This is a genomic window from Streptomyces aurantiogriseus, from assembly GCF_014649375.1.
In the GTDB taxonomy this organism is placed as follows: Bacteria; Actinomycetota; Actinomycetes; order Streptomycetales; family Streptomycetaceae; genus Streptomyces; species Streptomyces aurantiogriseus.
In genome coordinates this window covers 114,253-170,984 of the sequence record NZ_BMSX01000015.1, presented here as the reverse complement: position 1 = coordinate 170,984, position 56,732 = coordinate 114,253, and the positions used below count along the sequence as shown (strand labels likewise).

52 protein-coding genes and 1 pseudogene (1 of these 53 running past the window's edge) are annotated in these 56,732 nt (G+C 69.8%); 9 read left to right on the top strand and 44 right to left on the bottom strand.

Translation table 11 applies throughout. The annotated features are described in order from the left end of the window. From IE263_RS29255 to IE263_RS29245, 3 genes are all read right to left on the bottom strand, one after another. Positions 1–198, bottom strand: the start of a protein-coding gene (locus tag IE263_RS29255; protein WP_189940820.1) for a PTS fructose transporter subunit IIABC. The gene continues 1,860 nt to the left of window position 1, outside the view; the window shows 198 of its 2,058 coding nt (coding positions 1–198); the start codon lies at positions 196–198; its stop codon lies off the left edge, out of view. Positions 199–340: 142 nt separating this feature from the next. Then, entirely contained in the window at positions 341–1,066 is a 726-nt protein-coding gene (locus IE263_RS29250; protein ID WP_189940819.1) for a CBS domain-containing protein, read from the bottom strand. A gap of 383 nt (positions 1,067–1,449) precedes the next feature. Beyond that, entirely contained in the window at positions 1,450–2,652 is a 1,203-nt protein-coding gene (locus IE263_RS29245) for an IS110 family RNA-guided transposase (protein WP_189940818.1), read from the bottom strand. 498 nt (positions 2,653–3,150) lie between these two features. Here IE263_RS29245 and IE263_RS29240 point away from each other — a divergent pair, with 498 nt between their 5' ends. Then, the gene (locus tag IE263_RS29240; RefSeq protein ID WP_189940817.1) at positions 3,151–4,059 is read left to right on the top strand and encodes a universal stress protein; all 909 of its coding nucleotides are present in this window, start codon (positions 3,151–3,153) and stop codon (positions 4,057–4,059) included. Positions 4,060–4,456: 397 nt separating this feature from the next. On the opposite strand, the gene cydD is transcribed toward IE263_RS29240, so the two are convergent. The 9 genes from cydD to IE263_RS29195 all read right to left on the bottom strand — a co-directional run bounded on the left by cydD (position 4,457) and on the right by IE263_RS29195 (position 18,501). After that, positions 4,457–7,987 (bottom strand): thiol reductant ABC exporter subunit CydD, encoded by a 3,531-nt coding sequence (gene cydD, locus IE263_RS29235; protein WP_189940816.1) that lies wholly within the window; start codon positions 7,985–7,987, stop codon positions 4,457–4,459. Between the two features lie 44 nt (positions 7,988–8,031). Beyond that, positions 8,032–9,027: a cytochrome d ubiquinol oxidase subunit II gene (cydB, locus tag IE263_RS29230; protein WP_189940815.1), complete on the bottom strand. Its 996-nt coding sequence runs from the start codon at positions 9,025–9,027 to the stop codon at positions 8,032–8,034. A gap of 21 nt (positions 9,028–9,048) precedes the next feature. Continuing rightward, positions 9,049–10,602: a cytochrome ubiquinol oxidase subunit I gene (locus IE263_RS29225; RefSeq protein ID WP_189940814.1), complete on the bottom strand. Its 1,554-nt coding sequence runs from the start codon at positions 10,600–10,602 to the stop codon at positions 9,049–9,051. A 500-nt stretch (positions 10,603–11,102) separates the two neighbouring features. Continuing rightward, positions 11,103–11,984 carry a universal stress protein gene (locus tag IE263_RS29220; RefSeq protein ID WP_189940813.1) on the bottom strand — a complete coding sequence of 294 codons (882 nt, stop codon included), beginning with the start codon at positions 11,982–11,984 and terminating at the stop codon, positions 11,103–11,105. A 293-nt stretch (positions 11,985–12,277) separates the two neighbouring features. Next, positions 12,278–13,174 (bottom strand): universal stress protein, encoded by an 897-nt coding sequence (locus IE263_RS29215; RefSeq protein ID WP_189940812.1) that lies wholly within the window; start codon positions 13,172–13,174, stop codon positions 12,278–12,280. A gap of 20 nt (positions 13,175–13,194) precedes the next feature. Beyond that, on the bottom strand, positions 13,195–14,097 hold the full coding sequence (locus IE263_RS29210) for a universal stress protein (protein ID WP_189940811.1): 903 nt from the start codon (positions 14,095–14,097) through the stop codon (positions 13,195–13,197). A gap of 229 nt (positions 14,098–14,326) precedes the next feature. Further along, entirely contained in the window at positions 14,327–16,696 is a 2,370-nt protein-coding gene (locus IE263_RS29205) for a glycoside hydrolase family 65 protein (RefSeq protein ID WP_189940810.1), read from the bottom strand. Next, positions 16,693–17,469, bottom strand: a complete 777-nt coding sequence (locus IE263_RS29200; RefSeq protein WP_189940809.1) for an HAD family hydrolase — start codon at positions 17,467–17,469, stop codon at positions 16,693–16,695. Before IE263_RS29200 ends, IE263_RS29205 begins: the two co-directional genes overlap by 4 nt. A gap of 156 nt (positions 17,470–17,625) precedes the next feature. Next, positions 17,626–18,501: a universal stress protein gene (locus tag IE263_RS29195; protein WP_189940808.1), complete on the bottom strand. Its 876-nt coding sequence runs from the start codon at positions 18,499–18,501 to the stop codon at positions 17,626–17,628. A 585-nt stretch (positions 18,502–19,086) separates the two neighbouring features. Here IE263_RS29195 and IE263_RS29190 point away from each other — a divergent pair. After that, the gene (locus tag IE263_RS29190) at positions 19,087–19,599 is read left to right on the top strand and encodes a universal stress protein (RefSeq protein WP_189940807.1); all 513 of its coding nucleotides are present in this window, start codon (positions 19,087–19,089) and stop codon (positions 19,597–19,599) included. An 85-nt stretch (positions 19,600–19,684) separates the two neighbouring features. Beyond that, the gene (locus tag IE263_RS29185; RefSeq protein ID WP_189940806.1) at positions 19,685–20,194 is read left to right on the top strand and encodes a flavodoxin domain-containing protein; all 510 of its coding nucleotides are present in this window, start codon (positions 19,685–19,687) and stop codon (positions 20,192–20,194) included. Positions 20,195–20,216: 22 nt separating this feature from the next. Here IE263_RS29185 and IE263_RS29180 read toward each other — a convergent pair whose 3' ends face one another. From IE263_RS29180 to IE263_RS29165, 4 genes are all read right to left on the bottom strand, one after another. Next, positions 20,217–21,125 (bottom strand): 2-oxo acid dehydrogenase subunit E2, encoded by a 909-nt coding sequence (locus IE263_RS29180; RefSeq protein WP_189940805.1) that lies wholly within the window; start codon positions 21,123–21,125, stop codon positions 20,217–20,219. Between the two features lie 23 nt (positions 21,126–21,148). Beyond that, entirely contained in the window at positions 21,149–21,655 is a 507-nt protein-coding gene (locus tag IE263_RS29175; protein ID WP_189940804.1) for a DUF1579 family protein, read from the bottom strand. A gap of 11 nt (positions 21,656–21,666) precedes the next feature. After that, positions 21,667–21,864 carry a hypothetical protein gene (locus tag IE263_RS29170; protein WP_189940803.1) on the bottom strand — a complete coding sequence of 66 codons (198 nt, stop codon included), beginning with the start codon at positions 21,862–21,864 and terminating at the stop codon, positions 21,667–21,669. A gap of 223 nt (positions 21,865–22,087) precedes the next feature. Next, a complete protein-coding gene (locus IE263_RS29165) occupies positions 22,088–23,524 on the bottom strand; it encodes an MBL fold metallo-hydrolase RNA specificity domain-containing protein (protein WP_189940802.1) in 1,437 nt (478 codons plus the stop codon). A 356-nt stretch (positions 23,525–23,880) separates the two neighbouring features. On the opposite strand from IE263_RS29165, the gene IE263_RS29160 reads away from it, so the two are divergent. Continuing rightward, a complete protein-coding gene (locus IE263_RS29160) occupies positions 23,881–24,999 on the top strand; it encodes an ABC transporter ATP-binding protein (protein WP_189940801.1) in 1,119 nt (372 codons plus the stop codon). Between the two features lie 331 nt (positions 25,000–25,330). Here IE263_RS29160 and IE263_RS29155 read toward each other — a convergent pair whose 3' ends face one another. The 9 genes and pseudogenes from IE263_RS29155 to IE263_RS29120 form a co-directional block, all read right to left on the bottom strand. Continuing rightward, the gene (locus tag IE263_RS29155) at positions 25,331–26,749 is read right to left on the bottom strand and encodes an NAD(P)(+) transhydrogenase (Re/Si-specific) subunit beta (RefSeq protein WP_189940800.1); all 1,419 of its coding nucleotides are present in this window, start codon (positions 26,747–26,749) and stop codon (positions 25,331–25,333) included. Between the two features lie 5 nt (positions 26,750–26,754). Then, positions 26,755–27,087, bottom strand: a complete 333-nt coding sequence (locus IE263_RS29150) for an NAD(P) transhydrogenase subunit alpha part 2 (protein WP_189940799.1) — start codon at positions 27,085–27,087, stop codon at positions 26,755–26,757. Beyond that, a complete protein-coding gene (locus IE263_RS29145; protein WP_189940798.1) occupies positions 27,084–28,199 on the bottom strand; it encodes an NAD(P) transhydrogenase subunit alpha in 1,116 nt (371 codons plus the stop codon). The genes IE263_RS29150 and IE263_RS29145 overlap by 4 nt, the downstream gene beginning before the upstream one ends. A gap of 48 nt (positions 28,200–28,247) precedes the next feature. Beyond that, positions 28,248–29,261 (bottom strand): zinc-dependent alcohol dehydrogenase, encoded by a 1,014-nt coding sequence (locus tag IE263_RS29140; protein WP_229911234.1) that lies wholly within the window; start codon positions 29,259–29,261, stop codon positions 28,248–28,250. Positions 29,262–29,327: 66 nt separating this feature from the next. Next, positions 29,328–29,657, bottom strand: a pseudogene (locus IE263_RS49570) (DUF779 domain-containing protein); the annotation flags it as partial. A 49-nt stretch (positions 29,658–29,706) separates the two neighbouring features. After that, positions 29,707–31,227: an aldehyde dehydrogenase family protein gene (locus tag IE263_RS29135; protein WP_189940796.1), complete on the bottom strand. Its 1,521-nt coding sequence runs from the start codon at positions 31,225–31,227 to the stop codon at positions 29,707–29,709. Positions 31,228–31,268: 41 nt separating this feature from the next. After that, positions 31,269–32,615: a sigma-54-dependent transcriptional regulator family protein gene (locus tag IE263_RS29130; RefSeq protein ID WP_229911221.1), complete on the bottom strand. Its 1,347-nt coding sequence runs from the start codon at positions 32,613–32,615 to the stop codon at positions 31,269–31,271. Between the two features lie 309 nt (positions 32,616–32,924). Continuing rightward, positions 32,925–33,836, bottom strand: coding sequence for a universal stress protein (locus IE263_RS29125; RefSeq protein WP_189940795.1), 912 nt, complete (start codon positions 33,834–33,836; stop codon positions 32,925–32,927). Positions 33,837–34,084: 248 nt separating this feature from the next. Beyond that, positions 34,085–34,525, bottom strand: coding sequence for a pyridoxamine 5'-phosphate oxidase family protein (locus IE263_RS29120; RefSeq protein WP_189940794.1), 441 nt, complete (start codon positions 34,523–34,525; stop codon positions 34,085–34,087). Positions 34,526–34,896: 371 nt separating this feature from the next. On the opposite strand from IE263_RS29120, the gene IE263_RS29115 reads away from it, so the two are divergent. Then, positions 34,897–35,289, top strand: coding sequence for an STAS domain-containing protein (locus IE263_RS29115; RefSeq protein ID WP_189940793.1), 393 nt, complete (start codon positions 34,897–34,899; stop codon positions 35,287–35,289). A 63-nt stretch (positions 35,290–35,352) separates the two neighbouring features. On the opposite strand, the gene IE263_RS29110 is transcribed toward IE263_RS29115, so the two are convergent. The 14 genes from IE263_RS29110 to IE263_RS29045 form a co-directional block, all read right to left on the bottom strand. Next, entirely contained in the window at positions 35,353–37,236 is a 1,884-nt protein-coding gene (locus tag IE263_RS29110; protein ID WP_189940925.1) for an ATP-binding cassette domain-containing protein, read from the bottom strand. Between the two features lie 374 nt (positions 37,237–37,610). Continuing rightward, positions 37,611–38,117, bottom strand: a complete 507-nt coding sequence (locus IE263_RS29105) for a hypothetical protein (RefSeq protein ID WP_189940792.1) — start codon at positions 38,115–38,117, stop codon at positions 37,611–37,613. Beyond that, positions 38,114–38,893, bottom strand: coding sequence for an aldo/keto reductase (locus tag IE263_RS29100; RefSeq protein ID WP_189940791.1), 780 nt, complete (start codon positions 38,891–38,893; stop codon positions 38,114–38,116). Before IE263_RS29100 ends, IE263_RS29105 begins: the two co-directional genes overlap by 4 nt. Next, a complete protein-coding gene (locus IE263_RS29095; RefSeq protein ID WP_229911220.1) occupies positions 38,890–39,486 on the bottom strand; it encodes an AAA family ATPase in 597 nt (198 codons plus the stop codon). The genes IE263_RS29100 and IE263_RS29095 overlap by 4 nt, the downstream gene beginning before the upstream one ends. Continuing rightward, complete coding sequence (locus IE263_RS29090) at positions 39,483–40,091, bottom strand: 3'-5' exonuclease (RefSeq protein ID WP_189940790.1); 609 nt, start codon at positions 40,089–40,091, stop codon at positions 39,483–39,485. The genes IE263_RS29095 and IE263_RS29090 overlap by 4 nt, the downstream gene beginning before the upstream one ends. Continuing rightward, complete coding sequence (locus IE263_RS29085) at positions 40,088–41,278, bottom strand: radical SAM protein (protein ID WP_189940789.1); 1,191 nt, start codon at positions 41,276–41,278, stop codon at positions 40,088–40,090. Before IE263_RS29085 ends, IE263_RS29090 begins: the two co-directional genes overlap by 4 nt. Positions 41,279–41,303: 25 nt before the next feature. After that, complete coding sequence (locus tag IE263_RS29080) at positions 41,304–42,356, bottom strand: nucleoside-diphosphate kinase (protein WP_229911219.1); 1,053 nt, start codon at positions 42,354–42,356, stop codon at positions 41,304–41,306. Beyond that, positions 42,353–43,378 carry a thymidylate synthase gene (locus tag IE263_RS29075; RefSeq protein ID WP_189940788.1) on the bottom strand — a complete coding sequence of 342 codons (1,026 nt, stop codon included), beginning with the start codon at positions 43,376–43,378 and terminating at the stop codon, positions 42,353–42,355. The genes IE263_RS29080 and IE263_RS29075 overlap by 4 nt, the downstream gene beginning before the upstream one ends. 120 nt (positions 43,379–43,498) lie before the next feature. After that, entirely contained in the window at positions 43,499–44,149 is a 651-nt protein-coding gene (locus IE263_RS29070) for a cupin domain-containing protein (protein WP_189940787.1), read from the bottom strand. Beyond that, entirely contained in the window at positions 44,146–44,406 is a 261-nt protein-coding gene (locus tag IE263_RS29065) for a hypothetical protein (protein ID WP_189940786.1), read from the bottom strand. The genes IE263_RS29070 and IE263_RS29065 overlap by 4 nt, the downstream gene beginning before the upstream one ends. A gap of 379 nt (positions 44,407–44,785) precedes the next feature. Then, positions 44,786–45,499, bottom strand: coding sequence for a hypothetical protein (locus IE263_RS29060; protein WP_189940785.1), 714 nt, complete (start codon positions 45,497–45,499; stop codon positions 44,786–44,788). A gap of 47 nt (positions 45,500–45,546) precedes the next feature. Then, a complete protein-coding gene (locus tag IE263_RS29055; protein ID WP_189940784.1) occupies positions 45,547–45,945 on the bottom strand; it encodes a DUF6415 family natural product biosynthesis protein in 399 nt (132 codons plus the stop codon). Beyond that, positions 45,945–46,415, bottom strand: coding sequence for an ATP-binding protein (locus IE263_RS29050; RefSeq protein WP_229911218.1), 471 nt, complete (start codon positions 46,413–46,415; stop codon positions 45,945–45,947). Before IE263_RS29050 ends, IE263_RS29055 begins: the two co-directional genes overlap by 1 nt. Continuing rightward, positions 46,412–47,176, bottom strand: coding sequence for a TauD/TfdA family dioxygenase (locus IE263_RS29045; RefSeq protein WP_189940783.1), 765 nt, complete (start codon positions 47,174–47,176; stop codon positions 46,412–46,414). The genes IE263_RS29050 and IE263_RS29045 overlap by 4 nt, the downstream gene beginning before the upstream one ends. Positions 47,177–47,380: 204 nt before the next feature. Between IE263_RS29045 and IE263_RS29040 the strand changes: the two genes are divergently transcribed. The 3 genes from IE263_RS29040 (at position 47,381) to IE263_RS29030 (ending at position 50,403) form a co-directional block, all read left to right on the top strand. Beyond that, a complete protein-coding gene (locus IE263_RS29040) occupies positions 47,381–47,800 on the top strand; it encodes an NUDIX hydrolase (protein WP_189940782.1) in 420 nt (139 codons plus the stop codon). Positions 47,801–47,806: 6 nt separating this feature from the next. Continuing rightward, the gene (locus IE263_RS48830; RefSeq protein ID WP_229911217.1) at positions 47,807–48,970 is read left to right on the top strand and encodes a helix-turn-helix domain-containing protein; all 1,164 of its coding nucleotides are present in this window, start codon (positions 47,807–47,809) and stop codon (positions 48,968–48,970) included. Positions 48,971–49,161: 191 nt separating this feature from the next. Further along, the gene (locus tag IE263_RS29030) at positions 49,162–50,403 is read left to right on the top strand and encodes a helix-turn-helix domain-containing protein (protein ID WP_189940781.1); all 1,242 of its coding nucleotides are present in this window, start codon (positions 49,162–49,164) and stop codon (positions 50,401–50,403) included. 55 nt (positions 50,404–50,458) lie between these two features. Here the strand turns inward: IE263_RS29030 and cutA are convergent, their stop codons facing one another. The 5 genes from cutA to IE263_RS29005 all read right to left on the bottom strand — a co-directional run bounded on the left by cutA (position 50,459) and on the right by IE263_RS29005 (position 54,670). After that, positions 50,459–50,785: a divalent-cation tolerance protein CutA gene (cutA, locus tag IE263_RS29025; RefSeq protein ID WP_189940780.1), complete on the bottom strand. Its 327-nt coding sequence runs from the start codon at positions 50,783–50,785 to the stop codon at positions 50,459–50,461. 91 nt (positions 50,786–50,876) lie between these two features. Next, on the bottom strand, positions 50,877–51,206 hold the full coding sequence (locus IE263_RS50105; RefSeq protein ID WP_373312110.1) for a GNAT family N-acetyltransferase: 330 nt from the start codon (positions 51,204–51,206) through the stop codon (positions 50,877–50,879). Positions 51,207–51,246: 40 nt separating this feature from the next. Then, positions 51,247–52,359 (bottom strand): tyrosine-type recombinase/integrase, encoded by a 1,113-nt coding sequence (locus tag IE263_RS29015; protein ID WP_229911216.1) that lies wholly within the window; start codon positions 52,357–52,359, stop codon positions 51,247–51,249. Continuing rightward, positions 52,359–53,297 carry a hypothetical protein gene (locus IE263_RS29010; RefSeq protein WP_189940777.1) on the bottom strand — a complete coding sequence of 313 codons (939 nt, stop codon included), beginning with the start codon at positions 53,295–53,297 and terminating at the stop codon, positions 52,359–52,361. The genes IE263_RS29015 and IE263_RS29010 overlap by 1 nt, the downstream gene beginning before the upstream one ends. 362 nt (positions 53,298–53,659) lie before the next feature. Beyond that, positions 53,660–54,670 (bottom strand): Acg family FMN-binding oxidoreductase, encoded by a 1,011-nt coding sequence (locus IE263_RS29005; protein WP_189940776.1) that lies wholly within the window; start codon positions 54,668–54,670, stop codon positions 53,660–53,662. A gap of 266 nt (positions 54,671–54,936) precedes the next feature. On the opposite strand from IE263_RS29005, the gene IE263_RS29000 reads away from it, so the two are divergent. Further along, entirely contained in the window at positions 54,937–55,533 is a 597-nt protein-coding gene (locus IE263_RS29000; protein WP_189940775.1) for an Rv1733c family protein, read from the top strand. Positions 55,534–56,732 lie beyond the last annotated feature (1,199 nt).

Genomic DNA, 56,732 nt, shown 5'->3' with positions numbered 1-56,732 from the left:
GCCGATCCCTCCCTCCAGGCCGGTGGGCATCTGCTGCTCGCGAGCGGCGATGTCGGCGAGGAACCCGTCGAGGTCGGTGACCCGGCCCTGGTCGGCCAGGCGCTCGGCGAGCGCGCGGACGGCCTCGTCCTTGCTTCCGGCCTCGAGGTGAAGGTCGATCAGTCGGGGATTGATGAGGGGGACTGCGGACGCGGTCATGTGCTCTGCTCCTTGCAGGCGGGCCCGGCTGTGCGGGGTGGGGCGGGAAAAGGGGAGGTGGCGGTGGTGCGGGCATCGCCGGGCTCAGAGGCCGGGATAGCCGTGGCTGTCCTGGCGGTACGCCGCCGAAGCGACGTCGGGATCACCGCTCCGGGAGCCAGTGATGGGCGATCCGGCGCGAGGGGTGTGTCTCGGGCGGGCGGGTGTCGTCGATACGGAAGGTGAGGCTGCTCATCACGCCCACGACGCCGTCCACCTTCCAGACCAGCTGGACCGCCAGCGGGATGTCGCTGCGGTGCTCCAGGCGACCTTCCAGCGTGGCCACGCCGTCGCGGACGGACACGATCACGGTGTGCGGCGGCAAGCACATGGCGCGGGTCAGGACCTCGTCGATGATCTCCTGGCGGATTTCCTCGTCGGTACGCAGGAAGACCCTCAGCAGATCACGACGGGTGGCGATGCCGATGAGGCGGTCCTCCTCGTCGACCACGGGCAGCCGTTCGATGTGGTGACGCTCCATCACCCGGGCTGCGTCCGCGACGCGTTGCTCCGGGTGCACCGTGATCGCGGGCGTCGACATCAGCTGCCCCGCAGTCGTGGCGCGGGCTTCGGCGGCCCTGCGCCGTGCCTTCCGGCGCAGGGCGGAGAGCGGGAAGCGGCGTCCCGGGTCCCGTTCGGCCTGAGCCGCCTGTCGGCGTACCAGATCGGTCTCGGAGATCACGCCCACGACCTTGTCGTCGGCGTCCACCACCGGCAGGCCGCTGATCCGATGCTGGTCCAGCAGCCGCGCCACATCCTTGAACGGCGTCTCCCGGCGGGCGCCGATGACCTCGCTGGTCATCACCTCGCCGACCTTGCAGGTCTTCATGGCTGTTTCCCCCTCTCCTTCACCGCTTCACGCGGAGCGCGACCGGTCTGTGGTGCGTACGGCGCCCGCGGGCCTACCCGGACACCGCCGGGGGTCGTGCCCCCGGGGGTGTGCATCGGCGGGCCGGAACTCGCGGGTTCGAGCGGCCGGCTCGGCCGTTGCCGTCCCTTCGGACTGTCCCGGGTAGCCGGCCCTCCGATGCCACTCCAGCCTCGCTTTCCTCGGTGTGCAGGGGGAGGGGCCGACCGGCCCGGGCTCCCGGGCCGAACCGTCCGCTCACCGGCCGGTCCGGGTGGGACTGGTGGGCCTGCAACGCCGAAGATCCGAAGAGCGGGCGGCCCGGCTCGCCGTGGCCCCCCGGGGGGGTGCCTCTATGTCTTTCGTCAAGCGAGGCGTGGGGTTCTGGCTTCGTAGAAGGTGCCGTCGCGGAGCATCGCGAAGAGCACGTTGATCCGTTGTCGGGCAAGGCGGAGGAGGGCTTGGGTGTGGGTCTTTCCTCGGGCTCGGCATCGGTCGTAGTAGGTGCGGGAGGCGGGGTCGTGCAGGGCGGCGAACGCGGACAGGAACATCGCGCGTTTGAGCTGGCGGTTTCCGCTTCTGGGTGCGTGTTCGCCGTGGATCGAGGTCCCGGACGACTTCGTGGCCGGGGCGAGGCCGGCGTAGGAGGCGAGGTGGGCGGCAGTGGGGAAGCTGGTGCCGTCGCCGACGGTGACCAGCAGCGTGGCGGCGGTCCTGACCGCGATCCCCGGCATCGAGGTCAGGACTTTGGAAAGAGGGTGTGCCTCCAGCAGGGCACTGATCTGGGCTTCTGTGGCCCGGCGTTGTTCGTGGACGGCGCCGAGCGAGCGGGCCAGGGAGGGGATCACGATGTCGAGGGTGCCGGTGCCCGGGACGACGACGGTCTGCTCGTCGAGGGCCTCGAAGACCTCGTCGATCAGCCGGACTGCCATGCGCGGGGCCTTGTGCCGGATGACCTCAACGAGCTTGCGGCGTCCGGCCTTTCGCAAGCTGGCCGGGGATCCGTAGCGTTCCAGCAGCCAGGTCACGGCCTGGTGGTCCAGGCGCGGGCCGAGGACCCGCTCGAGGCTGGGGTGGAACTGGGTGAGCAGGCCGCGTATCCGGTTGCTGGTGCGGGTGGCCTCGGCCGCCAGGTCCTGGTCGAAGCCGACGAGGACCGTGAGCTCGGCGGTGATCTCGTCGGTCAGTTCCAGCGAGCGCAGCGTGTGCGGCATGGTGCGGGCCGCGTCCGCGATCACAGCCGCGTCGCGGGCGTCGGTCTTCGCCTCGCCGGGGTAGAGGTCGGCGATCCGCCGCATCGACAGGCCCGGCAAGTAGGCGACCTTGCAGTCGGCATCCCGGGCCACTGTCAGCGGCAGGGCGCCTATCGAAGCGGGCTGGTCGACGATCACCAGGACGGTGCCGAACTTGGCCTTCAGCTTCTCGAAGACGTCCCGCAGTTTCGGCTCGGTGTTCGGCAGTTGCTTGTCGAAGACCTTCTTGCCGGCCGGGGTGAGCCCGTGGCCGTGATGGTTCGTCTTGCCGACGTCCAGGCCGAGGAAGACGCCTATCTCGTCGCTGTCGTTCAAGCCGTCCTCCCCCCCCGAACGGATGTCGTGCGTGCTGGCCTGGGCGTCGGCGTCGTGCGCGCATCCACGTTATGCAGACCTGCCACCCGCGTATGGCCGGGCCTTGCGCTCGGCGGGGCGGTAGTCGGTCCTCTCATCAGCGTCTCCAACGGCGCCTCTCGAGCCCGGTGACACCACCCCCCAGGTCATCCGTTCGACAGGGGGGACCAGTCATGCCCGGGCCCGGAGGCCAGCGGTCCCATTGCGGAACCGCGAAGAAGATAACGGGGGGGGGCGATCGCAGGCCGGCGCAGGACGGAAGGGCCGCTGCCGACCACGCTCATGACGGAAGCACCTGCAGGCGCGCGGCGCCGCAGCCGTGCGAGCGCCGCGCCGAGGCCCGCGACTTGCCCAAATGGGCCAGGGAGCCCAAGGGCAGGGCCCGTCCGGCCCCTGCCCATAGCCCGGTGTTCGTCACAGGCTTGATGGTGGACATATGGATCCGAGGAGGCACAGGTTATGGATCGATACGTAGTCGCGGGGATCGACGCTTCTCCCGAGAGCCGCGCCGCCGCTCACTGGGCGGCCCGGGAAGCCCTGCGCCGAGGCATGAGGCTGCGGCTCCTGCACGCATGGCAACTGCACCCGCGTCCCGCCGCCAACGTGCCCATGGACATGACCGAGCGAGGCTGGGCACGGCAGATGCTCAAGGAGGCCTCGGACAGCGTCCGCGCCGCGCACCCCGGGCTCGAAGTCGTCGAGCAGCAGGTGCAGGCCTCACCGGCCGCTGCCCTGCTGGAGGCGGGGGAGCGGGCTGAGCTGCTGGTGCTCGGGTCCCGCGGGCTCAGCGGTGTCGCGGGCTTCCTGCTCGGCTCGGTGTCCGCGCGGGTCGTCGCCAGGTCGCCGCGCCCCGTGGTGCTGGTCCGCGCGGGTGAGAGCGTCACTGACGAACACTTCCCGGTTCCCGGCGGTGTCTCTCCGGACGAGATCCCCGAGATTCCGTACCGCGATGTCGTCCTCGGCCTCGACACCAGCCAACCCTGCGACGAGCTCATCGAGTTCGCCTTCGAGACCGCCCGGCGCTGCTGCGCCGCGCTGCGCGTGATCCACACCTTCACGGTCCCGCCGGGGTACGCCACCGCCGACCGGGTCGCCCCGCCGCCCGGCCCGGAGCTCCTCGCGGAGCACGAACACGCCGTGGTCGCGACGCTGCGTCCGTGGTGTGAGAAGTTCCCCGAGGTCGCCGTCACCAAGACGGTCGTCGAAGGCCGGGCGGCCACCGAACTGACCCGCGCCGCTTCCGGATCGGCCCTTGTCGTCGTGGGACGCCGGATCCGGGACAGCCGCCTCGGCCCCCGTACCGGCCCGGTCACCCACGCGGTGTTGCATCATGCCGGCTGCCCCGTCGCTGTCGTCCCGCACGTCTGAACCAGTGCCCGAAACCGGCAGTCGTCCACCTCGCGAACGTGGCGGACGACGCCGCTGCCGCGACCTGGCGCAAAGGAGCAACTGACCAGGCGGTGGGAAGCGCGCTCCCTCGCGCCACCGACGCGAAGGCGCACAGGACCGAGCCGCGCGCCCACCACCGCCAGGCCGAGGCGGCGGCCGGAGTGCAACCGTGGATGGCGCTTTCCTCCTGCGACGACGTTTGTCCGCGGTCCCTTGGGCACCGAGACCTGACTCGTTCGGCTGCGAGGCCGGGTGCCCGTGGTCGTTCTGCAATGCGAAGCGGTCGGTCGAGCCTGGGGGCGGGTGGGTTGCCAGGAGCCGGCGGACTTCCGCCACGGTGAGCGGGACCAGGTGACGGAACCGTCTCTGCATGCTCTCAGGCCGCCACTCGGACCGGTTCGGAGGTCCGCTCCCTCTCCGCCGTCGACCGCAACGGGCCCGGTACGGCGATGAGTTCCGCCCAGGTGCCGCGCTGCACCACGCGGCCGTGGTCGAGGACGAGGATCTCGTCGACGTCCTCCAGGCCGGCCAGGCGGTGGGTGATCAGCACGGTCGCGCGTCCCCGCGCGGCCGCGAGCAGATCCGCCGTGAGCGCGTCGGCGGTGGGCAGGTCGAGATGCTCGGCGGGTTCGTCGAGGACGAGGACGGGGAAGTCGGCGAGCAACGCGCGTGCCAGGGCCAGGCGTTGACGCTGGCCGCCGGAGAGTCGTGCGCCGTGCTCGCCGACCGGGGTGTCCAGGCCGTCGGGCAGGGTGCGTACCCAGGCGTCGAGCCTGGCCCCGGCCAGTGCCGCCCACAGGTCCTGGTCGGTGCTGTCGGGGCGGGCGAGGCGGAGGTTCTCACGCAGGGAGCTGTCGAAGACGTACGCGTCCTGGGCGCACAGGCCGACAGCGTGCCGTACGTCTTCCGCGGACAGGGCGGTCGCGTCGGCGCCGGCGAGTGTGTAGGTACCGGTCTCCGGGTCGAGGAACCGTAGCAGCACGTGGGCCAGCGTGGTCTTGCCGGAGCCGCTCGGGCCGACGACCGCGATCCGGCGCCCGGGCGCGAGGTCCAGGTCGATGCCGATGAGCGCCGGTTCGCGGCGGCCGGGCCACATGGCACTCAGGCCGCGCAGCCGGAGGGGGAAGGACGGCTGGGGGAGCGGGGCCGGATGCTCGGGCTCCAGGACCGGCGCAGGGGCGTCGACGACATCGAGGACCCGTTCTGCGGCACGACGGCTGCGCTGCCGGACCTGCGCGGCGGCCGGTAGCCCGGCGACAGCCTCGAAGGTGGCGAGCGGGGTGAGGAGCAGCACGGCGAGCAGCACGCCGTCCAGACGTCCGGCGGCCACGGCCTGTACGCCCACGGCCGCACAGGCGGTGGTCGTCAGCCCCGCGACCAGAGTGACCAGTCCCGAGCCGAGTCCCGCGGTGGCGGCCGAACGGGCGGTGATCCGGGTCAGACGCCGGTCCACGGCTCGTACGGCGGCCAGTCGGCGGGGCAGCGCTCCGGTCACCGTGAGTTCGGCGGTGCCGGACAGGGCGTCCAGGACGGCGGTGGCCAGCTCGCCGCGGGCCGGTGCCTGGCGTCGTTCGGTCTGGCGTGAGGCCGCCGCGGTCAGCAGCGGTACGCCCGCTCCGGCGAGCAGTAGCCCGATGGCGAGAATCATGCCGGCGGAGGGCAGCACCAGGCCCACCAGCACGGAGGCCGCCGTGCCGACCAGGGCCGCGGCGGTGGCCGGGAGCCGGGAGCGCAGCAGGTAGTCCTGCACGGAGTCGACGTCGGTGACGAACCGGGAAAGCAGGTCCCCCTTCCGGTACAGCCGCAGCCCGCCCGGGGCCAGTCGTTCCAGCCGTGCGTAGACGGTTGCCCTGAGGCTGCCGAGGCCTCGCAGCACGGCGTCATGGGCCACGAGCCGCTCGGCGTACCGCAGCACGCTGCGCCCGATACCGAAGGCGCGTACGCAGGTCACCGCCACCATCAGATGCAGTACCGGCGGCTGCTGCGCGGCACGCGAGATCAGCCAGCCGGATGTCCCCATGAGCGCGACGGCGCACCCGAGCGCGAGCGCGCCCAGCAGCATGGCCAGGGCGAGCCGACTCCGTACAGGGCCCCTGACCGCCATCCGGACCAGCCGTCGCAGTGGGGGACTCGCCATGGTGCCGGGGACGAGCCCGGCGTCCGGCGTGTGCCGCGCCGCATCGGCGGGGCGGTCCACGGGACCAGGCAGGGACGGGGCCGCACCGACGAAGCGCTCCGGAGCGATGGCCGATCCGTCCGCACTGGCGGTCGCACCGGCCTCGGCAGCCGGAGTGCGCAGCTCGACGCATCGGTCGGCGAGGGCCGGCAGGGCCAGGCGGTGAGAGGTCAGGATCACCGTACGGGTGGCGGACAGGCGGCGGACGGAGTCGGTGATCGCGGACTCGGTCTCGGCGTCCAGGTGGGCGGTCGGTTCGTCGAGGAGGACGAGGGGGCGGTCGGTGAGGAAGACGCGCGCGAGGGCGACGCGTTGGCGTTGTCCGGCGGAGAGGCCGGTGCCGTTCTCGCCGAGGACGAGGTCGTCCGGGATGTCGAGGGCGTGGGCGTCGCACAGCGCCGAGCGCACTTCGGTGTCGGTGGCCTCGGGCCTGGCGAGGCGGACGTTGTCGGCGACGGTTCCGGCGATGAGGTGCGGATGCTGTGGGACCCAGGAGATCTTGCGGTGCCACTGCTCGGGGTCGATGTCCCGCAGGTCGCGGTCGCCGACGGTAACCGTGCCGACTGCCGGGGTGGTGAAGCCGAGCAGGACCGACAGGACGCTCGTCTTGCCGGCCCCGGAGGGCCCGGCGAGTGCGACCGTCTCGCCGGGCCGGATCGTCAGGGACAGGTTGTCGACGGCGGGTGCGGGCCGGCCGGGATGGGTCACGGTCAGATTGCTGAGGGTGATGGGGGTGGCGGAGAGGTCCGGAACATCGGCGTGGCCACGCCGGGGGAGCGGAGTCTCCAGTACGTCGAAGATCTTCCCGGCGGCCGTGAGGCCTTCCACGCTGGCGTGGTAGTGGACACCCACCGCCCGGATGGGGGCGTACGCCTCCGGTGCGAGGACCAGCACCAGCAGCCCGGTGTACAGATCGAGCCCGCCCTCGACCATGCGCAGGCCGATGCTCACCGCGACGAGTGCGACGGACAGCGTCGAGAGCAGTTCCAGGGCGAAGGAGGAGACGAAGGCGATCCGCAGGGTGCGCAGGGTCGCCCGGCGGTACTCATCGGTGATCCGCCGGATAGCCGTCGCCTGCGCCCGGGCCCGCCCGAAGACTTTCAGCGTGGGCAGGCCCGCCACCACGTCCAGGAAGTGGTGGGAGAGGCGGGACAGGGTCCGCCACTGACGGTCCGTCTGCCGCTGGGTGGCCAGTCCGATGAGCACCATGAACAGCGGGATCAGCGGCAGCGTGGCCGCGATGATCGCCGCCGAGAGCCAGTCGGCGGTGACGATCCTGGTGAGTACGACGACCGGGACGATGACGGAGAGGGCCAACTGCGGCACGTACCGGCCGAAATAGTCGTCGAGGGCGTCCACCCCTCGCGTCGCGAGTGTGGTGAGCTCTCCGGTGCGCTGCGCGGTCACGAAGTCCGGGCCGAGCGCGGTTGCGTGATCCATCAGGCGCCCGCGCAGTTCGGACTTCACGGCCGCGGAGGCGCGGTGCGCGGCGGTCTCCGTGAACCAGGCGACCGCCGCCCGCCCCGCCGAGACGGCGATCAGCAGGAGCAGGGACCCGCGCAGGGAGCCCAGGCCCCGGCCGTTCTGGAAGGCTCCGACCACCACTTCGGCGATGACCGCCGCCTGGACGACGAGCAGCGCGGCGCCGATCGTGCCGAGAGCCACCGAAGCGGCTAGAAAGAGCCGGGTGGCGCGGGCGTAATGGAGCAGCCGCGGGTCTACGGGCTTCATCGCGTGTGCCTTTCAGGCTTGGAGACTGACGCGGCTGCGGGTTGTCAGGCCGGGATGTGTTCGACGCCGATGCGCTTGCGGAACACCCAGTACGTCCAGCCCTGGTAGAGCAGGACGACGGGGGTCATGATCGCCGCGACCCAGGTCATGACCGTCAGCGTGTACGCCGACGAGGAGGCGTTGCTCACCGTCAGGCTCCACGCCGTGTCGAGGCTGGACGGCATCACGTCCGGGTACAGCGCGAGGAAGAGCATCGCGACGGCCCCGGCGACGGTGACCCCGGACAACGCGAACGCCCAGCCCTCGCGCGCCCGTTGGTTCGCGGCGAGCGCGCCGAGCAGCGCGACGACCGTGAGGACCAGCGCGACGAGGCTGCGCACGTTGCCGCCGCTGCCCTGGGTCCACAGCAGGAAGACCAGCGCGAGCCCGGCGGTGGCGAGGCCTGCCCGGGCGGCCAGGGTCCGGGCCCGGTCGCGGATGTCGCCGCGCGTCTTGAGCGCCGCGAACACCGCGCCGTGGAAGGTGAACAGGGCGAGCGTGACGAGGCCGCCGAGGAGGGCGTACGGGTTGAGCAGGTCGAGGACCGTGCCGGCGTACTCGCCCTCGGCGTCGATCTTCACACCGTGGACGATGTTCGCGAAGGCCACACCCCACAGGAACGCGGGCAGCAGGGAGGTCCAGAACAGGGCGTGCTCCCAGTTGCGTTTCCACCGGGCGTCCTCGCGCTTGCCCCGGTACTCGAAGGCGACGACCCGGACGATCAGGCAGACCAGGATGGCCAGCAGCGGCAGGTAGAAGCCGCTGAACAGGGTGGCGTACCAGGCCGGGAAGGCGGCGAAGGTGGCGCCGCCGGCGGTGAGGAGCCAGACCTCGTTGCCGTCCCAGACCGGGCCGACCGTGTTGATCAGTACCCGGCGCTCGGCCTCGTCGCGGGCGAGCAGCTTCGTGAGGATGCCGACCCCGAAGTCGAAGCCCTCCAGGAAGAAGTAGCCGATCCACAGGACGGCGATCAGGGCGAACCAGATGTCGTGCAGTTCCATGGCCGTGTCTCTCCGGAGGTCTCAGTAGGCGAAGGTCATCGGGCGGTCGGCGTCCTCGTCGGCGGCCGGGCCGCGGAGCGAGGGCACTTCCGGCGGCGGCTGTTCGTCGACGGGGCCCGCCTTGGCGTACTTGACCAGCAGCTTCACTTCGACGACGGCGAGTACGGCATACAGGGCGGTGAAGACGCTCAGCGAGGTGATCTGCTCGGCGACGGAGACGCCCGGCGAGACCGCGTCGGCGGTGGTCATCAACCCGAACACGGTCCACGGCTGGCGGCCCATCTCGGTGAAGATCCAGCCGAAGGAGTTGGCGACCAGCGGGAAGCCCATGGTGAGGACGGCGAGACGCCAGGCCCAGGTGTTCAGGGCCGGGCCCAGCTCCCGGTTCGGGGTGAGCATCAGCAACGGCACCTCGTCCTCGCCGCGCCTCTTGCCGTCGGCCAGCCACCGCTTCTTCCGGGTCAGCCACAGCCCGACCAGCCCGATGGCGAAGGAGGCCATGCCGAAGCCGATCATCCACCGGAACGACCAGTAAGCGGTGGGGATGCTGGGCTTGTAGTCCTCGGCCAGATCGCCGTACTTCGCCTTCTCCAGTGCCTCGACGGAGCTGATGCCGGGGACGGCGTCGTCGAAGTTGCCCTTGGCCAGGTACGACAGCAGTCCGGGAATCTCGATCTCCACGCTGTTGCGGCCCTCGGCGACGTCGCCGTACGCGAAGAGGGAGAAGGGCGCCGACTCCTCGGTCTCCCACAGCGCTTCGGCAGCCGCCATCTTCATGGGCTGCTGCTCGTACATCACCTTCGCGAGCGCGTCGCCGCTGACCGCCGTGCCGAGGCCGGCGATGACGACCGTCACGAGGCCGAGACGCAGCGAGGTGCGCATGGTGGCGATCCGGCCCGGGGTGTCAGGCTCAGTGGCCTCCTTGGCGGCCTTCGACGTGCGGCGCAACTGGTACGCGGCGATTCCGACGATGAAGGCGCCCCCGGTGAGGAAGGCCGCGGTGAGGGTGTGGAAGACGACGACCAGGGTGGTCTTCTGGAACAGCACGGCCGCGATGTCGTTGAGTTCGGCGCGCCCGGTGGCCTCGTTGATCTCGTATCCGACCGGGTGCTGCATCCAGGAGTTGGCGGCCAGGATGAAGTACGCCGACAGGAAGGTGCCGATCGCGACCAGCCAGATGCAGGCCAGGTGGATCTTCCGGGGGAGCTTGTCCCAGCCGAAGATCCACAGGCCGATGAAGGTGGACTCGAAGAAGAACGCGAGCAGCGCCTCCATGGCGAGCGGGGCGCCGAAGACGTCACCGACGAACTTCGAGTAGGCCGACCAGTTCATGCCGAACTGGAACTCCTGCACGATGCCGGTGGCAACCCCCATCGCGACGTTGATCAGGAAGAGCTTGCCCCAGAAGCGGGTGGACTTGAAGTACTTGTCCCTGCCCGTGCGCACCCAGGCGGTCTGCAGCCCCGCGACGAGGAAGGCCAGGCTGATGGTCAGCGGGACGAACAGGAAGTGGTAGACGGTCGTGATGCCGAACTGCCATCGGGCCACGGTCTCCTGAGCCAGCGCCAGCTCCACGGCGGGCCTCCTCGTGTACGGGGTCGCGCGCACCCCGGGAACGGGGGTCGGCAGGGGGATGGACCGGACCGGCCATGGAGGGTGCCGGCCCGTGGACGACACCTTCGCGGGTGGGCGTACCGCCAGGACAGGCGCCGTACGGTCCTGCCACTGGGGCCGAACGGCCCACAGTCCTGCCTCGGCTCCGGGGCCTGTCGGCCTCTCTGCCGCCGCGGATCCACGGCGACGGCAGGGAGGCGCCGCGACCACGATCGACGAGGGCCGGTCGGACCGGCCCTCGTGCCCAACAGCCCGCTGACGCCGGTCACGACCACGGGGGAGCGTGGGCGCCGCAGTTCGATCAGGCGGCGACGGCAGCGAGGAGAGGGGCGATGGCGAAGGCGTATCCAGGGGGAGCGGTGTCGCGGCCATGTTCGCGGCTGTCTTCCTAGCCGATGCCGCCTCCATCACGTCCCGGACGTCCCCGGCGTGTGGGCCACTCGGCCCTCAGCCACTCGGCCTCAGTCGTGCGGCACGACGGCGACGGGCGCGGCGGCGTGGTGGATCACGCCGTGAGTGACCGGACCGATGCGCATGCCGAGGGCCGGCCGGTGCGTCTCGCGTCCGACCACCACAAGACCGGCGTTGCGGGCGGCCTGGAGTACGACTTCCGCGGCCGACGCGAGATCGATCGTCTGGACGACCTTTACCTGGGGATACCGCTTCTGCCAGGGCTTGAGGGAATCCGAGAGTTCCTGTTCGACCCGGGCCTCCCAGCCGCCGTCGTCGTCCCCGATGCGCAGGGCGGCGGGGTTGTACCCGAACACTGGCGGACGGCTCCAGGCGTGCACGGCACGCAGCGTCGCCCCGCGAGCGGCCGCGGCGGAGAAGGCGAACTCGAGCAGTTCTTCGGAGGGCTTGTCGCGGTCCTGGATCCCGACGACCACCTCGCCACTGTCCGGCTCCGCGCCATCGGCGGCCGAGCGGTCCTTGGCCCGCACGAGCACCACGGGGACGTTCGTATGGGCGAGGACGTGCTGCCCGACGGAGCCGAGGAGGAAACCGGCGATGGCGCCGTGTCCACGTGAGCCGAGTACCAGCATCTCGGCGCCCTCCGCCCGTTCCAGCAGCGCCCGCGTCGCCAGACCGGACACCTGCCCGACGGTGACCGGCAGATCCGGATACTTCGCCACGAGGTCCTGCCTGGCCTCGTTCAGCAGCTGCTGCGCCCACTGCTTCTGGGCTTCCGATTCCTGGGCTGAAGGAACGTCGACAGGCCGCCAGATCCAGGCGGTGACCAGGCTCAACGGCAAGCCGCGGCGTCGCGCCTCGCGGGCGGCCCAGTCGGCGGCGGCGCGGCTCTCGGGGGAACCGTCGAGGCCGACGACGATGGGGGAAAGCATGGGAGGTACCTCCAGTATCCGGTCGTGTCAGGTCGTGCCTGATGCGAAGGCCGCCGGCGCACGCGCCCGGCCTTGAGGAGGTCCACGGCATCCAGGCAGGTCCTCATCGGTTCCGCGTGAACCGCTGGAGCGCGCCGCAGCCCCCTCGTGACTCATCGTTGCGGGGCACGTCCTGCGTGCCCAGGGGCCGCTGGGCCCTCATCACGGCCACGCGGCCCTCAGAGCGAGGCCGCGTCGACACCAGGCCGCCGGCACGCCGAGGGCCGCCGTCACGCACTAGGCGGTCTGCCGGGTCAGTCGTGCGGGATCACGGCGATGGGGCAGGTCACGTGGTGGATCAGTGCGTGGGCCACCGGGCCGGTGTGGGAACCGACGGCGGCTCGGCGCCTGCGGCGGCCCACCACCAGCAGGCCCGCTCCGCCTGCCGCCTTCACGAGGACCTGGGCCGCGCGCCCCTCATACAGGGTGTCGCGCACGAAGACGCCGGGAAACTTGTCGCGCCAGGGGGCGAGCAGCGCCGCGAGTTCCCTTTCCGCGTTCTCCCTGATCAGCCCGCGCTCCTCAGCGTCGGGGATGCCACGTCCAAAGGGCACGTGCCAGGCGTGCACGACGCGCAGGGGAGCCCCTCGCAACTGCGCGGCGCGGAAAGCGAATTCCAGCACGGCATCGCACGGACGACCCACGTCGACTGCGACCGCGACGTCGCGGTACGGCGTGCGGGCCGAGGGCTTCCCGGACCCGTCCGGCACGTGTTCGCGCTCGGCCGTGTCATCGGCGCGTACGAGGACGACCGGTCCTGCGGCGTGTGCCACGGTCGCCATGGCCACCGAGCCTGCGAGGAGCCCTTCGACGCGGCCCAGGCCCTGGCTGCCGATCACGAGGAGCTCGGCGTTGTCGCTCTCCGCGAGCAGCGCCGGCCCCGGTGGCAGGGGCACCTGTTCGGCGGCGATATGCACCTGCGGGTAGCACTCGTTGAGGCGGTCGCCGGCGCCGCGCAGCACCCGGCGTGCCTGGTCCTGTGGCGCCCTCAGTTCCGGCAGGGTTGCCTCCGTCTCCTCCTCGGGGAGGCCTTCACGGGCGTGCACCAGACGTAGCGGCAGTCCTCGCCGCAGTGCTTCCCTGGCGGCCCAGCCGGCTGCCGCGAGGCTCTCGCGCGAACCGTCCAGACCGGCCACGACTGGATTGAGCACGGCTGTCACCTCCTCCGTCCTCACTCATGGGGTACGACGGCCACGGGGCAGCCGACGTGATGGATGACGGCGTGGGTGACGGGTCCGGTGCGTGGACCCACCGGCCGTTCGGCCAGCCGGTGGCCGACGACGAGGAGGCTCGCTCCGGAAGCGGCCCGGATCAGCGCGGTCGGAGCCTTGCCCTCCGACACCGACTCCACAACCTCGACGTCGGGGTACTTGTCGCGCCATATCTGGAGCACGGCGGACAGGAAGCCCTGCCACTCCTCCTCGCGCGTCGGGTCACTCACCAGGCCGATGTCCCCGGGCCCCAGGCTGAGCGGGGAAGGCGCGCGCCAGGCATGGACGACCCGCAGCCTGGTGCGACGCAGCCGGGCCGCAGCGAAGGCGAACTCGATCACCTCGTCGCACCGGTCTGCGAGGTCGAGGCCCAGTACCACGTCCCGGTATCCGGTCCGGGTGGAGGCGCTCCCGTCGTCCGCGGGAAGGTGCTCGTCCGCCGCATCCTCCCCCGACCGTACGAGGACGACGGGACGCGTGGCCCTCGCCACCACGTCCTGCGCGACCGAGCCCACGACGAAACCGGCGAGGCCGCTCAGCCCACGCGAGCCCAGCACCAGCAGGTCGGCCTGCTCGGCCGCCTTCACCAGGGCCACGGCGGCGGGTCCCTCGACCTGCTCGTCGTACAGGCGCACGCCGGGGACGGCACCGCGGATCCGCTCCTCCGCCTGGCGCAGGGAGCGCCCGGCCAGATACCGCTGGGCGGCGTTGGCGGGTACGCCATCGCTCTGGCGGGGGTGCCAGTTCCAGGCGTGCACCAGCCGCAGCGGTCGGTCGCGCCGTTCGGCCTCGCGGGCAGCCCACTCGGCTGCGGCCAGGCTCTCGGCGGATCCGTCGACTCCGGCGATCACGGGCTGAAGCATGACGCGCACCTCCGACACTCTCGGTCATTCTCGGTCTGTTCCTCATGACCAGCGTCACGCCACGGCGGCCGGGCCGGGAGGGGCTGTCCGGGGCCTCGCCCGGGGCCATCCGGCCCATCCTCAGCGACTGTTCACCGGGGACTGTTCACCGGGCCGGGGGAAGCCGTACGACGTCGTGCGGCACACCAGTGCCCGCAAGTACCCGCTTGCCGTCGCCCCGGCGTGACGGTCAGTCCTGGAGCACCAATCGGCAGGTCTCCCCGGGCTGGACGCAGACCGCGCGATCGGGCAGCCGTACGTCGATCGGAGCCTCGTCGGACGACGGCACGGCGATCTCCAGCCGACCGCGTTCCAGTCGCAGCCGTACACCCCAGTGGCCCTGGTAGCGGAGGGCGAACCCGTACGAGGACAGCTCCGGCAGCGGCACGGGGTTGAGCCACAACGCCCCGCCCCTGGTCTCCAGCCCGGTCAGCCCGCGCTGCACCAGGTCGAGCGTGCCGGCCATGGCGCCCAGGTGGATGCCCTCGCCCGTGGTGCCACCCTGGACGTCGGCGATGTCACCCTTTAGGGCCTCCAGACAGAATTTCCAGGCTTCGGCGCGCCGGGCCCGGGCCAGGACCCAGCCGTGGACCAGGCCACTGAGGGTGGAGCCGTGGCTGGTGCGGGCCAGGTAGTAGTCGACGGTTCGTTGCCAGGTGTCCTCGTCGAGCCGGTAGCCCAACCTGCTGAAGAGGCCCTGGAGTTCGGTCGGCGAGAAGAGGTAGCCGAGCATCAGCACGTCGGCCTGCTTGGATGCCCGGTAGCGGTTGACGGTGTCTCCCTCCGCCTCCAGGATCCGGTCGAGCCGTCGGATGTCGTCGTAGCGCTTCCGGTAGCCGTCCCAGTCGAGTTCGGCGAGGTCGCCGTAGCCGGCGAACTGGCTGACGACGTCGTCGTGGAAGGGCACATGGAGAGTGCGGGAGACGTCCTCCCACTGTTCGAGTTCGCCGCCGTCCAGGCCGGTGCGCTCGACGAGTTCGCGGCGACGGGGCTCGGGCAGGGCGCGCAGCACCTCCAGAGTGCGGGTGAGCACCCACGCGGCCGTGACGTTGGTGTACGCGTTGTCGTCGAGGCCGGGTTGCTGCGCGTCGGGGTAGGCGTCGTGGTACTCGTCGGGACCGACCACGCCGCGGATGCGGTGCCGCCGGAGGTTCTCGTCGTAGACGGCCGAGTCCGCCCAGAAACGGGCGACCTGCAGCAGCATCTCGGCGCCCTTGGTGTGCAGGAACTCGGCGTCGCCGCTCGCCTCGCAGTACTGCCACACGTTGTACGCGATCGCCGACCCGACGTGGTGCTGGAGCCGGGAGTGGTCCGGCAGCCAGCGCCCCGAGCGCGGGTTGAGGTGCAGTTGCTGCGTCTCCTCGCGGCCGTCGCTGCCGCTCTGCCACGGAAACAGGGCGCCCCGTCGACCGACCGCGCGGGCCGCGGAACAGGCCCGGTCGAGGCGCCGGTGGCGGTAGCGCAGCAGAGCCCGGGACACCTCCGGGAAGTGCAGGTTGAGGTACGGCAGCACGAACAGCTCGTCCCAAAAGACGTGCCCGCGGTACGCCTCGCCGTGCAGTCCCCGGGCCGGGACCCCCACATCGAGGTCGGCGGTGTGCGGCGACAGCGTCTGCAGCACGTGGAACAGGTGCAGCCGCAGGATGTTGCCCGCCTCCCCGTCGACGTCGAGATCGGCCCGGCGCCACAGCTGGTCCCAGGCCGTGAGGTGTGCTTCGAGCAACTCGTCGAAGCCTGCCGCCCCGCCGACACGGTCGATCGCGGCGTACAGGGGATCGCTGATCGCGGGGTCTCGTGAGGTATGCAGGGCGACGGTCTTGTCGACGGTGACGGTGCGGCCGGGGGACAGCCGCAGTCGCACCCGCTGGATGGCGCGCGGGGATGCGTGGCGCGTGGTGACGGGAGTGTCTGCGGTGAGCCGGGCGGCCATGCCGATCCGGATGTCCGAGGTACGGGTACGGCAGCGCAGCCACACCGTGTCGGGCACGGCGGTGCCGGTGTGCACGTGGGTCAGATGGCGGCCGTCCAAGTCCCGGTAGCGCGGCACGCCGGCGTTGGTGACACCGCCGTCGAGGAAGGCCTCGACCTCGAGTTCGCCGGAGAACCCGTCCGCCGTGAACTCCGTGCGCAGGGCGGCGAGATGGGGGTCGGCCATGTGTACGAGACGCTGCTGACGTACGGACAGCGTGCGTCCGTCGCCGAGGTCGTACTGCGTCCGGCGCTCCAGCAGACCCGAGGCCAGATGCAGCACCTGACGGTGCTCGAGCACCGTCGCGGTGTCCGGCGTGAGCCACTGCCCGTCAGTGAGGCGGAAGCGCAGCGGTAGCCAGTTCGGGAGGTTGACCATGTCCTCGTTCTCGACCCGGCGTCCCGCCACGTCGGAGGTGAGCCGGTTGTAGCAGCCGGCCGCGTAGGTGCCCGGGTAGTGCACCGCGTCCGCGGCGCACTCGGGGAGCACCCCTCGGGTGGCGAAGTAGCCATTGCCAAGCGTGCAGAGCGACTCCCGCAGACGTTCGTCCGCGGGATCGTAGCCCTCGTACTCGCAGGTCCAGCCCGTCACGTCGGTGTCCCTCCCGCGAGCAGCTCTCCGAGATCCCGTACGACGATGTCGGCGCCGTGTCGCAGCAGCCTCTCAGCGGTGTCCGGGCCGGCGGTCCGATCCACGCCGACCACGAGGGCGAACCCACCGCGACGGCCCGCCTCGACGCCCGCCAGCGCGTCCTCGACGACCGCGGCACGGTCGGCGGGGACACCGAGGCGGCGGGCCGCCTCCAGAAACAGGTCGGGTTGCGGCTTGCCCGGCAGTCCCAGCTGGGCCGCCTCACCTCCGTCGACGAGCGCGTCGAAGAGGTCCAGTACCCCGGCGTGGCCGAGGAGTTCACGGGCATGGCGGGAGGCGGACACGGCGGCCACGGGCACCCCGGCCCGGCGCAGGGCGCGCACCAGCCGTACCGTGCCGGGATACGCGTCGACGCCGTGCTCGCGCAGCTGCTCCGTGAACAGCCGTTCCTTGTCCGCGGCGACGGCCTGTACTGTCTCGTCCGACGACGCGAAGCCTCGTGAGGCCAGGAAGGCGGCGGCGCCGTCGATGCGTGACTTGCCGTCCACGTACCGCAGGTAGTCGTCCTGCAGATCGAACGGGCGCCGCAGGTCGAGGTTCTCGGGCGGGTGCTCGCGCAGGAAGGCGTCGAATGCGGTCTTCCACGCCGCAGCGTGCACCCGGGCCGAGTCCGTGATCACACCGTCGGTGTCGAGGACGACGGCTCGGACGTCCCGGAGCAAGGGCGCGAGTGCGGCGCGGGACGCCGGGGACCCGGCGACCGGGGCGTTCACGGCCGCTGCCTTGCCGTGTGGGCGGTGAGGACGGGCAGCCGCTTGCCGGAGCCGCACTCGTCGCCGTGCCGGCCGAGGCCGTCGATCGCGACGGGGATCGTCATACGTACTCCCTGGCGAGTAGGGCCGAGCCGGACGAGGAGGTGTGGTTCACGGTCAGTCCCGTTGCGGCACGATCGCCACGGGGCAGTCCGCGTGATGGAGCAGCGTGTGCCCCACCCGGCCCAGCTGGAGGCCGAAGTGACCGTGCCTGCGCCGGGCACCGATGATCAGAAGGTCTGCAGCGGCGGAGCGGTTCAGCAACACCTTGCGGGCCGGTCCTTCGACCGTGGCACGGCGCACCCGGACACTCGGATGGTCCACGACGACGTCCTGAAGAAGAGCGTCCAGCAGGGTGGACGCCTGCTCCTCGTGGTAATGCGCGGGCTCCCCGACCAGCAGGGGATGGTCGGCGGTCTCGTGCGCGGGGCAGCGCCAGGCTCGTACGACATCCAGGGTGCACTTGCGCGCTTCGGCCTCGTCGAAAGCGAAGCGCACCGCTTCACCGTACGACGAGGGCTCCCCCGCACCGAGCAGGATCCGCTCGTGGGTACCGGCCAAGCCGGCCTTGTCACCCCGGACCACGATCACCGGGCAGTGGGCGCGGGCTGCCACTGTCAGGCTGACCGAGCCGAGGAGCAGCTCCTTCAGCGCGCCGCGGCCGCGTGCTCCCGTCACGAGGGCAAAGGCGTTGCGGCCTGCGCGCAGAAGGCCGTCCACCGCCTCCTCGGGCACCACCTCGGTGGAGACCTTCACGTCCGCGTTGCGCCGTCGGGCGCGCTCCGCCGCGGATCCGACGATGTTCTCCACCATCACCTCCTCGGACGGGCGCTCCGGGCTGTCCGGAGAGACAGCACCTTCGTAGCGTTCCCACAGAGAGGCGTACAGCAGACGCAGCGGCAGGCCGCGCCTGGCCGCTTCGTCCACCGCCCAGTCGACCGCCAGAAGACTCGAATCCGATCCGTCGACGCCCACGACCAGGGGCAGTGCCATCTCCCTCACCACCTTTCGCTGGGCTGCGGAGATCGCGCAGCAGAGCGTTCCGTCATCACCGTCGCACCCCCGGCCGGGCGGCAACAGGGGCGTTTCGGGCCCTTGCGCGGGACGTTCGGCCCATGCCGCCGTACTCCGCAGGCGGCGCAGGATGGTCACGGGCCCGAAGCAGGGGGAGCGGGAGCACGGCTGCCGTCCTTGGTCTTGGTCACCGGTGTTCGGAGGCGAGTTCCGTCACAACGGCGGCGGCGTGGGCAGGGCCGTGTTCACACGACCGAAGGAGCACGCGATCCGCCGTTCTTCCCCAGGCCGTCAACTCCGTTCGAGCGGGGGAGAGCCCCTTCCGCCCGGCGCCGCCCTGGAGACATACCACTGCGTCCCGGGTCGGCTGGTCGGCCCATGGGAGAACGCCGAGCTCGCTGTGGCGCACGCCGCCGCGCACGCAAAGCCAGCGTCGCCGTACCGAGTCGCCTGCGACCACCGCCGACAAGGGACCGTTCGGCACCTGGACGGGGCCCCACGGCCCACGCCTCGCCCACCCGGTTCGGGTCATCGTCGAAACAAGAGGCCATCGAGGAGGCTGCCATGACCGAACTCGCCCGCGGCAACAGCATCGTGGTGGGCGTCGACGGGTCCGAGGCGTCCATGGCCGCGCTGCGCTGGGCCTTCGAGCAGGCCGGTGCTCTGCGCGCGGACGTCGTCGCCGTACATGCCTGGGAACCGGCGGGGCGCAGCATGGCCCCCTATGCACCCGCGTCAGCGTGTCCGACCCCCGCCGATGAGCGGGTCCAGGCCGCGGAGCTGCTCGCCGCGACGGTGCGGGAGGTTTTCGGCCCACAGGTCGACGGTGCCGTACGCGCCGTCCTAGTGGAGGGCCCGCCCGCGCGGGTACTGGTGCAGCAGGCGAGCGGCGCCCTGTTGCTCGCCCTCGGGCGCAGGGCACACGGACAGTACGGTCAGCCCGCGATCGGCGCGGTCGGCCGTGCCTGCCTGCGGAACGCGGCGGTCCCTGTGGTGGCGGTGCCCGCCACGGAGCGGGCCGCGACGCCGCTCGCGGTCGTCGTGGCATCCCCTCTCACCCGAAGCGGTGCCGCGTAGCCGGCGGTGAAGTGGGTCGTGCCCTCGGGCACCGCGGACTCGGCCCCCGGAGCTTGCCGAAGTCAAGGAACGTCGAGGTGACGTCATGGACATCCTGGTGGGCTACGCGACCGCGCACGGCTCGACGCGCGAGATCGCCGAGCGACTGGCCACCAAGCTGAGCGAGGCGGGACTCAAAGCCGAGGCTCGGTCCATGGAGACGGTGGACGACGCCGACGCGTACAACGCGTTCGTCCTGGGCAGCGCCGTCCACGGACAGACCTGGCTGGACTCGGCCAAGGACTTCATACGTCATAACCTCGACATACTGGGCTCCCGGCCCGTATGGATCTTCAGCGTCGGCATGCCAGGCGCGCTGCGCGGACCCTGGAAGCGCATGGCGGACAAGGAGATCCCGGTGATCGTCGAGAGTCTGCCCGGTGACCTGTCGTACCAGGACCATCGGCTGTTCTCCGGTGTCGTAGGACGGGACCAGCTGCCTGTCACCGGACGCATCCTGTTCCACCTGTTGGGCGGCCGGTTCGGCGACTACCGGGACTGGGACGCCATCGACTCCTGGGCCTCCGGGATCGCCGACGGACTGGCCCGCGGATGAGGCAGGACGGCGACGGCAGGGCTCACCCGGGTCCGCCGGAGCCCTGCCCCTGTTCGTCATCGTCCGTGCGCAGCGGCTCGGCGTGCTCGATGAGGCGGCGGAGATCCGCCACGAACCGGGCGGCGGGTGCGCCGTCGATCACGTTGTGGTCGAAGGTGATGGTCAGGTCCAGCACGTCACGGGCCTCGATCCGCCCGTCCACGACGCGGGGCCGCCGGGTCATCCCGCCAATGACCACCTGGAGGGGCATCAGTGTGGGCGGGGCGATACCGAACCCGCCGCCGGCGCCGAACATGCCGACCGCCGTGACCGCGACGGTTCCCGTCAGCTGCCGTAGCCGCACGGACCGGGCCAGCACCGCGTACATCGCCGGCACCAGGCCGGGCACCCGGGTCATGGCGGGGCCGAAGCGATCGAGCATCCGTCCTGTGCCCGTCACCGAGTGATCGGCCTTGACCGCGCGGAGCTCTGCTGTGAGGTCCCGGACGTCCCGCGCGTCGGCGTCCCGCAGGACGTGCGGGAGGGCGAAGGGACCCTGGCCCGTCTCGACTTCCACCAGGGTGGTCACGTCGACGTGCTGATGGCGGACGAGGCTGCCGCGCCAGTTCCGGTAGGCGTGCGTGTCGGGGTGCGCTGCCGCGGACCGGGCGACGGACGCCACCACGAACGCGGTGAACGAGACCGGCCTGTCGGCGACGGCGAGCAGGTTCCGCGCCGTCGTGACGTCGAGTTCGATGAGGCTGTGCATGGGTGCCATGCGCCGACCGGCCCGCTCGGCGGCGACCACCAGCCGTCGGCTGGACGGAAACGGTTCGATGTCGATGCGGCGCGGTCGGCCCCCGGTGCCTGTGGCGATCGTCATGGTCGGTGGAAGGACGTCGCCGGTGGGCGGCGAGCCGGGCTCGTCGCTCCTCTCGCCGTACCTGCGCATGACGTTCCTCCCGTGACCGGGTGCTACACAGGCGTGCAGTGATACGCCTCGACCAGCGTCCAGGGGCCGCCGTCCACCGACGTCTCGTTCCGCCACAGCACGTCCAGCGGATCCGTCGCGTCCCACATCAGGCGCAGCCGGAACGTCGGCTCACCGATCGCCTCGAAGGCGAGCCTATCGCCGTCGATGTGCCCGCGCATGAGGCTGCAGCGGCCGGCGTTGTCCGCGAACGTCGCCCGGTAGCCGCCGGACGCCGGGTCCCAGCCGACAACCCAGTGCAGTTGCCACGTCAGCATGGGGGTGCCGTCGAGCAGGAACTGGTCCTGCTCATAGGTCCCCACGATCCAGCGGCCGTCCTGGATGCGCTCGTGCCTGCCCGAGCCCCGGGCGGTCATCGCCGGTGTTCCGGGACCCATGCCGCCCGTTTCCACGACGGCGGTCCGCGTCATGTCCCGGCAGAAGCGGGCCAGCGCTTTCATTTCCGGTTCTGCGACGTTCGGCTTGGGGATCATGTCAGGGTCGGCGACCATGGCCGCGCCGCTCAGGTGTGGACGGAAGCGCGGTGGTCCGCGACCGTCGACGCCGCCCCGACCTGTTCCGGCTGCCTGCGGACGCGACGACGCAGGAGCCGAACCGCCAGCGCGTCGAACGATGCGGTGAGGACACATGTCACACCGATCGCCACGACCAGCAGAACGGCGAACCGCTCCCAGAACTCCGGTGTCAGACTCGTACCCACTGTCCTGGCTCCCTTCGGATCGGCGTCGTTCTTCTCACTCCCAGCCAACTCCGATACGGATTCCGGCACATGGGCCGATAGGCCCGGGCAGAGGCCGCGAGTGGCCCTGTGCCGGGCCGTGCGGGCCGGTCCGTGACCGCTGCCTCATCGCCGTGCGGCGGAACACGGACGAAGCTCTCCACACCGACCGGGCGACTCGCCGTGGAGCCGGCGGCCTTCCCTGTCACCGGACGAGTACGCGCTCCCCGGAGCGCGGTACGACGGCGGCCCAGCCCAGGGTCCGGTCGATGCGGTCACGCAGGGCGCCAGCTGCGTCGGGCTCACCGTGCACCAGGTAGGTGGTGTGCGGGGCGGGGGCGCCGCGCAGCCAGTCGATGATCTGGGTGGCGTCGGCGTGGGCCGAGAAGTGCGGTACGTCGGCGATCTGAGCGCGCACCGGCACGTACTCACCGAACATCTTGAGCGCCTTGGCGCCGTCGACCAGGTCCCGGGCACGCGTGCCCTGAGCGGCGAAGCCCACCACGACGACGGCGTTGCGCGGGTCGGGCAGCAGACGTCGGAGGTGGTGCAGGACGCGGCCTCCGGTGGCCATGCCGGACGCCGAGACGATGATGGCGGGTCCGCCCGCGCGGCTGATGTCGACGGACTCCTGGATCGACCGCACGGCGAGGAACGGCTCGGGACTCAGCGCGGCCGTGCCCGCCGCCGTCACCTCCGGGCGCAACTCGGGATCCCGGGTGAGGATGGCGTCCCGGTAGACATCGAGGGCGGCGAGAGCCATCGGGCTGTCGACGTACACGGGAACGGCTGCCGGGATCCGGCCGGCCCGGCGGAGTTCGGCGAGTTCGTGCAGGACGACCTCGGTGCGGTCGAGGGCGAAGGCCGGGATGACGACGGTGCCGCCGCGGGCGAGGGTACGGCTCAGCACGTCGGCGAAGTGTGTCCGTCCCGCCTCGTCTTCGTGGCGACGGTTGCCGTACGTCGACTCCATGAGCAATACATCCGCTCCGGAGAACGGCTCCGGAGGGCACAGCAGCGGATGGCCGGGGCGGCCCAGGTCGCCGCTGACGGCCAGCGTATGTCCGTCCTCGAAGGTCAGCCGGGCCCAGGCCGATCCGAGGATGTGGCCGGCGGGGTGCAGCGTGAGCCTGGTTCCGGCGGCGATGTCGGTCGATGTGCAGGTCGGTACCGGGTCGACGAGTTCGAGGGTGCGGTCAACGTCTGAGTCGTCGTACAGCGGCTGTGCCGGCCGGTGTTTGGACCAGCCGTGCTCGTTGGCATGCCGGGCGGTCTCTGTCTGCAGCTTGGCGCTGTCCCGCAGCACGATCTCCATGAGGCGGGCGCTGGACTCCGTCGTCACGATCCGTCCCCGGAAGCCGTGACGGACGAGTCGGGGCAGATATCCGCAGTGGTCGAGGTGGGCGTGGGTGACGACCACCGCCTCGATGTCCGCGGCGTCGCAGGGCAGGCCGCGCCAGTTGCGCCGGCGCAGGTCGGCGAGGCCCTGGAAGAGCCCGCAGTCCACGAGGACGCGGGCGCGGTCGCTCTCGACGAGGAACTTGCTGCCGGTGACTGTTCCCACGCCGCCCAGGAACGTGAGCAGTGCGGGCCGGGGGTGCGCTTCCGGCCGAGCCGTCGGGCGAGGTACCACAGTGGTCATGACGTCGGTCTCCTCAGAGTCGGGGCCGAACGGCCTTGGTGGTTCCCCAGCTTGCGAGGACATGGATGCCGTGCCATGGGCCGATGGGTCCCTGGGCTGGGTCTGGGCGGCCTTTCCTGCCTTGGCGCGTATCCCTGTGGGCCGCCGACCGTGCCGAAGGGGCCGACAGCGGTCGTGCTTCGTGCCGCACGCCGACAGCACCGACCGGCCCATAGGCGGGGACGTCGAGGACCTGCCGCGCCAGTGGGCGCCGTTCGAACCTGAGGGTGTAACGCACCGTCAGGCGCAGGAAGCCCCTCACTCCGTGTCGGATCCTCCGATGCACCGCTGAGGGGCCGTCAGGGAGGGGAAAAATCATGGCGTCCGTCACCTTCGACAAGGCAACGCGGCTGTTCCCGAAGATGAGCCATCCGGCCGTCGACGCGCTCGATCTCGAGATCGCCGACGGCGAGTTCATGGTCCTTGTGGGCCCGTCGGGCTGCGGCAAGTCCACTACGTTGCGCATGCTCGCCGGGCTGGAGGACGTCGACTCCGGGACGATCCGTATCGGCGACCGGGACGTGACCCATCTGCCGCCCAAGGAACGCGACATCGCGATGGTGTTCCAGAACTACGCGCTCTACCCGCACATGACGACGGCGGACAACATGGGCTTCGCTCTGAAGATCGCGAAGGTGCACAAGGACGACGTCCGGCGCCGCGTCGCCGAGGCCGCAGGCATCCTCGGTCTCGACGACTACCTCGGCCGCAAGCCCAAGTCCCTCTCCGGTGGCCAGCGCCAGCGGGTCGCGATGGGACGGGCCATCGTCCGCGAACCGCAGGTCTTCCTCATGGACGAGCCGCTGTCCAACCTGGACGCGAAGCTGCGGGTCCAGACCCGAACGCAGATCGCCTCGCTGCAACGACGACTCGGCACCACCACGGTCTACGTCACCCACGACCAGGTCGAGGCTCTGACCATGGGGGACCGTGTGGCCGTCATGAAGGACGGCGTGCTGCAGCAGGTGGGCACGCCCAGGGAGGTGTTCCAGCGCCCCGCGAACGCGTTCGTCGGCGGATTCATCGGCTCGCCCGCGATGAATCTCTTCCGTCTCCCGCTCACCGCGAACGGGATCGATCTGGGCGGGCTGGTCCTGCCGCTGCCCCGGTCGGCATTGCGGGCGGCAGATGAGGAGGGCTCAACGGAGGTCGTCCTCGGCGTCCGGCCCGAGCAGTTCGCCATCGTTTCCCGGGAGGACAGCGAGACGCCTGGACTGGATGTCGTGGTCGACGCGGTCGAGGACACCGGCGCCGTCACGTATCTCCACACGACCGCGAAGGTCGGCACGGAAGCCGCAGAGGTGGTCGTCCGTGCCCCGGGACGGCAGTCGTACGACAAGGGGGAGGAGTTGCGCGTCGCCGTCGATCCGACTGCCGTGCATCTGTTCTCGGCGAAGACGGATCTCCGGCTGCCGACCGAAGAAGCCGCCACCTGAAACAGGGACACGCCACCGAGCCCGTGCGTGACGCGCTCGCGGGCAGCGTCACGACGCTGCCCGCTGCCTGCCTGCCTGCCTGCCTGAACTGACCGACACGACACCAACGGCCCGCTGCGAAAGCACTCCCTTGGGCGCCGACCTTCCGGCCCACGGCCCCGGCGCGTGGCTGCCGTCGCCGCCGGACTCAACGGCCGTCCACGCAAGGCGCTCGGCCGGGAGACCCGGCCGAGCGCCTGCACAGACGGCTCGCCGCATGACATAGCCTGACGACGTTTCGCGACGATCAGTGGGATCCGCCGTTACCGCCGGAGCGCTGCCGTGGCGGCGGTCAGCGGACGAACTCCCCGACAGCTGCCTTCAGTTCGGACAGTCCCTTCTTGGCGTCGGTGAAGAACATGCCGGTCTTCGGGTCTGTGTAGAGCTCGTTGTCGATGCCCGCGTAGCCGTGGCCCATCGAGCGCTTGATGACGACGATGCTCTTGGCCTTGTCGACGTCGAGGATCGGCATGCCGGAGATCGCGTTGCCGGGGCGGCGGGCGATCGGGTTGGTGACGTCGTTCGCGCCGATGACGAGAGCGACGTCTGCCTGCGGGAACTCGGGGTTGACGTCGTCCATCTCCTTCAACTGTGTGTAGGGCACGTTGGCCTCCGCCAGGAGGACATTCATGTGTCCCGGCATGCGCCCTGCGACGGGGTGGACGGCATAGCTGACGTCGACGCCGTGGTCCGTCAGCGTCTTGGCCAGGTCGCCGAGTTCGTGCTGTGCCTGGGCGGCGGCCAGACCGTACCCCGGGACGAAGATGACCTTGCTCGCGTACGCCAGCTGGATCGCCACGTCGTCCGCGGAGACCGACCGCACCTGGGCGGGTGCTCCGCCTGTGTCGGCCGTCGCCGGAGCGCTGTCGCCGGTGCCGAAGCCGCCGACGATGATGTTGGCGATGGAGCGGTTCATGGCGTCGGCCATCAGCTTGGTGAGGATGCCGCCCGAGGCGCTGACGAGCATTCCGGCGATGATGAGCGCGGTCTCGTCGAGCACGAAGCCCGCCATCGCGACAGCGGACCCCGTGAAGGCGTTCAGTAGGGAGATGACCACGGGCATGTCGGCGCCGCCGATGGGCAGCACCATCGTCACGCCGAAGAGCAGGGCCACGACGACGAGTCCGTACAGCGCGATCTGGCTGTCGGGCGCCAGCACCAGCCATGCCGTGCCGGCGACGAAGGAGGCCGGCAGCAGGACGTTGAGCAGCCGGGCCCCCGGGAAGACCACCGGAGCGCCGGAGACGATGCCCTGCAGCTTGCCCGCCGCGATCAGTGATCCGGAGAAGGTGACGGCGCCGATGACGATGTCCAGCGCGCCCGGCAGGGAGACGCGTGCGCCCAGGGCGGCCGGGTGGTCGGTCTGGAGGAGGTCGCCCACCGCGATGAGCGCGGCAGCGCCGCCGCCCACGGCGTTGAAGAGACTTACCAGCTGCGGCATGGCCGTCATCTGGACTTCCCTCGCGGCCCACAGGCCGAGCGCCGCGCCCAGGACGCCTCCCGAGATCAGGACGAGCCAGCCGGTGCTGCTGATCACGTTCTCGTCCATGATCAGCCACACGGTGGCGGCGATCGCGAGGGCCATGGCTCCCGCGGAGAGGGTGTTGCCGCGGCGTGCCGTGCGCGGGTGGTTCATCAGGTGCAGGCCCATCACGAAGCAGGCGGCCGCGGCCAGGAAGATGTAGTGGACGGCGTTGGAGACGGTGTCCATGGCGGTCACACCTCCGCCTTCTCGAGTGTGTCAGCGGCTGGCTTCTCGGTGGCCGGCCTGGACTTGAACATCTCCAGCATCCGGTCCGTGACGACGTATCCACCGACGACGTTCATGGCCCCGAACACCATGGCCACGAAGGCCAGGGTGTAGCCGAGCCAGGTGTGCGACTCGGCCGCGATCAGCATCGCGCCGATGACGACGATGCCGTGCACCGAGTTGGAGCCGGACATCAGCGGGGTGTGCAGGGTCGCCGGGACCTTGCTGATGACCTCGATGCCGACCAGGACGCTCAGCACGAACACGGTGATCGCGGTGAGGAGATCGAGGTTGTTCATGATGACGCTCCTCCCAGGAGTGCGGCCGTGATCTCGTCGGCCGGGTCGAGGACCAGTTCGCCGTCGCGCACGAGGTGGCGCAGCAGGGCGACGAGGTTGCGGGCGTACGCCGTGGACGCGGCGGTCGCCATCGCGGACGGCAGGCGTCCGGCGCCGATGAGGGTGACTCCGTTGTCCAGGACGGTGGTCTTGTCGGGCTCGGTGCCCTCGACGTTGCCGCCGAGTTCGCTCGCGGCCAGGTCGACGACGACCGAGCCGGGCTTCATCCGCTCGACCACGGCCGCAGTCACCAGCAACGGCGGCTTGCGTCCCGGTACTTGGGCCGTGGTGATGACGATCTCGGAGCGGGCGATGTGCGCGTCGAGCGCCTCCCGCTGGGCCCGCTGTTCCTGTTCGGTCAACTCCCGTGCGTAGCCGCCCTGTCCGGTGCCCGGTTCCCCGTTCGGCGGGCTCTGGATGTCGAGGAACCGGGCGCCGAGCGACTCCACCTCCCCTCGGGATGCGGGGCGTACGTCGTACGCCGAGACGACGGCGCCGAGGCGGCGGGCGGTGGCGATCGCCTGCAGCCCTGCCACTCCGGCACCAAGGACCAGGACCTGCGCCGGGCGCATGGTGCCCGCCGCGGTGGTCAGCATGGGAAAGAAGCGGTCGTACGAGTCGGCCGCCACCAGTGCCGCCTTGTAGCCGGCGACACTGGCCTGGGACGTCAGCGCGTCCATGGACTGGGCGCGGCTGAGGGTGCGCGGCAGCAGGTCGAGGCTCACCGTGCGGATACCACGTTCGGTTAGTTCCTTGACGAGACCGGGGTGCCGGAGCGGTTCGAGCAGACCGATGAGAGTCTGTCCGGTGCGCAGCGCCTCGGCGGTCTCCGCGTCGGGCGGGCCGACGCACAGGACAGCGTCCGCTCGCGCGTACAGCTCGTCCGGCGGTACGACGGTCGCGCCGACGTCGGTGTACTCGGCGTCGGTGAACCAGGCACCGGATCCGGCACCGGTCTCGATCAGGACGTCAAGTCCCGCCCGGCGCAGGAGGGTTACGGCCTCGGGGACGAGGGCGACACGGCGTTCGCCGGGCGCTCGCTCCCGTACGGCACCGATGATGAGGGTTGCCATGATCTGCTGCCTCTCCCTGTGACCCGGTGGTGCCGGGCCGCAGCACTCTCAGAACTCGAAGACGAGCCGCGCTTCGGCCCGTCCGCCGAGGACTTCGTCGAAGGACTCGTTGACCTCATCCAGGCGCCGCGGTTCGGCGATGACCTGGGTGCGTCCGGCGGCGTGCAGGGCGAACACCTCCGACAGGTCCTGGCGGGTGCCAACGATGGAGCCGATGACGGAGATCCCGCTGAGTACGGTTTCGAAGATGGGCACGTTGATCGCCGCGTTGTCGGCGGGCAGCCCGACCATCACCAGACGTCCGCCCCGGTTGAGGGACCGGTAGGCCTGCTCGAACGCCTTGGGCGAGGCGGCCAGCACGACGGCCACGTCCGCTCCTCCGGCCTTCTTGATCTCCTCGACCGGGTCGTGCGTACGGGCGTTGACGATCTGGTCGGCGCCGAGCCGGTGAGCCAGGCCCAGCTTGTCGGGTTCGAGGTCGACGGCGGTGACGAAGCCGCCCACGAGGCGTGCGTACTGGACGGCCAGGTGGCCGAGGCCGCCGACGCCGAAGACGGCGACCCGCTCGGCCGGCACCACGCGCGCGACCTTGATCGCCTTGTACGTGGTGACGCCGGCGCAGGTCAGCGGCGCCGCGTCGAACGACGACACGCCCTCGGGCACCGGGACCACCGCGCCTGCGTCGGCGACGGCGTACTCGGCGTAACAACCGTCCACGGAGTAGCCGGAGTTGACCTGGCTCTCGCAGAGGGTTTCCCAGCCGGAGACGCAGTAGCGGCAGGTGCCGCAGGACGAACCGAGCCACGGAATGGCGACCCTCTTGCCGACCAGCTCGGCGGAGACGCCCTCGCCGACAGCCTGCACGGGGCCGACGCCCTCGTGACCGGGGATGAACGGCGGCTGCGGCTTGACCGGCCAGTCGCCGTGGGCCGCGTGGATGTCGGTGTGGCAGAGGCCGGAGGCCTCCATGCGGACGAGCACCTGGCCGGGGCCGGGCTCGGGGACGGGAAGGTCCTGGATCTCCAGGGGCTTCCCGAGGTCGGTGACGACTGCTGCCTTCATGATCTGCTCCTCGACTGGGGTGTATGCCGGAACCCGGCTCTCTGCCGGGTCCTCGATCCGTGTGACGAAACGCAGCCCGTCCCCTGCTGCGAGGGAGAAGCCGCCCGGTGTTCCCTCTTCGACGTCCAGGACGAGGCGGGGGCGGCCGAGCGCCTCGTACAGGTCGGCGTCGATGTGGAAGGTGCCGCCGTCCAGGACGCCGAGCAGCATGTCGCCCTCACCGAGGGCGAATTCGCCGCCCGGGAAGCACATCGGGTCGCTGCCGTCGCAGCAGCCGCCGGACTGGACGAACATCACCGGCCGGCCGTGGGCGACGCGCAGGGCCCTGATGGCCCGGTGCGCCGCCCGGGTGGCGGTGACGCGCCCGGCGTTGCCGTTCTGAAGCGTCGCGGGCATGTCGGTACACCCTTTCGGATCCGCTGGAATCGCCGGATGGCTGGTACGGCTAGAACAGCCCGAGCGGCTTGGTGCCGTAGCTGACCAGGAGGTTCTTGGTCTGGCTGTAGTGGTCGAGCATCATCTTGTGTGTCTCGCGGCCGATGCCGGAGACCTTGTAGCCACCGAACGCGGCACCCGCGGGGTACTGGTGGTAGCAGTTCGTCCAGACCCGGCCGGCCTTGATGGCGCGGCCCATCCGGAAGGTGCGGTTGGTGTCGCGGCTCCACACGCCGGCTCCGAGGCCGTACAGCGTGTCGTTGGCGATCTCGAGCGCCTCGGCCTCGTCCTTGAAGGTGGTGACCGCGAGGACGGGTCCGAAGATCTCCTCCTGGAAGACCCGCATCTTGTTGTGGCCCTTGAGGACGGTCGGCTCGTAGAAGTAGCCGTCCGCGAACTCCCCGCCGATCGCGGGACGGTGGCCGCCCGCGAGCAGTTCCGCGCCCTCCTTCAGACCGATCTCCACGTACGAGGCGATCTTCTCGACCTGCTGCCGGGAGACCTGGGGGCCGATCATGGTGGCGGGGTCGAGCGGGTCGCCCTGCTTGATGGCGCGGACCCGCTCCAGGCAGCGGGCCATGAACTCCTCGTAGATGTCCTCCTGGATGAGTGCGCGAGAGGGGCAGGTGCAGACCTCGCCCTTGTTGAACGCGTACAGCACGAGTCCTTCGACGGCCTTGTTCAGGAAGTCGTCGTCCTCGGCGGCCACGTCGTTGAAGAAGATGTTCGGCGACTTGCCGCCCAGCTCCAGGGTGACCGGGATGATGTTCTGGGCCGCGTACTGCATGATCAGCCGGCCGGTGGTGGTCTCGCCGGTGAAGGCGACCTTGGCGATGCGCTTGTTGGTGGCGAGCGCCTTGCCGATCTCGGCGCCGGGTCCGTTGACGACGTTGAGGACGCCCGGCGGCAGGTGGTCGCCGATGACCTCCATCAGCTTCAGGATCGACCACGGGGTCGGCGATGCCGGCTTGATGACCGTCGCGTTGCCAGCGGCGAGTGCCGGGGCGAGCTTCCACGCGGCCATCAGCAAGGGGAAGTTGAACGGGATGATCTGTCCGACCACGCCCAGCGGCTCGCGGAAGTGGTAGGCGATGGTCTCCTTGTCGATCTCGGTGATCGAGCTCTCCTCGGCGCGGATCGCGGCCGCGAAGTAGCGGAAGTGGTCGGCGGCGAGCGGGATGTCGGCGGCGAGGGTTTCGCGGACCGGCTTGCCGTTGTCCCAGCTTTCGGCGACGGCGAGTTCCTCGCGGTGCGCGTCGATGGCGTCGGCGACCGCGCTCAGCACCGCGGCCCGCTGCGTGGTGGACGCCTCGCCCCACTTGTCCTTCGCGGAGTGCGCGGCATCCAGGGCGAGTTCGATGTCTTCCGGTCCCGACTTCGGGACCTCGCAGATCGGCTTGGCGGTGGCGGGGCACAGGTTGGTGGAGTACTCACCCGTCGTGGGTGCCTCCCACTTGCCGCCGATGAAGTTCTCGTACCGGGGCGCGACGTCGACGGGGCTGCCCGTCCTGCCCGGAGGCTCGTACTTCATGATCGTCACCTTTCGCGAGGGTTGTGGTGATGTTCTGCACGCTAGGAATGGGAAGGCTGCAATACCGCTGCATGCCGCCGGACCTGCGACGGGACAGCAACGGCGACGTCGAGTGCGCGGGCGCGGGCCGCTGCGGCGGCCCGCTGCGGGGAACCGGCCGGCAGCCCTCGGGCGAGGGCCTGCCACGCCATGACGTCGTCGGCTCCCCAGGCCGTGTTCACCCAGCGGCGCAGCAGCCGAACGTCACCGCAACCGAGAACGGCACCGCGCATCTGCTGCTCCAGCGCTCGCCGGTGCTCCACGACAACAGGCGCCTCGGAACGCGGCAGCAGCGGACCGGAGTAGAGTTCCAGCGCCTCGGCCACCCGGCCTTCGGTGAGCAGCGCAGCCACCTCCCCGAAGTCGGTGCGCACTGGCAACATCAGCCCGTACGGTCGTGATCCGAGCAGATCGGGCCCGAGAACCGCGCGCAGCCGGGTCATCTCGGCGCGCAGCGTCGAGGCGGGCACCTCCCGCTCCGACAGGTCCACCGCGAGCCGGTCCCCGGGCACGCCACGGCCCTCCAGCGCGAGCGCCACCACGATCTCGCTGTGCCGCGGGCTCAGCCGGTGGACCTCTCCGGCGACTTCCAGGAGGGCACCGTCTCGGCCCAGCGCCGCAAGTCGTATGCCGCAGCCGCAGTCGCCTCCGGCGGCAGACACGGACAACACCCGTCCGTCGGGGCCGAGCAGAGCCCTCGGAGCGAACCGTGTGCGGACCAACTCCGCCTCTGCCGCCAGCGCGGCCCCGCGCACTGCGGCCAGGGCGGGCGGCGTGGCGATGGTGCCGCCGCCGGAGAGGTCGACCACACCCAGCGCTCGGCCGGAAGCGGGGTCACGGACGGGTGCCGCGGCGCACGACCAGTCGTGCACGGCGGAGCTGTAGTGCTCGCCGGCCACGATCTGGACGGGCTGCCCCAACTCCAGCACCAGGCCCGGGGCGTTCGTCCCGGCCTGCGCCTCGGACCACACGGCCCCCTCGACGAAGTTCATCCGCTCGGCCCGGCGCACGGCCACGGGGTCGCCCTCGACCCAGAGCAGGGTCCCGTCGGCGTCGCCGACCGCGAAGACGTGACCGTCGTCCGCGGCACCGGCCCCCAGCAGCTCCCGGAACAGAGGAAGCACTGCGGCCAGCGGATGGTTGCGCCGGTACGCGGCCAGCTCTCCGGATGTCCTGCGCAGGGGCGGCAGACGGCTGCCGTCAGGACGTACGCCGCACGCCGCGCAGCGCCGCCACGAGTCGGCCACCAGGCTCCGCACCCCCGGCAGCGTCCCGGAGCCGGTCACGAACCGTTCGTGCGCAGCACGCAGTGCGGAGGCGGCGGTGGTAGGAGTGGTGGAAGCATCCATGGCACCTCCCACGTGCCTTCGTCCCGATCGGGTCGCACCAGCCTCACCCGTATGTCAGGAGGGTCTGCAGAGGCCGAACGGCCCTTGCGGCAGGGTCTCTTGGGTCCTGCCGCGAGGTCATGGCCGGGAGGCGTGGGCGCGACGGCCGCCACCGACGTTGCCGTGCGAGCAGGACTCGCGGCAGGACCCAAGGGGGCACAAGGCCGTACCCTCAGGCGACACGCCCCTCTTGGGTGACGACGCTCCTTGACGGGCGGATGCCTTCGATGGCCGAGCTCCCAGCGCCTCCGCGCCGCTGCACTCGACGTATCAGTCGTGCGGTACCACCACGACTGGTGCGGAGGCGTGGTGGAGCACCGCGTGGGCCACCGGGCCGATGTGCGGGCCCAGTGAGGCGGTGCGGTTCTTGCGGCCGACGACGACCAGCGAGGCGTTACGAGCAGCGTCCGCCAGATGCGGACCGGCTTGGCCGATCACAGCCTCCTCGGTCACCTCGACACCGGGATACTTGTCCCGCCACACGCTGAGCGTGTCGGCCAGCTTCTGCCGTGCGTGCTGGGCCAGTTCGTTCTCCCGCTGCGCATCCGGGATGTCGGCGAAGACGGCGGAAAGCCCCGGAGGATTCCAGCCGTGGACGACCCGGAGCCCTGCGGCGCGGCGGGAGGCGGCAGCGAACGCGAACTCGATGACGGCGTCGTGCGGGTCGGCGAGGTCCAGGCCGAGCACGACGTCACGGTACGGCGTGTCCCGGGATGCGGTGCCGAAGACACCCGGCATGTGCTCGTCGGCTGAACCGGCACCGGCGCGCACCAGGACGACCGGCCGCTGGGCCCGGGCCACCACGGCCAACGCCACGGAGCCGAGCAGGAATCCGGCCGTCCTGCCGAGGCCCCGCGACCCGAGCACCAGCAGTTGGGCGTCCTCCGCGGCGGCCACCAGGCCTGCCGCGGCCTGCCCGGCGACCCGGTCGGCGATGACCGGAAGGCCGGGGTGACGGTAGGCGAGGGAAGCCTCCGCTTCTCGCAGCATGTGCGTGGATCGGTCCGCGCCCGGCGGCGGTACGGCCTCACCGGCGAACGGCCGGTAGGAGTGGGGCGGCGCTTCCCCCGCGTGCACGATGCGCAAGGCCGCGTCGAGAAGCAGAGCTTCGCGGGCAGCCCAGTCGGCCGCGGCGAGGCTCTCGGGCGAGCCGTCCAGGCCGACGGTGACGGTACGGGACATGAGCTGATCTCCTTCCGGGGCGCGATCCCACTCTTTCGGGATCGACATCTCTCGCAGGAGGGCCCACCGGCCCCCGTGCGCAGCCCGATCGGCCCCGGTGACGATCCTCGTCGTCCGCCGACGCTCGGGGCAGAGGCCGGGGGAACCCTCGGCGCGCCGTACGGACCCTTATGGGCACGTGCAGTCCCGGGCCCGACACGGCGAAGAGAGCGGGAGAGGAAGGGCGACGGCAGTTCTGGTGATGCGGCTCAGGGGAGTAGGCCCACTCCGTACGTGCTGCGTCCGCCGATGAGCTCACGCCCCGTAACCAGCTCTGGCTTGATGCGGACAAAGATCTCGTCCGGCGAGGGCACCCACGAGTGTGGGCCCGTCCGGATCAGCCGCCCGTACTCGGAGGGGTCGGTCACCACCGCTGCCGAGCCGATGACGACGACGCTCCAGCCGGCGTGCTGGACCGCATCGACCTCGTCCGCCTCGAAGGCGACCACCGCGCCGTCGATCGCACGTGCCAGTTCCGAGGCCGCCGACGTGCACAGGAGCACCGCGCCGTCGCCGTCCAGGCAGAAGTTGACCGGCAGGACTGCGGGCAGGGCCTTACGCGTGTGGACGACGCGGCCGACGGGCACCTTCGCCAGCAGGCGCAGGCACTCCTGCCGTCCGAGTTCGCGGAAACCGTCGTTGGGGTACATCAGCCGGTCCCCCTTTCGCTGGTACCGCTACTGCTGGATGGATCCAGCCTCCGCCGAGCGGGAGCCGAGGGTGATGGGCCATCGGTCCCGCAGCGCTGGAGAACGGCCCCGTCACACCGTGATGCGACGCCCGGTGATGCCGACGGGATCAATGCGCACCCACAGGTCGCGCCTGGCTCTGGCCCAGGGCCTGCTGTACGCCTGTGCTGGTTGTAGGGCTCCCCTTGGGCCGATCCACCCCACCACTGGGACGGATGGGGCTGTCCAGGCCGGCCAGACCCCGCGTGATCCCCATTTGCCCCTACCGGACCAGGCCCACAGGGACCGAACGGCCCTTCCGCACGCCCCACCGCCACCGCTTTGCTCTGGCCATGTCCGGAAACCACAACAGGTCCGCGCCTCATCACACGGAACGTGTCGTCGGCGGCACGACCATCGTGGAGCTGCGCGGCGAGATCGACATCCTCACGGCACCGCAGATCTCGGCACGCCTCGACATACTGACTGCTGGTCCGCCCCGCGATCTGGTGCTCGACCTGCGTCCCGTCTCCTTCATCGACTGCGCCGGCCTGAGCCTCCTGTGCCGGGCGCGTAACCGAGTTCTCGCACAGCACGGTCGACTGCGGCTGGTCAACGACAGCACGTCCTTCCTGCGGATCCTGCGTTGCGCCGGCCTGGCCGGTGTCTTCGAGCTGTACTCGCGCCTTCCCGAGGCCCTGTTTCGTGTGCCTGAGACTGCGGTCGTCCCCGCCGGAGTCGGCTGACTGATCTCGCCGCAGACCCACGTCTGCAGCGGGATCGGCTCCTGATTACGAATGCGGGGGGCGTCACCGGTCCTGGGCCAGGACGACGAGCTCTGCGAACAAGCCTCCGGCGTTTACCAGGTCCTCGTACCTGCCCTGTTCAATGACTCGGCCTTTGTCCATGACAAGGATGCGGTCGGCGAGCCGGGTGTTCTCGAGCTGATGGGTGACAACGATCGTCATGCGCTCGGCGGCGATCCGCTTGATCTCCAGGAAGATGGCGTGCTCACCGCGGGCGTCCATCTGCGAGGCCGGCTCATCCAAGATCAGTAGAGGCGTCTGCCGGTACAACGCGCGGCCACACACGAGTCGCTGCCACTGCCCTCCGGACAGTTCGGCGCCGCCCCACAGCTCCTTGGCCAGGAGGGTGTCGAGCTGCTGGGGCAGCTTCTCGATCGCTTCACGCATTCCGACGGCGTCGACGACGTCCCACACCGACCCGTCGTCGAATGTCTTCGGCTGGCCGAGGGTGATGTTCTCGCGGGCGCGTAGCGGCCAGCACGCGAAGCCCTGTGGGACGAGCGCCGTGCGCTTCCACACGGCATCAGGATCGGCCTGGGCGAGGTCGACGCTGTCCCACAGGACGCGGCCTTTGTCGGCGAGCAGGATGCCGGTGATGAGCTTGGCCAGCGTCGACTTGCCCGAGCCGTTCTCGCCGACGATGGCCAGGATCTCGCCGCGGCGCAGCGTCAGCGATACCCCCGCTACGGCCGGTTCCTCCTTGCCGGGGTACTGGTACACGACCTCGTCGAGGCGGATCTCATCCACGCGTTCCGGGATGGTCAATTCCCCGCGCTTGGGGGCGCGTTCACCGGCCATGTCGAGGAACGAGCGCATGTCGGCCAGATAGAGGGAGGTGTGGAACATCGCGGCGCCGTGGATGACGAACTGGGAGAGCGCGGCCAGTGTGGTCTGGACGGCGACCACGGCGGTGGCCGCGACGGGCAAGGCAACCCGGCCGGTGGTTGCCAGCCAGGCGAGGGTGGCCCAGGTGCCCAGCAGGAACACCCCGCCCAGGGCACTGGTCGCCAGGACGATGCGTAGCATCCGCGGGGCGGCGGTCAAGGTGCGCTGGTCGATGCGGTCGGACAGGGCGCGGTACCAGTAGACGAGGTAGCCGGTCATGCCGTTGGCGCGGACCTCGTCGCCGTAGCGGGAGTAGGTGGCCCACCAGCGCATCATGGAGCGCACGTTGCGGTCGCCGACGTTGAGGTAGTGGGTCTCGTAGTCGACCCGCGCGGACAGTACGGCTCCGGCGCCGGTCGGGAGCACGGCCAGCAGGAGCAGAGGCAGCGTCAGCGGGTGCAGCGCCGTGATCACCCCACTCGCTGCGATCATGCGGGTCAGGGCGGACATGAACCGCTGGGCGTCCTGCACCATCATCCGGGTCCGGGTGACGCCGACTTCGGCGGCCTCCTGCCGGTCGGCGAACCCGTCCTCGCCGTACGCGGACGACTCCACGCGGCACACGGCGGCGACGAGGGCGATGTCCGCTTCGGTCATCAGCAGTGGGGTGATCCGCCCGTCGGCGTACGAGGACAGAGCGCTGCTGATGCGGCCGATGCCCGCGGCCACCGTCACCACGATCAGGGCCGGAAGCGCGGCGTGCAGGCGTTCGGACACCATGCCGGTTCCGAGGATGTGTGTCATCGCCTGAGCGGTGAACGCGAGGACGACGGCTGCCGCGGCGCCGGTGAGCAACTGGCAGACGAGGAGGAGCACGACGCCGGTCCTGTCGACGGCCCACGCCATCCGCGCGGTGTGCGCAAGCACGGAGGGAAGGCGCCGGCACATTGCCCCGAAACTGGCATCGGCCAGCGGGTTCTTGCCGTGCCTCCCCTCGAAGGTGATGGTGGCCGGGGGTGGAGGGGGCGGCGTCTCCCCGTTTTCGGTCGAGGCGTCGTTCACAGTCACCTGCGTCCCTCCTTGGGGGTTGGTGCCGCACCTGGATGGCTCGGCGGTGCACGGCATAACGACGCTGCGCCGGAATCGAACGCGCTCGATTCCGGACGCGCTGGGGTCCTTGAAACGCAAGGGGTCGAACGCGTGGGCGCTGTGTTGGGGCGATCGTCGGGCGGCGCGGATTGGCCGAATCGCCGGTGTCTGAAACGCCTGTGACGCATGAGGTTTCCGATGGGTGATCGGCCTGTGGCGACGGACAGGCGCCTCCTCCTAGGAGTTCGGAGCCTCTGACCGGCACGGGGTTGACCACGAGCCAATCTGCTAGCTGAACTTCCGGGCGCGGCCGACTGATTCGTACCTTGTTGGCCGCGCCCAGGGATCTACGGCATGAGCTCCACAGGGATTCCCGCCCGCACCACACCGTTTTCGATACAGACCGTCTCGCCCGTGGCGAGGGCTTGCAGGCCGACGAGAATCCTCAGCCGGGCTTTGGGCCATACCTCGTCGATGAACTGCAGAGTGGACATGACACGCACGTCGGCGCGGGGGTCGCGGTAGGCCAGGCCATCGACGGCCGCACGTGTCATCGGTGCGGAGGCCAGCACGTGTGTGATGACCTTCCGGCGGCGTGTCTGTACCCGGTCCACAGCGACCCGGCGGAGGAGCGGAAGGCCTTCGCGGGAGGCGAGTACCTGCTGAGCTGCCTCTTCCAGGGGGTGCCCGATGCGGACGTCACCAACGGGCAGCATGAGCATCCCGCGCAGGTCGGCGACGGCGAGGGAGTCGGCACCGACTGGCACCAAGAGCGCGACGCCTACTATCGGCGGCCGCCAGTCCTCATAGGTGAGACTGCGTTGCGCGGGTATCGCAGCAGTCGCAGGCATCAAGGCAAGTCACCTTGGGCTGCTGCCACGATCTCGGCGAGGTGGCTCGGCTGACTGGTGCTGGGGATGGGGGCGATGTGGCTGCCGTGGCCGAGGAGCCACTGCAGCGGTTTGGCTGGCCCGTTGGCGCCGGCGAGGCGGCCGGCGTCGAGCGGGCGGTAGGCCACGTACGGAATGCCGAGCTCGGCACACAGCTCTACGACATCGTCGAAGCGGTCGGTGGTGTTGAAGACGTTCTGCACCGCGGCGATGGTCAGCTCTTTGCCGACCCGGCGGACGTCGTTGGGAGTGATTTTCGACAGGCCGATGTGTCCGATCTTTCCTTCGTCCTGTAGGGCCTGCATGACGGCGATCTGGTCGTCGAGACCCACCTCGGGGTCGATGCGGTGCAGGTAGCACAGCTCCAAGCACTCGACCTTCAGACGCCGCAGGCTTGCTTCCACGCAGGCCCGCAGGTAGAAGGGATTGCCGAGCGGCTTCCACTGGTCCGGCCCGGGGCGGACCATGCCGACCTTCGTGGCGATCAGCAGGTGATCGGCGTACGGGTAGAGCGCGTCACAGATCAGGTGCTCGGCGGTGTGGGGTCCGTAGGCGTCGGCGGTGTCGATGTGGCTGATGCCGTACGTGTTCACGGCCTGGACGAGCATGCTGCGCGCTGTGTCGCGGTCCGGGGGGTCGCCCCAGGTGCCAGGGCCTGTCAGGCTCATGGTGCCGAACCCGAGCCGGGACACCGTCTTCCCGGCGATGGTGATGGTGCCTCCAGGTGGCGTGGAGGTCATACGACGGCCTCCTTCAGGCAGCTCTGCACGGCTTCTTCGACGATGTGGGCCTGGTTGTCGGGGTCGCTGGTCACCCGCAGGTGGGGGATGTCGTCGCGGTCCAGGAGCTGGTGCACGTGGTGGTCGACGAGGCGTCGGTAGCGGGGGTCGTAGTCGTGACCGGTTTCGACCGGCACACTCTCGTCGAGGACCGTCGCCAACAGCAGGTGGTACTTGGGCAGTTGGGTGGCGGCGAGTGTGAGAAGGCGCTCGCGTTCCAGCCGGGGAGCGGTGTCGCCGCGGTATTCCAGCGCGGCGTGGAAGTAGGCGATGGCGTCGTGGGCGGCCCGGTCCAGGAGGACAACTTCGGCACCCTGGGCAGCCGCGCCGATCTCGTCGGCGATGCCCTGCGTGATGATCCACTCGGTGGACTGGGCGATGTGGTGCTGCATCTTGGGCAGGCCGGCCGCTGCGGCGCGCTTGCCGAGACGGCCGGTGCGTTGCACGGTGATCCCTTGAGCGCGCAGTTCCATCTCGATGCGCCTCAGGAGCATGGTCTTGCCAGTGGAGTGGGTGCCGAGCACCCCGATACGGATGGGCTGGACGGTGGTCACCACAGGGTGGGTTCCTGTTCTGGCTCGGGGGCGCCGGGCAGGCCGGGCGGCACAGCCGCGGCAACCAACTGGTCCCAGGTCTCGTAGTGGTCAGCCATGGCGAGCAGGAGCTGCGCCGTGGCATAGGCGTCGTACGTCGCGCGGTGTCGGCCCACGCGCGGGGCCTGCGACAGGTCCGGCGCCACGTGCTCGATCAGGGCGTCGAGGGCGTACGAGGGCAAGTCCTTGTAGGTCGCCCTGGCGAGGCGAAGGGTGTCGATGACCCCGGCCGGCTCCCACTTGGGAAGGTGCCGGAGCAGCTCCCGGTAGTCGACGTGCGCGTTGTGAGCGCAGATCCAGTCCTGGCCGAGGAAGTCGTGCACCTGGTCGGCGAGTTCTGCCCAGGCCGGTTTGTCGGCGAGGACGGCGTTGGTCAGGCCGTGGATGCCGGCCGCGCGCGCCGTCACCGGCCGCTCGGGGCGGATCAGCCACGCCCCGGCCTTGGTGGTGTCCGGCTGTCCGGCGCGTACGGGCAGTGCGGCGATCTCGACGAGGTCAGGCGGGTTGGTCCCGTTGCCCTCGACGTCGACGACGAGCAGCGCGGGCCAGGAGGCGAAGTCGTTCATGGAGTGTCGGGTCCGTTCTCCGCCTCCCAGCCGATGGGGGCCCGGCCGTGCTGGCGGTACAGGTGGGGTTTGGCGCGGTCGTGGCACTGGTAGCCGAACCCGTGCTGGAGGTAGTAGCGGGGTGGCTCGTCCAGTCCCTCCACGACGATGGCACGGTCGTTGACCTCAACATCGCCAACTGCACCAAGGGCGCGCGCCTCGCGGGTGACCTCCTCCAGATCGGGCTTGACCCACGCCTTCGCACACAGGGCGATCTGTTCCGGCGGGCAGATCTCGCACAACTCCCGCACCCCGTAGTGGCCGTTGTAGTCGGCCTCCCCGTGGGCGTAGGCGACCCCGCAGCTCGTCTTGCGGAACAAGGTTCCCCATGGCGCCCCTCCGGGGAACTTCGCCGAGTCGAAGGCGTCCAGGATGCGTTGCTCCGCGTCCTCCGGCATGATCTTCCGCCGCGCCGTGCCTTCATACGGCATCGGCAGACCATGCTCTTCGTAGTAGGCGGCGATCTCCTCCCGGAAGAACAGGCCTGTGAACACCGTGGCGTGTGCGCGCAGGGAGAGTTCGCGGGCCCGCTCGATGTGCTCGGCGGAGTCGTTGAGCCCTGGCACGATCGGCCGCCAGTACAGCACTGTCTTGTACCGATCGGCATGCTCGTACAGCATGCGCAGACTGTCGGCGGCGATCGTGGAGTTCACCGGCTCGATGGCGGGGTTGTCTATGGCGGAGTGGGTGACGAGAATGGTCAGCCGCAGGTTCTCGAAGGAGTTGAGGACAGCGCAGTCCTCGGCGCTCACCCGCCACCGGGTGATGATCAGGACGTGGTTGGTCAGGCCCTGCTGATCGAGCAGCCGAAGCACCGCGAAGACGTGCGGCTTGACCTGCGGAAGCATCGGGTCGGTGGCCCGGTTCAGGAGCTGAATCGGCGTCCTGTGAGGCCGGAAGTACGGGTGATTGACGAGCTGGGCGACCGCGGCCTCGTCGCTCATCAGTCGTCGCGGGGTCTTCATGCTGAAGTTGTCGAACAGATGGCGGACGCAGTATCCGCACTCCAGCGGACAGCCGACGATGTGGTTTACCGACAGACCCGACTTGCGGTATTCGATCACGTCGGCGAGTCCGGGCTTGAGCCCGCTGATCTGAGCCGGGGGCAGGAGCGGGAGCTGGCGACGGGCCATGGTGGGCGCAGTCACAGGAGCCTCCAGGGGATGGGGATGGTTAGCGGTCGGCGTGCGTGGGCTGAAGCGGCACGCCGGTCGGGGAAGTGAGCAGCAGACGGCGGCCGGCGCCGAACCAGGTCCCGAAGTCACGGCGGGTCGCATCCGGGTCGTCCGAGGTGTGGACGAGGTTGTGCACGAGGCGCTTCTCCGCGAGGGCGGCTTCGAGGCTGTCGTTGCCGTAGTCCCTGCGGATCGTGCCGGCGGTGGCCCGGGTCGGGTCGAAGTGCCCGATGAGCTGGCGCAGCCGGGCGTGGATGCCCGGTTCGCCATACGCGAGCGCGACCGTGACCTTCTTGCCCGCGTACGCGTCATCCAGGCACGCAGGGATATCGCGGTCGGGGAAGTAGTCGGCGTCGACGAGGAGATCCCAGTAGTGGACGTGGGCCTGCCACGGCTGCACGGTGACGTCGGCTCGGAGGCGAACCGACACGCCGGCGGCGGCGATCCGCTCCAGTACGGCGTCGACCAGGCCGCGCTCCACCGCGTCCGGCTTGCACAGGATCACGGAGCAGGTGTCGAAGTCGGACTCCAGCAGCCTGCGGCCGGGTCCCCACCAGGTGCCGTATTCGCGGCGGGCGCTGGGCGGATCGTCCGACGTGTGGACAAGGTTGCGGATGAGGCGTTTCTCCGTGTTCGCCACGGCGAGGCTGTCGTCGCCGAGGTCGCCGCGGATGGTGCCGGCCACCGCCCGGGTCGGGTCGGTGTGGCCGATGAGCTGCCGCAGCTTGGCGTGGATGCCGAGTCCGCCGTGCGCCAGGGCGACGGTGACCGTCTGGTTCGCGTACGCGGCGTCGATGTAGGCGGGCAGGTCGCATAGGTTCCGGCGGCCGGTGTCGGCGAGCATGTCCCGGTAGACGACGTGCGGCTGCCACGGCTGCGCCACCACGTCCATACGGTCGGAGACGGTGATACCGGCGTCGGAGATCATCCCCAGGATTCGGTTGACCAGGCCGCGCGCTACGGCGTCCGGCTTGCACAGGACGACCGCCCAGCGTTCGAAGTCGACGCCTTCCACCACGGCGCCGCTCATGGGTTTCCCGTTCGTGCTCATCGCACGCTCCCGTCGGGGGTGATGGCGCAGACCGGCCACTTGCGGGCCATGAGCCAGCGCAGGCCCGGGTCGAGTGCGGCGAGGAGGTCGGGGTCGATGGTCGCGGTCTGGTCGTGCGCGATCTGCCGGTAGAGCTCGAACAGGACCACCGGCTGCTGCCAGTACGGTTCCAGGCCCAGGTTCCGGATGTGGTCGGCGCTGTACTGGACCTCGTTCCTGCGCAGTGCCTCTTCGTGGTCCAGGACTTCGGCGATGGTCGCCACGGTGGTGCTCTCCGGCATCTTCGGGAATGCGAAGGAGGGCACGGTGGGGCGGGAGTCGGCCTCGTCCAGGACGCGCTTGACGCGTTCAGCGTTGCGGTCGTTGACGTGGGCGGACCCGATGAAGTGCGTGTACGTCCCCGGACGGAGGCCGAGTTGGACGGCGGCGTACTCCTGGATCATCGTGAAGGAGAACACGTCGGACAGCAGGCCACAGTCGAGATCGTTCGCGCGCATGTTGCACACCATGTGCAGTTGCCCGTCCCGCAGGAGCAGGTGGAGGCCGGCGAGGCATGCGACATCGGGGTTGTCGCGGTCGCTGAGTTCGTTCGCCGCGAACACCGGCAGGTAGCCGCGTTTGCTGTCGGTCTCGTTCAGCAACAGCTCTATCACCTGGTCGAAGGGCGACTGCGTGGCGCCGTCGGCCGGACTGAACAGGGTGTGGCCATACGCGGATCCGCCGAGGTGGATGCCGTCGGCGCTGCTGGCGCGCATGGACGGGGCGTAGTAGCCGATCATCTCCAGGTCGCGGCGTCCGGCGAGGTACCAGAGCGCTTCGGCGAACTGGAACACGGGGTTCACCTTGCGCTCGGCCAGGTACGGGAGGCGCTGGCGGGGATCGGTGAGGCGGAATCCCACGCCGAGGATCTCGCTGGCCTCGTTACCGCGGGCCGCGATGTGGTGTTCGGCGTCCTCGGTGGCCAGCCGGAGAAGGGCCAGGTAGGCGCCTTCCACACTGGTGAACTCGGGGGTGGTGAGCATGGGAGCTCCAATCGAGGAGGGTGGCGTACCTGCGCGATGGCCTGGGACGGACGTCTTCCGGGCCACCGGGCAGGGGGCCCGCCCCCGGCTGTGGTTGCGCACGGGGGCGGGGGCAGGCATTCATGCGGCGCTGGGGCTGATTGCCTCGGGGCGCGGATCAATGGGCCGGTTCGTTACGGCGAAGACCAGGTGCAATGAGTGCCCTGGGGGATTAGGGGTGCTTACGTCGTGCTTCATGCCGTGCGGCAGAACCATCACGTCCCCTGCCCGCATTACGATCTCCTGCGGAGCGTCCTGGGCGGTCGGCCAGACCAGCCACCGCTTCGCGCCCGAGAAATGCACGATCAGGCCCGTCCAGGCGTCATCATGCGGGCCCAGGTTGCGATCACCCGCGAGCGATTCGTAGGCCGTGCAGACCACTTCGCGTCGCAGTAAGCCGGCCAGGTAGAGCGTCGCCAGGCGGACCCAGCTGTCGCTCCGCACGTGCAGGCTCTCGTACACCCGGGTCCTCGGCCGGTCCTGGTGGCCCTGGGTGACGTCGTCCGCGCGGTCAGCGCGGATGAAGCCGTCGCCGTCGGCTAAAGCCACCGTCTGGCCCGGTTGTCTCGCGTCCGCCAGCGGCAGTGGCCGATCAGCGAGCCACTCCGCAGTGAACACGCTCCTCTCGCATATGAGACGGTCGGGCGCGAGCAAGATCCCGTGCACAGCCGTCGCCCACAGCGGGGCGAGAATGGTGGTAGCCGTCGCGAAGGGCGAGTCCACTGTCTTCATGACTCGGCCTGCTGCTGGTTGGCCATGACGTACCAGTGATGGCCGTCCTTCACGCAGCAATCGCTTGAGCGCGCCTCCATCGCGTATGCGTTGAGGGCGTGGTCGCCGGGGTCGAGGACCTGCGTCGCGTGGAGCACGTCCGTCTTGTCCAGCTCGGACAGCCTCTGCGGCCGCAGCTCCACCACACGCCGCTCCGTGTCGACCGACTGCACGAGTACCTCGTCCGGGGCGAGGTCCAGGTCGTGAGGCGTGTGCAAGAGCCGGAAGGCTCTTCCAGCGGGGTGCCGATCCAGTAACCGGCTGATCTCGCGGAATAAGTCCGTCTGGCATTCGACCAACGTGGGATCCGTAACGGTCATCGGCTACTTCTCCATGGCGTATATGAAATGAAATGGGATGTTCGATGCGTGGCGCCCGTCCGCCAGGGGAGGGGGAGTTGGACGAGCGCCACGCCTCTGCGGGCGTCCAGCGGTCGGGCGTGGCATTGCGAAACGACTGGATGCCCGTTGTGGCCCGGCGCGGGGGAACAGTGCCTCGTGCCGTGAGGGAGCAGTCGGGTTTGCTCCCCTGCACCGGGGGTTGGTGCCTGCCCGATGACCGCAGGCCGGACGGACATCCGGGCCACCGGGCAGGGGTCTATGGGGCGCCAGCCCGGCGCTCGTCGGCTTCAGCCATGGCGTGCAGCTCATCTGGGGATACAGGCGTGACTCCGTGGAGGCTGACGACCGTGAAGTTGGCGAGCGTCCACCGAATGCGCTTGTCGCTGACGTGAACGTGCGTGAGGTCATTTGGCCGTCGTCCTGGGCTGGGCAATGGATCCAACGTCACGGGGTCGTAGACCACTCCCGCCACGCCCCACAGCGGGCTGTAGTCAACGAGCGCTGCTGCCCACCCCCGGCCAAGGGGCGGACAGTTCTCGATCGACTCGATCGCGCAGAGCGGGTGAACGGGGGGCGCGGAGGTCGTTTCCCCTTCAGCGATCGGAGTGTCGGTGCCCAGCAAGTGCAGGGTCCGCTCCTCGGCATTCGGGTCGAGAACCGGCTCTTCGCACACCTGGCACAGGCTGTACCGCATCGCCCGCTTCTGCCGGTGCGTGTTGATCCGGCGGAAGTCCGGCTCGCCGCGCCCCCGCGCGAGGCCGGAGCGTACCCATAGCGCCTCGTGACGCCGGTCGGTCACGGGGTCCTCGTCCTCGTAGCCGATACCCTCGCCGCCGCGCCCGACGATTCGGACGATCTTCGGCTGGGGAACGAACTCAGCAGTCCATGCCGTGACGTAGGGCACGTGCATGCCGTTCCGGTAGTACTGCTTCTTACCGGCCCGGGTGCCTGGATCGACCGAGGTGTTCATACGACTCGTCGTCTGTCTCATCGGTGTCGCGGCGGTGCGTACTTGCGTCACACGCCCTCATCTCCCATCAGGTCGAGGACCGCGAGAATGGCCATGGCAAACCGATTGACATGGCCCCTGGCGTTCTCGGGGTGGGGATGCTCGGTACTTACGTAGATCAGGTGCCGCATCTCCTCGACGGGGTATGGCCGCACCAGGTACGGCACGATCTCCACGAGCGTGGTGGTCGCCGTGCGGAACCGCTTCGCGATGACCGTGACGGCGGGTGGGGCGGGAAGGGCGTACTCGCCGAGTACGGCTTCCAAGTCCTCCCACATCTGCTCGTCGATGGCCTCTTGGGCGAGGGAGCGGCGAAGGGAGAAGAGGAGTGTGCCCAACGTCCCTTCGTCATTGACGGATCGGCGGCTCAGCAGCGCGGCGGCGACGTCGACCGTTACGGCAACCATCACGACCTCCCTTGCGGGATTGCGATGGAGCACCACGTCGTCGTCCCGTCGGGACTGACACCCCAACGGTCCGTCAGAGCATCGACGAGTAGCAGACCACGGCCGCTCTCGTCGTTCTGGGCGGAGTAGCGCAGCCGGGCTCGTTCCTGGCTTCCGTCGGTGACTTCGATGCGCAGTTCGTGGGCGGAGTTTGTCACCCGGAGCCCGACCGGTTTGCCCTGACCGTGCCGCACGGCGTTTGTGACCAGCTCCGAAACGGCAAGCGCGACGGTGTCGATGAGCTCTGCGAGGTCCCAGATCTGAAGGTGGGTTGTCGTGATCCGTCGCATCTGCCCGGCGCGAGAGTCGGAGGGCAAGAAGACCACCTCGAAGCCACACACGACCGCCTGCTCTGTGGCCGAGGTGAACGGTGTAACGGCCACGGCCGGCGCCATGGTCCCGGTGACTGTCATGGTCTGCTCCGTCGTCATCCCGCCTCCGACAGCACGGGCGGAGGCGTTGACGTGGGGGCGGGTACGAACCCCCGCGGCATGGGGAACCGGGGATGCCCAAGGGCGCGCCAGAAGAGCCGATCGCCGGTGAAGGCACGTCGTGCATGCAGCCAGCGTTCGTTGTCCAGCAGGTAGCCCTGGCCGGGGGCCAGGGGGATACGCGCCTGATGACGTATGGCTGCGGCCCGCAATTGCGGGAGGTAGGGCTGAACGATCGGGTTCCAGCGCGCCAGCCCGTCGAACCGCAGACGAACGGACACCCTCAGATCGTCGTGCACGGTGAACACCTGTGTGGCGTGGCCGTCGCCGGCGCCGAAGAACGCGGTGCGGGGTTGTGCCAGCGCAACTCCGGCGTCCCTTTCACGAGTGAAAAGGTCGGAATGCACGGACTGCCCGTCGGTGAGCAGGCATTCCCCACCGGTCACGGCAGCTTGCCCGCACACAAGGAGCATCAGACGGGGCGGGTTGGGTGTGCCGGAGCGTTCAGTGTGCGGTTCGAGGGGGCCGTTGCCGAAGCCAGCAAAGCCCGCCCGATGCGCGTCGCGTCGGGTGTCCCGGATGGTGGTGAGGCCGTCCGGGTCACTGTCGCGGTGCGGCACCAGATTCATGATCCGGGTGGCAAAGGCGAGCACGGCAGTGCGCGAGGCGAGACCGTCGACGGTGACGAGGCCGGTGTCCCGTAGCCGCCCCGCGATCTTCTCTTCCGCTCCCGGTACGGTGAGGTCGACACGGTTGCGCACGAAGACGTCGGCGTACGGCTGTTGGACTCGGCGCATCACGGATCTCCTTCGCGGCCATGTGGTGCTTCCACTGTTCGGCGCTGCTGGGGTGGGGGTAAAGCGACAGATTGTCGACTCGGGCAATTCGCCCACGCCCAACTGGCGGCACGGGCCGCGTGCTACGTTCCGACCACCCCCGGCCGTACGTGCAATCCGAGGAGAGCGATGGCGTACACGCCCCCCACCTGGCCCGTCTCCGTCAAGGGCGTGGCCGTGGACAGCCGCCGACGCGTACTGCTGCTGAAGAACGAGCGCGAGGAATGGGAGCTGCCCGGAGGCCGACTCGAACCCTCCGATGGCACGCCGGAGTTGGCAGTGGAGAGGGAGATCGAGGAGGAGACCGGCTGGGCGGTCAAGGCCGGTCCTCTGCTGGACGTGTGGATCTACCAGCCCCTGCCTGTGACCATGCCGGACCGGCGAGTCGTGATCGTCACCTACGGCTGCAGCGTCCTCACCCCGGACAAGATCCCCGTGGTGAGTCACGAGCACAAGCAGCTCGGCATGTTCACCGCCGACGAAGTGCCCGGCCTGACCATGCCAGACGGATACAAGCAGTCCATCGCCGCCTGGTACGCACGGATGTGACCGACCATGGACAGTGCGATGGTGGCACGGCGCTCCCAACACACCCTGTGGCACTGGGCAACCCCACAGGCCGAGGCGGCCCTCGCCACCCGTGATCTCGGGGCCATCCTGCGCTTCCACCGCGCCGTACACGGCATGAACCAGTCCGAACTCGGTCGGCTCCTCGGCTACGACAAGACGTACATCTCGCTCCTGGAACTGGGCAAACGGAGCCTCGAAGACGTCAGCTCCCGCCGGCACATCGCCGAGGCCCTGCGTCTGCCTCCGCACGTCGTCGGCGTCACCGATCCCGCGGACACCGACCACCGCGCCATGCTCCAGTTCGGCGAGTCCACCGTCCGCCTCGCTGAGATCGCCCGGCAGTCCGGACACGCCTCCGAAGCCGTCGCCGAGCTCTGGCCCCTGGTCGCCCGGCTCGAAGCACGAATGGAGGACGGGCACACGGAACGGGACGTCCTGCACCTCCTGGCCCGAGCCCGTGTCGGCCTCGGCGTCGCCCTGGGCAATGTCCTGCCAGAAGAACGACTGAGTACCGCCGCCCGCTGGACCGCGAAGAGCATCGACATCGCCCGCTACTTCGGGGACCCGGCCTTCACCTCTTACGTGCTGCGCATGCACGGAAACGAACTGCGCAAGGCCCGCCTCCACGGCGCCGCCGTCGACCGACTGCAACACGCGGCTGCCCTTGCACCAGACCACGAGGCGAAAGCGGCCGTACTTCCGCTCCTCGCTCGCGCGGCCGGCACCCTCCGGAACCAGCCCCTGTTCGACGAGGCGATGAGCGAAACGGACCGGCTCCTCGACGAGACCGAGCACACGTCGTTGTTCAACCCCTACGCCCTGCACGAGATCCGACTTCGAGGGCTGATGTCCACTGGCAGGACCGATATCGCCATACAACTGGTCGAGCAGGGCAGTCCTGTACCGACGACCACCGTCGCCCCGCAGTGGCGCGTGATCGAGCTCATCACCGTGGCCCAGGTACGGCTGGCCGCCGACGACTGCGGCGGCGCCGCGCAGTCCCTGCACACCGCCGTCGACGAAGCTGTCCGCCAGCGCCTTCCCCACCAATTGCAGCGCATCGTGCGCGCGGCGCACCATCTGCTGCCGGAGATCAGGGAAGTCGCAGACCATGCCCTGGACCGGATTCGGCAAGAGATGGCCGCCTAACTTGATCTCGTCCCAAAGCAGCACCGGCTGGCCTCGGTCGCCCGACTTGAGGAACGTGGTCATGGGCCCATCGCACCGCGCTACGAAGCCGTTTACCAGGGGAATCCAGAGGGGGAAAAATCTGTCAAGGGGGAAACCCAAGGGGGAACTGGGGCCATGATTGGATTCCGCCAACGACAGAGGTCACACTCATGCCAGATCCGTTCGCCGAACTCTTGCTCCGGCTCCGGAAGGACGCAGGCCGGACGCAAGAGCAGCAGGCAGACGCGATCAACGCTGTCTCCGGCCGGGCAACCCTGACCCGCCGGGAGATCAGCCGCTATGAGAAGTCCGAGAACGTCCCTACGAACCACACACTCGCCCACATCGCAGCGGCCTCGGGCGTCCCCTTCGAAGAACTACTGCGGGAGGCCAAGGCCGCCCGCGCCCGACGGAGAAGAGGGAACGTCCGTGAAGAGGAGGACCAGGACGACGTGAAGCGCCGCAAGCTGCTGGGCAGCGCCGCCATCGGCGTAAGCGCGGCTGCCGAGCCCTGGGGGCGACTCGCCTTCGCTCTCAGCAGGGGCTCCCGCATCGACACGCCCGCTGCGGTCGCGCTCATCAACCGAGCTGCTGACCTGCACGTCCAGGAACTCAATCTCAGTGCCCGCCGCCTGCAGAGCACGGTTGAGTCGCACCTTGACGCGATCACCGCAGCCCTGCCTCACGCCGGCGAGCACGAACGGGCTCTCACCATCGCGGCCGGGGAAACCGCTGCCCTTGCCGGATGGGTGGCCTGGGACCTGGGCGAGTACGACAAGGCCGGCGCCTATTACGATGCCACGACTGAGTGCGCGGCGAAGGCCGGGCATCCTCCCCTCAGAGCCTTGGCCCTCACCTACGCCAGCTACGGGGCTCCGACACCGAAGAGGAAGCTAGAACTCCTGTCCCAAGCCTCCCGAGATGTGCGCGGCCACGGCAACGCCACGGCCGCAGCCTGGGTCCTCGGAAGGCACGCGGAGGAAGCTGCCGCGGTCGGCGACGAGACAGGCGCGCTGCGTGCGCTTGACCGAGCACGCTTCGCTTACGACTTCGCGGATCACACCAGCGAACAGGCATGGGTCCGCTTCGTGACGCCGTACCGGATGGATTCGTTGGCCCTTTCCGTGTACGGGCAGTTGGGGCGATCCGAACTCACCGCCACGGCCGACACCGCGGTCGACCGCCTCGGGGACGAACTACCGGATGGCGGCGTCGTCGTCCTCGGTGATCTCGCCTCGGCCCTCCTGCGCGGAGGGGATGTCGAACAAGGCGTCTACGTATCGCGCCAGTTCACGGCTGCGTCACAAGCCAAGCCCAACACGATGGGCAAGGAACGTGCCGCGAAAATCGCCGCGTGGCTCCCCGGCAGTGAGCGGGAACTCGCCCATCACTTGCGGCAGTTCGCGTCCTGAATCGATCCCCTCGTTCGGTACACGGGCAAGCTCAGGACACGAGCGCCGTCGCCCGTCAGTCCCGCGTTGTCTCCTCAACAACCCACGACAGGTACGCCTCCGACCCGCCGGTCACAGGCAACGTGATCCACTGAGGGACGTCATACGGGTGCTTCTCGGACAGCCATGCCTCCAGCTGCGGGAGACGGTCTGTCGTCGTCATGTACGAGATACGCCACTCCTGCGCCGTCTCGACCTCGTTCTTCCACCAGTAGACGGCGGTGATCGGCGCGTCGATGTGAACGCCTGCTGCCAACTTGCTCTCAACCGCGCCCCGTGCCAGCGCCCTTGCCTGGTCCTCGTTGTCGATGGTCGTCTGCGCGATCACAATCTCGTTGGCCATGCAACTACCTCTCCAGGTCGGTGTACCACGACCCTACCCAGCACGTGGCTTGCCCCCGCGCAGGCCCTGATCACCGAGGACTTGCCCGAGGTCACACCGCCGCAGCCACTCCCGTCCGCGCTACTGCAGACGGGAGCGGCTGCGGTTGGGCCCGTCTGTTCAGGTCGTCCTGGTAGACAGTGGCAACAGCCCGCATGCCGAGGGCCTCGTAGAAGGCGCGACCCCCTTCGTTTCGGGGCGAACACTGGACCACCAGGGGACTGAGACCCCGCTCGCGGGCCCATGCGCGGACATGATCAACCAATGCGCGTCCTTCCCCGCCGCCGCGATGGTCGGGATCGACCCACATCTCGTGGATCACGCAGCATCCGCGGTCGTCTGGGCCGGCGATGATGTACCCGCGCTCGGTGCGGTGTTTCATCCCATCGGGCGGAGCCGGACGGTCGGGATCGAACGGCACGTCAGGCCTCCAGTTGCTCTGCCATGGCCGCGGCCGCGTCGTATGCGGGGTTGCCCTCAAGGGCACCGCGGCGCTGGTCGTAGCGCTGTGTGGTGCGCGGGTCCTTGTGGTCGGCCCAGTGCTGGATCTTGTCGGGGCGGGCGCCGGGCCGGTCGAGGGCGTGTGTGATCGTGCTGTGCTTCAGGGAGTGCGGTCCGAGCTTCTTCTGCGGAAGGCCGGCGCGCTGGGCGGTGGCCCGGATGGCGCGCCACTGCGATGGCTCGTCGAGCCTGTTGCCGGTGCTGGTGCAGAAGATGAAGCCCTCGGTGCGGTCGCCGATGAGGGTCTGGATGGCGTGCCATACGAACGGCGGCACCGGCTTCGTGACCCAGGTCCCGCCCTTGATCTGTACCTCCAGGGTGTGGTGCCCCTTGTCGTACCCCAGCTCCTCGATCCGGGCGCCGAGCGCAGCCTCGATGCGCAGGCACAGGTGATAGAGCACCAGAATCAGGACGTACAGCCGGAACGCGGTGCGACGGCAAGGGTGTTCGTCGCGGGCGGTGCGGGCGAGCGTCACGTACTCGGCCTCGGTCAGGCCCTCGGTGCGGGTGAACAGAGGGTCGATGGCCGGGTACAGCACCCCGTCGAAGGGGTTGGCGTCCAGCTTCTCCTTGGGCAGGGCCTTGGTCTGGAGCACGAACTTGAAGAAGGAGGAGCAGGCAGAGAGCACGTTGTGCCGGGTGGCGTCGTCGCGCGGCTTACCCTCGGGCATTCGTTTCCCGCCGCGCCAGACGAGGGTGGGCAGACTCTTGAGATGGTTCGCGAAAGCGTCGGCGAGCAGGAAGTTCACCGCGAGAGGGTGAACGCCGCGCTCACGGACGTACGTCTCCAGGAGCTTGAAGTTCTGGGCGTACGTCTTGCGGGTGCCGTCGGAGCGCTGGTGCGCGAGCCATGCCGCGGCGAGAGTGGGCAGCGCGTCCCGCTCGCCGTAAATCGCGGACAGGTACTCGAACAGCCGACGGGCGCGCGGGGGCCAGTTGTCGCGAGGGTCGGCGTCCAGCCTTGCGAGGGACTGCCGTACGGATCCTTCGGCCGGGACCAGTTCAGAGGACGGCGCGGTCGGCGCGAGAGCCATCACATCTCCCGCTCCTCGGGCTCCTCGATGAGGATGTCGCGGGCTTCGGGAACCACGCAGTTGCAGGTGAAGCAGACCGGTGCCGACGCCGACTCGCTCGCTACGCGGAGTCCGTCGATGAGGGCGTGGTCCTGACACCTTGGGCACTCTCTCCGGAACCCTCGCTCCCGGCGCGTCAGGATGAACCGCATGATCTCCGCGCGGTGAAAGTGCATCTCGCAGAAGAAGCAGCGATGGCGCGGTTGCGAGGCGGCGAGGACCAGCGCGTTCTGTCCACACGACGGGCAGTCGATGGTGCGTGGTTCGTGGCCCTTGAGGTCGCCGCGGAGGCGTCGCATGCGCTGCTTCACGAACGCGTCGATGGAACGCACACCTGTGATCACGTAGTTCAGCTCGTAGGACAGTCTCTCGTCCGGCGTGCCGATCGTCGGGTTGATCAACTCCGTGTGGATGAAGCGGTATAGGAAGTCCAGCACGCGACCGGCACGCGCCTCGACGGCGTGTGCGTTCTGGGTCAGCCCGTAGTGCTGCAGCGCGTTCCGGTCGGCGGCCAGGGCGATCAGCGCGCTGCGTTCGTCGTCCGTGATGTCGCACCCGACGATGCTCCGAAGTCGCTGTACGGCCTGCTTGGTCGTGCAGCTCTCGAAGTCGCCCTCATGGAAACGTCGGAAACTGGCCTGGCCGGGGTCAGAGAACACGAGGGTCCAGTGCTCTCGGCTCAGGCGCTCCTTGAGGAGGACTTCGATGGCGGCCTGCAGGTGGAGCACCGCGTACTTGAGGTCGCGGGGGCCCACCTCGTCCTTGGTCAGGTGGTCGACGACGCTGACGAGGTAGTCGGCCCCGTTGCGAAGGGGCGGGAAGTGCAGCTCGTGCCGACGGGCGTCACGAGAAGCGGTCGCACCTGCATCTTCCACGTTGCTGCCTCGCTGTCCAGGCACGGCTTGATGGTAAGTATGAAGATCACGCGGAGCCTACAGGAAAATCGAAATTTTCCTGTAGCAGGGGCGCGGGCCTGCATCGTTGCCCACTTCCACTGAAATGATCCTTGCGCTACTGAAATCTTCGGTGCGATGGCATCCCCCCGCTTCTACCAGGGCTTCACCGTTCACGTCCTGCCCGACGACATCATCGAGTACCTGGAAGTCGGCTTGCTCTGCTCGGCTACCTGAGCGAGGCCAGTCCCCTCGTTGAACACGGCTGGCAGTGGCACGCGTTCGGGCCAGGCGTGCACCCGCCTGGCCCGAACGCCCAGAGCGGCGGGGATCGAGGAACTCGTGCGGGTGGAAGCCGGCGAGCAAGGTCATGCCGACTGCGGTCGGCCGCCCCCGCCATCGAGCAGGTCACGCGCGGCGCGGCGCGGGGTGGCGGGGCCTTCCGGGCCGTAGCCGAGGCGGATCAGCATCTGAGCGTGGCCTGTGTGTTCGGGTGCGGGGTTCAGGGAGCGACGCAGGTCGGACCATTCCATCGGCTGGTGCAGGAGGGATGCCCGTAGCCCGTGGACCGTGGCGACCAGCAGGGCGTGTTCCAGTGCCTCGCCGGCGCGCAGCCAGTCCGTGCGGCGATCGTGTTCCGTCGTCAGCAGGGCGATGACGGGGGCCGTCTCGAATGGTTGGGCGCGGAGCCGCTCTGGGTGCCGCTGGGCGGTGAAGTCGCGCATGGGGATGTGCTCGTGGGCGTCCTGCGGGCCGAGAGCCGTCTGGGGGAGTCCGAGGTCTCTGGGCTCGTCCGGGTCTCGGTGGACCCAGCGGCGGCTCTCCGCCCCACGGTCGGGGTCGTTCCTGTTGCGTTGCTCGGCTTCGGCGGTCAGGCGGAGTAGTCGCGCCGTCTCGGGGGGCGCGGAGAAGGTGAGTACCGCGCCCTCCATGCGCGCGGCCTCGGTGAGCTCGGCGCGTACGTATGTGGGCAACGGCCTGTCGGAGAACGGGAACCGGCTGCTGTGCCGCCGCCAGATGGCCGGGAACAGGTCGGCGCGGCGCCCCGTGGGGCGTTGGGCAGCGGGACCGGTCGGCCGAACCGAGGCGAGCAGGCTCGGGTCCTCGGGGTCCGGCAGCAGACGTGTGACCGGCGTCCAGCCGAGGTGACCAACCGTGACACGCAGGTTGAAGACGGCCGCCCCCACGGAGAGGTGCAGGGCTCGGCCCGCAGGGTCCGCGTGGCGCAGGCCTCGTTCCGGAGCGGCGCGTACCTCGATAGCGACCGTCTCGGGGTCCAGGCGATAGCGCCACGGCTGCGTGTTGAAGATCGAGGGCGCGGCGACGGCAGCCGCGAGGCACTTCTCCAAGGTCGCGGCGTCGAAGTGCGTGAAGTGCATGACGCCCTCCTCACGATCCTGCGTCGTCTTGCTGTCCTCCGAGTGTGGGAGTCCGGCCGGGACGCCGTGAGGGGCCGACGGTCCCTTCCCGGGGTCCGGTCGGACCACTCCCGGCACGGGTTCCTGCGGACCAGGGCCGATCGGCCCATTGCCGCACGGGGGTCGGGCCCGTTCGGCCTGGCGATGCCGCCTGATCGGCCCCTGCCGGGGCTCACTTCCAGGTGTCACGGTGCTCGCAAATGACGACGACGAGGAGGTGCGGACCCATGTCCGGTGGTGAGCGTACGAACCCGAAGCTGCGCACCAAGCAGAGGCTGTGGCGGTGGCGGAGCAATGCGCTGCGACGGCGCGACGATGTCATCGAGGCGTGGATCGTGCTCGCCGTGGTGACGGTCATGACGCTGGGCGGCGTGGTCGTCGGGGCGGTGACCGCGCACACCGCCGACAACGTCTTCGCTCGGCAGCAGGCCGAGAAGCACTCGATCCGAGCCGTGCTCGTCGACTACGTGCCTCTGACCGTGTCGCGTGCGGTGACGAGCGACCAGGTCCGGGCAAAGGTCCGCTGGACAACGGCCGACGGCTCCACGCGCACAGGTACGACCCGGGTGGACGCCGGATACAAAGCCGGATCCGACGTTGTCGTCTGGACCGACGGCCAGGGCGACCTCACCTCCCGGCCAGCGAGCTCCGGCGAGGCCACCGCTCGCGCGGCACTCATCGGCACCACGGCAGCGCTCGCCTTCGGCGGCATGACGTTCGGCGCGGGAGCCATCGCACGGTGGCGGCTCGACCGGCGCCGCATCGAGCAGTGGGGGCGCGAGTGGGACCTGGTGGGACCTCGGTGGGGGCACAAGACAGGGTGAACCTGCGCAGACCCTCCTGGCGCGTGCGGCCTGAGAGACCCGACGGCGGATCCCGAGGACGGCGACGTGCCCGTCGTGCACCGCGAGGAGGTCTCGCAGCCGAAGATGAGCGCCATAGGCCGGTCACGCGGCAGTGAGCATGGCCTCGATGCCGCACAAGTCGTGGCTGGTGCTGCCTGGAGTCGCATCCCCGATCGAGGCCTGCCGAAGAGGCCAAATGGCTGTCCCTCATGCATATGCGCGGAGGACCATGAGGATGGCGTGGTGGCGGCTCCCCCGACGCCCCGCGCCGGGAGCACCCCGGTGTGTCGGTGCACCGAGGTGCTGTCCGCGGTGCTCGGGAGCAAGCGGATGCGTGCCCGCTCGGTAGACCGAGCCCTGCGGGCACTTCCCCATGACGCGGGCGTCGTCGGGGACGTCGCCCTTCATACGCCGGGGCGCCGTTGGTGGCCTCGACGGCCCGGTCGGCGATCTTTCCGCCGGGCATTCCTGCGAACGGTTCCTTCGGCGTGCTCGACCCACAGCCGGCGAGTGCGGTGGTGGCCGCGGCGACCAGGACGTGGGCGGCGAGTGTGGTGCGACGCGTGAATCGGTGAGCCGAGACCGGGCGGGGCGGTGGCGGAGTGCGTCACGCTCGCCCCGGCGGCGGGGCGTCGTACGGTGGTCAGCCGTCACGCCCTGACGCAGGGGTGCGGTGGCCGTCGGCAAGGGAGCGCATCCCCGCGCGGTACGGGGCCGCGTCGATCTCACCGCGCAATCGCTGTGCCACCAACCGCCGTTCGGCGGCCTCAAGTTCCGCGCGGCGCCGCGGAGGCCGAGCCCGCGACTGGCTCCGGAGTGCGGTCTGCCAGAGCCGAGGGCAGGGCGGCCGGCGATCGGCGGCCGGCGCGAGCAGGCGGGCCGTGTCGTACAACGCGCCTATGACGATGAGCAGTTGGAGTATCACGGCTGCGGCGACCATGGCACTGCCCTCATGAGAAGCGGCTCCACCTGGTGCGGACGGTCACTGTCACCCTGCGTCCCACCGGCCTTCCGACGCTGGGGCCGTTCGGGGCAGGGCACGGGCCGACCGTCCTCTTCACTGTGAGGATGCGGGCTCTCGGTCTGCAGCGCCCCCGTTCGACGCCCCTGGCTTCATCACGCCGACGCTTGCCTCCGGCCCCCTCGGGGAGGCTGGGTGCTGCAACGTCCCGTCGGGC

Bases quoted from the DNA above. Each gene is read 5' to 3' on its own strand.
- IE263_RS29250 (WP_189940819.1), bottom strand. From the start codon at position 1,066: ATGAAGACCTGCAAGGTCGGCGAGGTGATGACCAGCGAGGTCATCGGC.
- IE263_RS29240 (WP_189940817.1), top strand. From the start codon at position 3,151: ATGGATCGATACGTAGTCGCGGGGATCGACGCTTCTCCCGAGAGCCGC.
- cydD (WP_189940816.1), bottom strand. From the start codon at position 7,987: ATGAAGCCCGTAGACCCGCGGCTGCTCCATTACGCCCGCGCCACCCGG.
- cydB (WP_189940815.1), bottom strand. From the start codon at position 9,027: ATGGAACTGCACGACATCTGGTTCGCCCTGATCGCCGTCCTGTGGATC.
- IE263_RS29220 (WP_189940813.1), bottom strand. From the start codon at position 11,984: ATGCTTTCCCCCATCGTCGTCGGCCTCGACGGTTCCCCCGAGAGCCGC.
- IE263_RS29210 (WP_189940811.1), bottom strand. From the start codon at position 14,097: ATGCTTCAGCCCGTGATCGCCGGAGTCGACGGATCCGCCGAGAGCCTG.
- IE263_RS29195 (WP_189940808.1), bottom strand. From the start codon at position 18,501: ATGGCACTGCCCCTGGTCGTGGGCGTCGACGGATCGGATTCGAGTCTT.
- IE263_RS29190 (WP_189940807.1), top strand. From the start codon at position 19,087: ATGACCGAACTCGCCCGCGGCAACAGCATCGTGGTGGGCGTCGACGGG.
- IE263_RS29185 (WP_189940806.1), top strand. From the start codon at position 19,685: ATGGACATCCTGGTGGGCTACGCGACCGCGCACGGCTCGACGCGCGAG.
- IE263_RS29180 (WP_189940805.1), bottom strand. From the start codon at position 21,125: ATGCGCAGGTACGGCGAGAGGAGCGACGAGCCCGGCTCGCCGCCCACC.
- IE263_RS29175 (WP_189940804.1), bottom strand. From the start codon at position 21,655: ATGGTCGCCGACCCTGACATGATCCCCAAGCCGAACGTCGCAGAACCG.
- IE263_RS29165 (WP_189940802.1), bottom strand. From the start codon at position 23,524: ATGACCACTGTGGTACCTCGCCCGACGGCTCGGCCGGAAGCGCACCCC.
- IE263_RS29160 (WP_189940801.1), top strand. From the start codon at position 23,881: ATGGCGTCCGTCACCTTCGACAAGGCAACGCGGCTGTTCCCGAAGATG.
- IE263_RS29155 (WP_189940800.1), bottom strand. From the start codon at position 26,749: ATGGACACCGTCTCCAACGCCGTCCACTACATCTTCCTGGCCGCGGCC.
- IE263_RS29150 (WP_189940799.1), bottom strand. From the start codon at position 27,087: ATGAACAACCTCGATCTCCTCACCGCGATCACCGTGTTCGTGCTGAGC.
- IE263_RS29145 (WP_189940798.1), bottom strand. From the start codon at position 28,199: ATGGCAACCCTCATCATCGGTGCCGTACGGGAGCGAGCGCCCGGCGAA.
- IE263_RS29140 (WP_229911234.1), bottom strand. From the start codon at position 29,261: ATGAAGGCAGCAGTCGTCACCGACCTCGGGAAGCCCCTGGAGATCCAG.
- IE263_RS29135 (WP_189940796.1), bottom strand. From the start codon at position 31,227: ATGAAGTACGAGCCTCCGGGCAGGACGGGCAGCCCCGTCGACGTCGCG.
- IE263_RS29130 (WP_229911221.1), bottom strand. From the start codon at position 32,615: ATGGATGCTTCCACCACTCCTACCACCGCCGCCTCCGCACTGCGTGCT.
- IE263_RS29125 (WP_189940795.1), bottom strand. From the start codon at position 33,836: ATGTCCCGTACCGTCACCGTCGGCCTGGACGGCTCGCCCGAGAGCCTC.
- IE263_RS29120 (WP_189940794.1), bottom strand. From the start codon at position 34,525: ATGTACCCCAACGACGGTTTCCGCGAACTCGGACGGCAGGAGTGCCTG.
- IE263_RS29115 (WP_189940793.1), top strand. From the start codon at position 34,897: ATGTCCGGAAACCACAACAGGTCCGCGCCTCATCACACGGAACGTGTC.
- IE263_RS29100 (WP_189940791.1), bottom strand. From the start codon at position 38,893: ATGACCTCCACGCCACCTGGAGGCACCATCACCATCGCCGGGAAGACG.
- IE263_RS29090 (WP_189940790.1), bottom strand. From the start codon at position 40,091: ATGAACGACTTCGCCTCCTGGCCCGCGCTGCTCGTCGTCGACGTCGAG.
- IE263_RS29080 (WP_229911219.1), bottom strand. From the start codon at position 42,356: ATGAGCACGAACGGGAAACCCATGAGCGGCGCCGTGGTGGAAGGCGTC.
- IE263_RS29075 (WP_189940788.1), bottom strand. From the start codon at position 43,378: ATGCTCACCACCCCCGAGTTCACCAGTGTGGAAGGCGCCTACCTGGCC.
- IE263_RS29070 (WP_189940787.1), bottom strand. From the start codon at position 44,149: ATGAAGACAGTGGACTCGCCCTTCGCGACGGCTACCACCATTCTCGCC.
- IE263_RS29060 (WP_189940785.1), bottom strand. From the start codon at position 45,499: ATGAACACCTCGGTCGATCCAGGCACCCGGGCCGGTAAGAAGCAGTAC.
- IE263_RS29055 (WP_189940784.1), bottom strand. From the start codon at position 45,945: ATGGTTGCCGTAACGGTCGACGTCGCCGCCGCGCTGCTGAGCCGCCGA.
- IE263_RS29050 (WP_229911218.1), bottom strand. From the start codon at position 46,415: ATGACGACGGAGCAGACCATGACAGTCACCGGGACCATGGCGCCGGCC.
- IE263_RS29040 (WP_189940782.1), top strand. From the start codon at position 47,381: ATGGCGTACACGCCCCCCACCTGGCCCGTCTCCGTCAAGGGCGTGGCC.
- IE263_RS48830 (WP_229911217.1), top strand. From the start codon at position 47,807: ATGGACAGTGCGATGGTGGCACGGCGCTCCCAACACACCCTGTGGCAC.
- IE263_RS29030 (WP_189940781.1), top strand. From the start codon at position 49,162: ATGCCAGATCCGTTCGCCGAACTCTTGCTCCGGCTCCGGAAGGACGCA.
- cutA (WP_189940780.1), bottom strand. From the start codon at position 50,785: ATGGCCAACGAGATTGTGATCGCGCAGACGACCATCGACAACGAGGAC.
- IE263_RS50105 (WP_373312110.1), bottom strand. From the start codon at position 51,206: ATGAAACACCGCACCGAGCGCGGGTACATCATCGCCGGCCCAGACGAC.
- IE263_RS29015 (WP_229911216.1), bottom strand. From the start codon at position 52,359: ATGGCTCTCGCGCCGACCGCGCCGTCCTCTGAACTGGTCCCGGCCGAA.
- IE263_RS29005 (WP_189940776.1), bottom strand. From the start codon at position 54,670: ATGCACTTCACGCACTTCGACGCCGCGACCTTGGAGAAGTGCCTCGCG.
- IE263_RS29000 (WP_189940775.1), top strand. From the start codon at position 54,937: ATGTCCGGTGGTGAGCGTACGAACCCGAAGCTGCGCACCAAGCAGAGG.